This is a genomic window from Arcobacter sp. (assembly GCF_050300555.1).
Taxonomy (GTDB): domain Bacteria; phylum Campylobacterota; class Campylobacteria; order Campylobacterales; family Arcobacteraceae; genus Arcobacter.
On the sequence record NZ_JBNKXY010000014.1, the window covers coordinates 1 to 57,671 of the forward strand.

Genomic DNA, 57,671 nt, shown 5'->3' on the forward strand with positions numbered 1-57,671 from the left:
AAATAATGGCACTGATGATTGGGAAAGTTTTTAAGCTTCCCATCATTTTAAGCTTCATTTTCAGATGTTAAAAATAGAAAAATATATCTTATATTTGTTTATTTTAAATAAATATAAGATATATTTTTCAAGCTACTTATTGTAAAAATAATAAAAAAAATCTTATAAACTCGTTTTTTGTCATACTCACGACATATTAAAAATTTATTATAGTCTTTAGAAAAAGTTATGTTTACTCTTGTGACATTTCTTTCAAAATAAATGAATAATTGTTCATAATATATATTGAATAGTTATTTATCTAAAAAGGAAAAAAGTTGTGAAGGATTTAGATTTATTTAAAAGGTTGTCAAAAAGATTAGATAATTTAGAAAAACTTCCAAAATTAGATGAGCAAAAGTCTATTCCAAAAGTTTTACAGGAAAAAGGTATTAGTAGAAGAGAGTTTATTTCTTGGGCAACTTCTATTGCTGCAATGTTATCTTTACCTGCAAGTTTTACTCCACTTGTAGCTAAAGCAACAGAACTTAGTGATAGACTACCAATTATTTGGTTACATATGGCAGAGTGTACAGGGTGTTCAGAATCACTTTTAAGAACGGATGCTCCATCAATTGATTCTTTGATCTTTGATTATATCTCTTTAGAATACCATGAAACTTTAATGGCAAGTGCAGGATGGCAAGCAGAAGCAAATTTGGAACATGCAATTGAAAAATATAAAGGAAATTATATTTTGATGGTTGAAGGTGGAATTCCATCAGGTCAAACGGATTTTTATCTTACAATTGGAGGACATGCTAATACAGGTGAGCAAAATGCAAAAGTTGCTTGTGAACATGCAAAGGCAATTTTTGCAATTGGTAGTTGTTCCTCTTTTGGTGGTGTTCAAGCAGCTATTCCAAATCCAACTGGTGCCGTTTCTTTATCTAAAATTACAAATAAATCAGTTATTAATGTCCCAGGTTGTCCACCAAGTGAGAAAAATATTGTTGGAACACTTTTACATTATATTTTATATGGAAGTTTACCCGCACTTGATGCTTATAATAGACCAAAATGGGCATATGGACAAAGAATTCATGATTTATGTGAAAGAAGAGGTCATTTTGATGCTGGTGAGTTTGTAGAAAAATTTGGTGATGAAGGTTCAAAAAAAGGCTATTGTCTTTATAAAGTTGGATGTAAAGGACCTTATACTTTTAATAATTGTTCTAAAAATAAATTTAATCAACATACATCTTGGCCAATTCAAGCAGGGCATGGATGTATAGGATGTTCTGAACCAGATTTTTGGGATAAAATGGGTCCATTTGAAGAGCCTGTTGGTGACAAACTGTATAACACAGTATTTGGAGGAGCTGGAGCTGATGCAACAGCAGATAAGATAGGTGTTGGTATATTAGCAACAGCCGCTGTTGGAATTACAGCTCATGCAATAATATCAAAAGTTAAAAATCCAATAGAAGATGAGGAACACTAAATGGCAAATAAAAGAGTAATAGTTGACCCAATTACGAGGATTGAAGGGCACTTAAGAATTGAAGTTGAAGTTGATGAAAATAATATAATTCAAAATGCTTTTTCAACAGCTACACTATGGAGAGGTTTAGAAACTATTGTAAAAAATAGAGATCCAAGAGATGCAGGATTTCTTATGCAAAGAATTTGTGGTGTTTGTACTTTTTCTCACTATAGAGCAGGTATAGAAGCAGTTGAAAATGCACTTGATATTGTTCCACCTTTTAATGCTAAGCTTACAAGAAGTTTGATGAATCAAGCTTTATTTATGCACGACCATATGGTACATTTTTATCATCTTCATGGTTTAGATTGGGTTGATGTTGTATCAGCACTAAAAGCAAATCCAGCTAAAGCAGCTAAAGAAGCATTTAAATATACAGATTCTCCAATTGCAACGGGTGAAAATGATTTAATAAAGGTGCAAAAAAGAGTTAAAGAGTTCGTCCAAAGGGGTGAACTAGGACCTTTTGCAAATGCTTATTGGGGGCATGAAACATTTAAATTTACTCCTGAACAAAATTTGATAGCACTTTCTCACTATTTAAAAGCTTTAGAAGTTCAAAGAACTGCTGCACAACTAATGGCAATATTTGGTGGTAAACAACCACATCCACAAAGTTTAACTGTTGGTGGTGTAACTTGTGTTATGGATTTACTTGACCCTTCAAGAATGGGTGAATACCTTGTAAAATATAAAGAGGTTGCAAACTTTATTGAACATGCTTATTATGCAGATATTCTTATGGCTGCTAGCGTATATATTAAGGAACCAAGTGTTACTGCAAAAGCTGGAATTATGAACTTTATGTCACATAAAGAGATGCAATTAAATAGAAGTGAATATCTGTTTGATACAGGGATTATTTTAGATGGAGATTTATCAAAAGTTTATTCTATAAACGAAGATTTAATAACAGAAGAAGCAACTCACTCTTGGTATGAAGATGATGAACCTCTACATCCATATAATGGGAAAACAAATCCAAAATATACAGGTTTGAAACAAAGAGCTACAATAGGTATAGATGGACAAGAGATAGAATCAAAATCTATTGACGAGAAAGGTAAATATTCTTGGATGAAAGCACCAAGATATGATGGAAAAGCAATGGAAGTTGGTCCTTTAGCAGCTATTTTAGTCTCTTATGCAAAAGGCAATAAAAAAATTGTAAAAATAGTAGATGAGTTTTTAGCAAAAGCAAATCTTCCAAAAGAAGCACTGTTTACTACTTTAGGTAGAACAGCTGCAAGAGCACTACAAGTAAAAGCAATTATAGACAATGGTTTGGAAACATTTTATACTTTAATTGAGAATTTAAAGGTTGACCAAGATACTTGTACAACATATAAAATTGATAATACTAAAGAATATAAAGGAAGATTTATTGGTGATGTTCCAAGAGGTATGTTAAGTCACTGGATTAGAATCAAAAATGGTGTTGTAGAAAACTATCAAGCCGTTGTTCCTTCAACTTGGAATGCTTCTCCTGAAGATGCAAAAGGTTTTAAAGGTGCTTATGAACAAAATCTAATAGGACTTAAAGTAAAAGATATAACAAAACCTCTTGAGATAATAAGAGTTATTCATAGTTTTGACCCTTGTATTGCTTGTGCTGTTCATGTAATGGATACAAAAGGCAAAGATTTGGGAGTATATAAAGTTGATCCTGTTTATGGAAGTAGCTGTTAAACTATAAAGGATTAAAAATGATTGAAAAAAAGTTTGAGTTTTCGGGAGTTCTAAGATTTAACCACTGGGTTAGAGTTGCGACTATGTTAGTTCTTGTAGTAACTGGGTTTTATATAGCATATCCATTTTTAACTCCTTTTGTAAATGATGAGCCAACAAATTTTATGAATGCTTTGTGGAGAGCATGGCATATTATTTTTGGTTTTGTTTTAATTGGTTCGACGCTAGTTAAAATCTATTTGTTTATTTTTGATAGACACAGTAAAAAGGAAAGAATATCTTTTTTTGATTTTTTAAGTCTTAGAATATGGATACAACAAATAAAATATTATATGTTAATAGGTGTCCATCCTGAAGGAAGAGGTATTTATAATCCATTGCAATTTATCGCATATTTTATAATTTTTATAAATTTGTTTATTATCTCACTTACGGGTTTAATTTTATACATGCATGTATATCATGAGGGATTAGGTGGAATGCTTTATGAGTTTTTAAAACCTTTTGAAGTGTTAATGGGTGGATTATCTTCTGTTAGGGAATGGCATCATATTACAATGTGGATTTTCTTATTGTTTATACCTATACATATTTATATGGCAGTATTTAATTCTATTTATGGAAAATCTGGTGCTATTGAAGCTATTTTTAGTGGATACACTTGGCATAATAAAAAAGAAAAAAAATGAATATTTTAATATTGGGAATAGGAAATATCCTATTTCAAGATGAAGGAATAGGAGCTCATTTTATCCATTATATTGATGAAAAATATGAGCTTAGTTCACCAAAACATATTATAAATATTGTTGATGGTGGAACTTTAGCTCAAAGACTTATTCCAGAAATTATCAAATATGATAAGGTATTTGTAGTAGATTGTATTGATGCCTTAGATTCAAAAGCTGGAGATGTTTATTTTTTTGATTATTTAAAAATACCAGATAAAATTGATTGGCAAGGAAGTGCCCATGAAGTAGAGATGCTTCAAACACTTAATATGATTAAGCTAAATGGTGATTTACCTTCAACTTTTGTTTTAGGAATAGTACCTAAAAGAGTAGCTAATGATACTACTTTTGAGTTAAGTAGTGAGGTAGTTAGTGCCGTAAAAACAATGGAAAATGTTTTATTAAAAGAGTTAAAAAATTTAGACGTGGATTTAAAAATAAATAATTATTCTATCTCTATAGAAAAAATAGCAAATTATTCATTTAAAAGGGAGATTATTAATAATCATAAAATAGTATAAAATTTTTACATTAGAAGTTGTACCGTAAATCTCCAGAACTAATTTTTGTATGCCACAAGTAGTTATAACTTATCACATGTTCATAATACATCACTCTTTTACAATTTGTTTTGTAATTATGATTTTTTTACGGTACATCTTGTGATGTAAATGAGATTAAATTATTTTATAATAAGAATTTTCCAATACAATTATAAAAAAGATTTGGATAATTAATGGAATCTATAAAAATAGAGGTTAAAGGGCTAGTCCAAGGAGTTGGATTTAGACCTTTTGTTTATAATTTGGCTTTGAAATATGAACTTAAAGGTTGGGTTAACAATGATGATAAAGGTGTAAATATACTTTTATCATTAGCTAATGATAAAAAAATAAACTCTTTTTTAAACGAGTTAAAAAATTCTCCACCACCTTTAGCCAAAATAGATGAAATAAATATAATTCAAGTGACTACAAATCAAATATATACCTCTTTTGAAATCAAACAAAGTATAACTTCAAACAACAAATCAACAATAATCTCACCTGATATTTGCATATGTGATGATTGCATAGATGATATAAATGATAAGAATAACTTTAGATATAACTATGCTCTAACAAACTGTACAAACTGTGGTCCAAGATACTCTATAATAAAAACAGTTCCCTATGATAGATGTAATACTTCAATGGCTTTATTTGAACTTTGTGAAGAGTGTAAAAAAGAGTATGAAAATCCTACAAATAGAAGATATCATGCTCAACCAGTTGCTTGCGAAAAGTGTGGACCTCAAGTTACTTTATATGATAATAATAAAAATAAATTAGCTTCAAACATAGAAGCTATAAAACAAATAGCTACTTTAATAAATGAGGGTAAAATAGTTGCCATAAAAGGAATGGGAGGTTTTCATTTAATTTGTGATGCAACAAATGAAGAGGTAGTAAATAAATTAAGAGAAAAGAAAAATCGTCCAACAAAACCTTTTGCTGTGATGTTCAAAAATCTTGATGAAATAAAAAAACATACAACCCTTTGTCAAAAAGAAGAAGAGATAATTCTTTCAAAAGAGAAACCAATAGTAATAGTAAATAAAAATGAAAGTAGAACTATTACAGAATTTGTAGCACCAAATATATCTAGACTTGGAGTTTTTTTACCATATACTCCTTTGCATATTTTACTTTTTAGATATCTAAATAATCCAATAATCGCCACAAGTGCAAATCTAAAAGATGAACCAATAATAAAAGATGTTGAAAGTATTTTTGCAAAATTATCAAATGTAGTTGAATATATACTTGATTTTAATAGAGAGATTATAAATGCTTGTGATGATTCTATTGTACAAGTAATAAATGAGGATATTCAAATATTAAGATTAGCTAGAGGTTATGCTCCAATATCTTTTAAAGTAGATAAAAAGTTTAATAAAAAAATATTAGCAGTAGGTGCAAACCAAAAAAGCTCTATTTCTTTAGGTTTTGAGGATAATATTATCTCTTCCCCTTATATTGGAGATTTGAACTCTATAATCTCAATGGAGTATTTTCAAAAAAGTGTAAATACCTTTGAAACATTTTATGATTTTAAACCAGAAAAAATAGTTTGTGATAAACATCCAAATTATGAAACAACTAAATGGGCTAAAAATCAAAACAAAGAATTAATACAAATACAACATCACTTTGCACACACTTTAGCCACAATGGCAGAGTACAACTTAGATGAAGATGTTTTAGCTTTTGTTTTTGATGGTACTGGATATGGTGACGATGGAAATATATGGGGTGGGGAAGTTTTTTTAGCAAATAGAACTTCTTATGAAAGATTGTTTCATATAAAATATTTCAAACTTTTAGGTGGAGAAAAAGCAGTAAAAGAACCACGTCGTATTGCTTTATCTTTATTATTTGATAATTTTAGTTTAGAAGAAGTTTTAAGTTTAGATAATGCTTGTGTAAAATCTTTTTCAAAAAAAGAAATAGAGTTACTTCATAAAATGTGGGAAAAGGGATTAAATGCACCATTAACTAGCTCTTTGGGAAGAGTATTTGATGCTATTGCTTCATTTGCAGATATTTTACAAATACAAACTTACGAGGGGGAAACAGGACTTCAAATAGAAAAAGAGTATGATGATAATATCAAAGAAGCATACTCTTATAAGATAATTGATAATCAAATTGATTTATCAGAAGTTATATTTGAAATCTTAAAAGATAGAGATAAAAAACTTATTTGTTCAAAGTTTATAAATATGCTTGTAAATCTTATTTGTGAAATTTCACTTGAAAATAAAGATTTAAAAGTAGTCTTATCTGGTGGAGTTTTTCAAAACAGAATATTACTTGAACAATTAAGCAAAAAGTTTAAAGAAAATAATACAATACTTTATTATTCTAAAAAAATACCACTAAATGACCAAGGTATTTCTATCGGACAAATTTACTATAAATAATAATTTATAAAAATTTATAATTATTATTAATAATTCTGATAATTCCTATAAATAGGAGTTAAAATTAATTAATAATTTTAAGTTTACTATTAAAAATTATTCTTATAATACAAAAATAATTTTTTAAATTAAAGACATAACAAAGGAAAAATAATGTTGAAGAATCTTAAGATGAGAACCAAAATATTTCTAATAGTAGTATTAGGTATTTTGGCTTTAGGTGTTGTATCTGTACCTACAATATTACAACTAAATGCGACAGTTGACAGACAGGATAAGGCTGATATCCTTGGAAAAGTTGACAGAAGATTTAATGAAATGAGAAGACAAGAGAAAAACTTTATTATCAGAAAGGATCAAGAGAGTCTTGATAAACATAAAAGTGCTTACGAAGATAGTATCAAAATTTTAGATGAACTTTCAAAAAGATTTAAAAATCCAAAAAATATTGAAATGCTAAATGGAATTAAATATTCAATTCAAACATATAGAAATGATTTTTTAATTTTGGTTAAACAATTTGAAAATCAAATTGTTGATAAATATGATATAAATAATCCTGAAGAAAAAATTATGGTGGAAAATGCCAGAAAAGTTGGAGGTTTGGTGACTGATTTTAGAAGAGGTCAAACTATGCAAGCACAAGAAGAGATAGACTCTCTTAAGAAAACAATCATTGTAGTTTCAATCACTGCTTTTATTATGCTCATTATTTTAGCTACGCTTATTGCTAATTCTATTATCAATGGATTGAATCGATTAAAAGATGGACTTATTGGCTTTTTCGCTTATTTAAATAGAGAATCAACAAAGACTGATTTAATAGACATTGACTCAAAAGATGAATTTGGTGAGATGGCAAAAGTGGTCAATGAGAATATTTTAATAACTCAAAAAGGTATAGAAGAAGATAGAAAACTAATAGATGAAACAATAGCAGTACTAAGTGAATTTGAACAAGGTGACCTTTGTCAAAGATTAGATATGAATGTTTCAAACCCAGCCTTGATGCAATTAAAAGATGTGCTTAATAAAATGGCAGATAACTTAGAGAATAATATAGATAATGTACTAGATATAATAGAAGAATATGCAAAATATAATTACCTAAATAAAATAGATACTAAAAATCTAAAAGAACACCTTCTTAAACTAGCAAGTGGTGTAAATGGTCTTGGAGATTCAATTACTGAAATGTTGTTAGAAAATAAAATCAATGGTCTAACACTTGATAAAAGCTCAGATATCCTTTTAGTAAATGTAGATAAATTAAATCAAAGTTCAAATGAAGCAGCAGCAAGTTTAGAAGAGACAGCAGCAGCTTTAGAAGAAATCACTTCTAATATAAGAAACAATACTCAAAATATAGCAAAAATGGCAAACTATTCGAGTAATGTGACAACCTCTGCTTCAAATGGAGAGAATCTAGCAAATCAAACAACAATGGCTATGGATGAAATAAATGTTCAAGTAAATTCAATAAATGAAGCTATAAGTATAATAGACCAAATAGCCTTCCAAACAAATATCCTTTCTTTAAATGCAGCAGTAGAAGCAGCAACAGCAGGTGAAGCTGGAAAAGGATTTGCAGTAGTAGCTGCTGAAGTGCGAAACCTAGCATCAAGGTCAGCAGAAGCAGCTAAAGAGATAAAATCTTTAGTAGAAAACGCAACCTCAAAAGCAAATGAAGGTAAAACTATAGCTGGAAATATGATAGCAGGATATAAAGAATTAAACGAAAATATCCAAAAAACAAGTAATCTAATTTCAGATATAGAGATGTCAAGTAAAGAACAATTGATGGGAATAGAACAAATCAATACAGCAGTAACTCAATTGGATAGACAAACCCAAGAAAATGCTAAGATAGCATCCCAAACTCATGATGTAGCAATAGTTACAGACCAAATAGCAAAACTTGTAGTAAGTGATGCAGATACAAAAGAATTTAAAGGTAAAAATGAAGCAAAAGCAAAACCTATAAATACAAAATCATATGATCCAATAGGAACTACTGAAAAAGAATTAATAAAAAATAGTGGTACTGATGGTTGGGAGAGTTTTTAAAACTCTCCTTTACCTATTTCTCACAATTTTCTTTATCACATGTAGTGTTGATTTTAAGTGGACAATATAATGGACACCAACCAATTAGTGCAGTACCTAATGGAATTAACCCAATTAGACCCAACCAGCTATTGTTTACCAATCCAAAAGCAATAATAGCAACACCAACAACAATTCTTATAACCTTATCTACTTTTCCAATATTTTTATTCATTTTGAATCCTTTTAATATTAGTTATTCTAATGATACAATAATTTTGAAATAAATTACTTTAATTTTTTATCAGCTTAGCTTAGTTAAAAAGATTAAAAACTATTTCATAATCATAATCTTTATTTAATAATATATTACTAAAATTATAAATTAAGAGTTGTAAGGTTTATATATGAAAAAGTTATTAGTATTACTGATATTCATTACTACCTTTTTATATGCCAATGAACTTAAAAAAGTAAAACTTCAATTTATGTGGCTAAATCAATTTGAATTTGCAGGATTTTATATTGCAAAAGAAAAAGGGTTTTATAAAGACCTTGGAATTGAAACTCAATTTATTGAATATGATCCTGATATAAATATTGTTGATAAAGTATTATCTAAAGAAGTTGATTTTGGAATGACTTCTAGCTCTTTATTAATAGATAAATCAAAAGGTAAAGATGTAGTTCTACTTGGAACAATTTTTCAATCATCTCCTTTAGTTCTTATTGCACTAAAAAATTCAAATATTAAAACAATAAAAGACATTAAAAATAAAAAAGTAATGCTTACAAATGAGCAAGAAATGTTTGCTACCTTGCAGTCAATGCTAAAAGTAAATGATATCTCTTTAGATGACTTAAACATAATTGACCATAGTTATAATGTGTATGATTTAATAGATAAAAAAACAGATTTGATGCTTGGATATGTTACAAATGAGCCCTTTCTTTTAAAAGAAAAAGGTTATGAATCCATAATATTTCATCCAAAAGATTATGGATTTGACTTTTATGAAGAGCTTATATTTACTTCTAAAGAACTTTTAAATAAAGACCCTAAATTGGTAAAAGATTTTTATGATGCGACTATAAAAGGTTGGGAATATGCTTTTAATAACATAGAAGAAACAGCAAAACTTATTTACAAAAAATATAATTCACAAAATAAAGATTTAAAAAGTTTGATATTTGAAGCCAATGAAATGAAAAAACTTGTTTATGATAAAGATGGAAATATTGGAACAGTTTCAAGTGAAAAAATCAATTCAATAATCAATACATATAAACTTCTAAGATATATTAACAATGATATAGATTTAAAAGAGTTTATATATTCAAATGATAATATAGACTCCCTTTTAACAAAAGATGAGCAAATATATTTAAAAGATAAAAAATTTATTACGATGTGTGTTGAGCCTAATTGGTTGCCCTATGAAAAAATAGAAAATAATAAACATATTGGAATAGTTGCAGAGTATATACATTTTATTGAAAATGTAATTGATGTTAAAATTAAGTTAATTCCAACTAATAGTTGGTCTCAGACTCTTGAATATGCTAAAAAAAGAAAATGTGATATTGTATCAACTGCAATAGATACATTAAAAAGACGTGAATATTTAGTCTTTACAAAATCTTTTATAAACTCTTCCTTGGCTATGGTTTCTGTGATTGACAAACCTTTTGTTGATAATATTTTACAAGTTAAAAATGAAAAATTTGCAGTAATAAAAGATTATGCTTATTCGGAATTAATGAGAAAAAAATATCCATTTATAAAGTTTGTTGAAGTAAATAATATTGATGAAGGTATAGAATTAGTAAAAAAAGGTAAAGTTTTTGGTTTAATAGATACTGTCCCAACATTAGCATATGCAATTCAAAAGGGGTATATTGGAGAATTAAAAATCACTGGAAGATTGGATGAACAATCAAATTTAAGTGTTGGTATTAGAAATGATGAACCTATATTAAGAGATATATTTGACAAAGTTCTAGATACTATTCCAGAATCTCAAAAGCAAGAGATACTTAATAAATGGATTTCAGTAAATTATCAAAAAGGCTTAGATTATAATTATATTATTAAACTTTCACTAATAATGTTTATTGTGCTATTTTTAATTGCATTGATTTATCGACAATCTCTTTTGAAAAAATTAAATATTGATTTAAATAATAAAGTAAGAGAAGAGATAGAAAAAAATGAAGAGAAAAATAAAATTCTTTTAAAACAATCAAAAATGGCTTCCATGGGAGAAATGATAGAAAATATTGCACATCAATGGAGACAGCCTTTATCAAATATATCAGTTGCTGCAAGTGGTATTCAGCTTAAAAAAGAGATGTCAACTTTAAGTAATGAAGAGTTAAATGAAACATTAGAACATATACTAAGTACAGCTAAATATTTATCTAACACAATAGATGATTTTAGAAGTTTTTTTAATATGGAAAAAGAATTAAAGCTTGTTAATATTGAAGATATTATAGATAAGGCACTTTTATTAGCTGGCTCAAGGTATTTAAAAGATAATTTTGTAATTATTAAAAATATAGAAAATATAGAGTTTAAATCTAGTGAAAATGACTTAATCCAAGTCTTTTTAAATATATTTACAAATGCCAAAGATGCTTTAGATGAAAATGTAAAAGAAGGAATAAAATATTTATTTATAGATGCTTATAAAAGTGATGATAATTTAATAATCGAGATAAAAGATAATGGTGGAGGAGTAGAAGAAAAGATTATAAATAAAATTTTTGAAGCTTATTTTACCACTAAAAAACAATACCATGGGACAGGAATAGGTTTAAATATGAGTAAACTCTTAGTTGAGTTACATTTAAAAGGTTCTATTACAGCAGTTAATACCACCTATGATTATGAAAATAAAACCCAAAAAGGTGCAATATTTAGATTAATACTTCCTATTAATCTAAATTAGTTTTTTTACTCTTTTTTCTATAATAAATGAACCAAAAGGAACAATAGAATAAACAAATAGTTTAAGACTAAATCTATTTTCCCAATTATATTTTCTCATTGTTTCAAATAAAAAAATCATAAACAAAATAAATAAAACACCATGTGTCATACCTATAACTTTTACAGGGTATGGGTTTTCACCTATATACTTTATTGGCATTGCAATAAATAAAAGTGTCAAATAAGATAAACCTTCGATATATGAAATTATTCTAAATCTATTTAAAGCAGTTTTAAACATATAAATCCTTTTTTAAGTGTGTAATATTAACCACTTTGATTTAACAATAAATTAATAATATTTACTATAATCTATCTTTAAATTTAAGTATAAGTAGGACTTTTTATGGATGATAGATTACATGAAGTAATTGCTCAATGCGCAATAATACATGAAAAAAATATAAATGAAAATATAATTTTTGATTTAGAAAAAGTAGAAGAAAATTTAAGTGAATATGATAGTGATGTTAAAGAACACTATTTAACTCTTCTTATGCAATACTATTTTCAAAACAACAAAATAGAACAATTAAAAGAGCTATTACTACAAGGTTTTAAATTTGATATGAGATTTATAGATGTTGTTGAAGCTTTTTGTCATCTTAAAGATGATGAAGAAAATGTTATAGAGTTTTTAGAAGATAATGTAGTAATGTTAAAAGATAGTGTTATGGAAGAAGATTTAAAAATGATGTATGATTATTATCAAAATAATCTAGAGTATAAAAACTTTATAGATGAGCCTTTAGAACTTATAAAAAGAAATAGATATGTTTGTGTTCAAGCATTTAAAAGTAAAGAGGAATTTGCAAAATTATTTTTAAATGAAGATTTACTAAAATCACTTCAAAGGGATATGCCATTTTTATTAAAGTAGAGATTTTTTAAAATCTCTATTTGTATATTTTGTAAATAATTAAATTTAAATTCACACTCCTTTAAATAATAAAAGAAATTTTTCTCATCTACCCCTTTATATTTTTTTAGATTTTCTTCTAAATATTTCCAAAAAATACCTAATGGTGTTTTATATGAATTTATCGAATAAAGTTTATGCCATTTTAAATAGTATTCATAATCTTTTGTACTTGTTTGTGCACTATATTTAGGTAGCTTTGGCATAAGAAGTGTATATATTTTTTTACTAGAATAAAAACCAATGATATTTATAGCATCAAATAATGAACGAGTTTTTTTATTTTGATTGTTTTGAGTAAAATAATAGTACTCTTGGTATGAACTATTATCTTTAACACTACTATTATATACCTCCTCTAAAAAACTTGCGATAAGTTTTCTAAAAAGCATATACCTATTTTGTACTGTTCTATAGTTTAGGTTCAATATTTTTGCAGTTTTATTTGCATTAATATTATTACAAAAATAGTTTATTATTTTTAAATCAGTTTCTAATTTTGTCATTGAAAATTTAGTTTTACATGATTTACATTTTTTATAATTATCTTGTAAATTATAAAAAGAATCATGATTACAAAATGGACAGATTGTTATATTCATAAAAAATTATATCTAAAGTTATATTTAAGTGAAGAAAAAGAACTATAAAAAATATTATTTCAATATAAATTTTTTAGATATAACAGCAATGGTAGTTATTGTAAGTAACCCTAATCCTATTACTAAAAAGAAATCTTGTATTTCAAATATATTGATTAGTGGATGAAATATAATTGGTGAAGAAAACTGCCCTAAAAAAAGGCATGAAGTAAAATATCCAGAGCTTTTTACTCTTTTTTTGAAGGTAGTTTTACTCAACATCCATGCAGTTACATTTGTCATCATAACACCACCAGAAAAACCTAAAATAGGACTTGTGATAAAAAAGAAGAAAACATTATTTATAAGTCCAACAATTGTAAAACCTAAAGCTATTAGTCCTAGTGATGATATATAAATGGTTGCATAGGAAAATTTTGGTTTTAGTTTTGAAAAAGCAATGGCACCTAAGGCATTGCAAAAAAATGCAACTGAGATTATAACTCCTGCAAAAGAGCCAGTAGTTTTAAATTTTTCTAACAATAAAAAAGGTATTTGTGTGGGTAAAATAAAAAATACTAACATATAAAAAAAAGCAAGGAAATATACTATTAAAATATTTTTACCTAAGTGGATTGACTCCTCTTCTTTAGTCTCTTCTATTACAACTTCTTTTAGGTTTATATAAACTAAAGGTAATAAAATCAAACCTATAAAATATATACCAAATGGCAATCTCCAATTTATATCAGATAAAATACCACCGCCAATGACAAAAAATACACCACCAATTGCCATAAAAGCACTTTGGTAGCCCATAAATTTATGTCTTTCTTCTTCTTTAAAATAATCACCAATCAACGAAGTAGAAACTATCATCAATGTAGCAACGCTTAAACCAAACAGTGCCCTTGAAGCTAAAAGTGTTTCCATGCTATCAAGGTATAAACCTGCAGTTCCAAAAAGTGAAAAGAAAAAAAGTGCAATAAGTGCTGATCTTTTTTTACCAAATCTAAAAACAAAATGTCCCAAAAAAGGTGCAAGTAATGCTATAACAAAGGATGGTAAAGTTAGCATCAATCTTGAATAAAACTCTATATTATTTACCTGTGTAAAATACTCTTTTAGATGTGGTAGTGATGTTACTATTGCAACATTTGACATCATAGTTGTCATGGCAAGTAAAAGTAGTGTTAAAAGTACAAGTTTAGGTATATTTTTCATTTGTGAAATTGTACCATTATTTTTTTGATATTTAAAACTGTATATTTTTTGTTCTAAAAATACATAAGATGATATAAAAATTTATTATACTATAACAACACAAGATATATAATTTTCAAAATTTTGAATAGGAAATTAAAATGAAAAAAATTTTATTTATTGTAGTTGCCTTTAGTTTATATGCAAATGCACACTTTTTGACCTTTTTATCAAATAGTGACAATGTATCTAATAAAAATGAATCAAATATAAAATTTGACATTTCATTTATTCATCCCTTTGAGCAAAGTGGAATGACAATGGAAAAGCCAAAATTATATTTAAATAGTACAAAAAATAGTATTGAATTAAAAGAAACAAAAAAGTTAGAGCATAAATCTTGGCTGGCTGATTATAAAATAAATATGCCAGGAGTATATAAGTTTTTTGTACAGCCACAGCCTTATTTCGAGCCAGCAGAAGAGAAGTTTATATCCCATGTACCAAAACTTATCATTAGTTCTTTTGGACTAGAAGATGGATGGGATGAGCCAATTGGTTTAAAATATGAAATTATACCAATGACAAAACCTTTTGGATTTTATAGTGGAAACTTATTTCAAGGGAAAGTTTTACACAATGGAAAAGCTGCAGCAAATGTTGAAGTGGAAGTTGAACTATACAATGAATTTGGACTAAAAGCTCCAAGTGATGCCCATGTAACACAAGTTGTTAAAACAGATGATAATGGAGTATTTTCCTTTGTTATGAACCACAAAGGTTGGTGGGGATTTGCAGCACTAATAGAAGAGGGTGAGTTAAAATATAAAGATGGAAAATCATATCCTGTAGAAAATGGTGCACTAATTTGGGTAAAAGCTTACTAATATGCATATAGCTGATGGTGTACTAACTCCTGTTATTACAATAGCTGTATCAACACTATCTTTAATCGCATTAATTAAAGCAATTAAAGAGCTTAAAAATGAAGAGATAACTTTAACTGCAGTTGCTAGTGCTATGTTTTTTATCGCTTCATTTATCCATATACCCTTTGGAATCACACAGATTCATTTGATACTTTTAGGTGTCATTGGTATTTTGATTGGCTGGAGTAGTTTTGTCTCTATTTTTATTGCACTACTTTTACAAGCTTTACTTTTAGGTTATGGAGGAGTTGCTTCTTTGGGTGTAAATCTTTTTATTATGGCAACACCTGCAATTATTGTTTATTATTTATATAATTTTGATTTATTTAAAAAGCTAAATGATAAAATAAAATTCTTTTTAGTAGGATTTATTGGTACATTTTTTGCTACATTATTTCTTACTTTGATTTTATATTTTTCAAAAGAAGAGTACAGTTATGCAGCATATACGATATTTTCTGTAAATATTATAACTATGATAATAGAAGGAATTGTTAGTATGTTTTTACTTCTATTTATAAAAAAAGTTTATCCAAAGATATTAAAGGTTTGATTTGAAATATTTTATTTTTTTGTTTTTATTATGTAGTTTTTCTTACGCACACAAGGTTAACCTTTTTATTACAAATGAAAAGGATAAAATTGAGATATACTCATATTTTGCAAGTGGTGCTCCATGTAAAAACTGTAGGTTAATAGTTGAAAATAATAAAAAAGTTATCTTAGAAGATGTTTTAAATGAGGAAGGAAAATATTTCTTTACATCTAAGTATAAAGATATTGATATAATAGTTGACGCTAGTGGTGGGCATATAGCAAAAGAGAGTTTATCTTTAGAGCATATAAAAAATGAAGATTTAAAAACCCACTTAAAAAATGAAGAAGAGAAAAAATATTTAGATATATTTATTGGTTTGGCTCTAATTGCTTTAATATTTTTTCTTTTAAAAAGATTTAAAAAGTGAACAAAGAGTCTTTACATTTAATAAATTCACTACTATTTTCTATAGTTGTAGCATTTTTTACTTTGGATTATATTTTTTTATTAGCTATTTTTATGGTGCTTTTTTTTGAAAAAGATAATCTAAAAAAGATATTAAAAAAACTCTTTTTTTTAAATTTTTTTATTTTTATATTAGTTTTATTTGTATTTTTCCAAAATAAAAATGAGGCTATTGAACTATTTTTTAGAACAAATTTAATCTTACTATTTAATATAACTCTGTTTTACAAATCAAGGGGATATGATATCGTAAGAGGATTTGATAGTTTGAATTTTCCAGCAAAATTTGTAAGTGTGTTTTATTTTACTATTTCACTAATAGAACATCTAATGTTAAATTTTAAAGAGACTAAAAATAGTCTAAAATCAAGGGGTTTTAGAAGTAGAACTTCATTATTTACTTATCAAACATATGGAAATATTTTTGCAATGATATTTATAAAAGCAATCAAAAAATCAGAAGACATGCGATGCAGTATGATTGCAAGGGGTTTTGAAAATAGAATTTTCTTTATAAAATCAGATAAAATAGCTACATATGAGATATTATTATTTGTTTTGATAGTTATAATTTATATAAAGGTATTTTATGAGTTGTTCAGTTAATCTACGAGGTGTATCTTACAAACATAATAAAAAAGATTTATTCAATGATATAAATTTAAATCTTGGACATGAAGAAAAAATAGCAATAATAGGTTCAAATGGATCTGGTAAAAGTACACTTTTAAAAATCATTGCGGGACTTATAACACCTAGTAATGGATATGTTGAAATATTTCATAATAAAATTTTCAATTTAAAAGATTTTAAAAAATATAGAAATGACATAGCATATTTGCCTCAAGATGTATCTAATCACTTCCTATGCCCAACTGTTATTGAAGATGTTATCTTTTCGTTAAGAGCAAGGGGAGAGAATAAAGAAGATGCTTTATTAAAAGCAGATGAGATTTTAGAAGAGTTAAAAATAAAACACTTAAAACATAGGGTAATATTTGATTTAAGTGGAGGTGAACAAAAAATAGTTGCCCTTGCGGGATTACTTATTTTAAAGCCAAAAATAATATTACTAGATGAACCTACAAATGCTTTAGATGAAGAATCAGAAAAAAAGATTGTAAATATTTTAAATAGTATAAAAAAATCTATGATAATAGTATCTCACCATAAAAGTTTTATAGATAGTCTTACTCCTACAATATATAAATTAGATAATAATAGTTTAGAAAGATTATAATAAATTTATAACCTTTTCTTAATAGTTATGGAGTAATAATTGCATATACTAAAAATATAATAAAATAAGGCAAAAAAATGAAAATAGCTATTCCCGTAAAAGATGAAAATTTAACCTTTTTTAGCAATGCTGGACATACTCCTAAGTTTGCTATATTTGAACAAAGTGGAACAGGGATGTTCCGTTCTTTCAAACTAAATTCTATCATTCAAAATCCTAGAACTGACCTAGACCACGACCATGCGGAAGAAGAACATGAATGTAATCACTCACACGATGACGAAGAACATATTGCTCAACACAATAAAATGGGTGTAGCATTGAGTGATTGTAATTATATAGTTGTAAAAAAAGCTTGTAAAAATACTGCTAAATCTTTTACTTCACAAGGTATTAAATTAGTTAAATACAATGGTGAATCACTAGATGTAAATAATATTTTAAAAGAGACATCAGCTAGTTTTGTATAAATAGAACTCCTTTTTATCTAAACTTGTTCTAAAATTACACAAGAAATCCATATTTTAGTTTTCTTTTAGATTAGTTTCATTAAACTTTCTCAAATGAATAACTATTCATAAAATTAAAAAAGTCTTTTTTAATGGGATATTTAATAAAAATTTCCTTTTAAAATAAGACATTTTAAAAGGAAAACTTATGTGTAAAGATTGCGGTTGTAGCATAACAGACCATCACCATCATCATGACCATGAACATAATCACTCTCATTCCCATGAAAGTCATAGCCATCAAGCTGCCCATGAAACACTACATCATAACCCACAGCTAAACGATGCAAAAACAATATCAGTCATAAAAAAAATACTTGATAAAAATGACCATGAAGCAGAACATAACAGAGCACACTTTGAAAAAAATGGTGTTCTTGGTATAAATCTTATGTCAAGTCCAGGAAGTGGAAAAACAACACTTTTAGAGAGTTTTGCCAATCTTGTAGATTTCAAGTTTGCTGTTGTAGAAGGTGATTTAGAAACTTCTAGGGATGCAGATAGACTAAGTGCTAAGGGAATAAAAGCAGTACAAATACAAACAGGAAGTGCTTGTCACTTAGATGCTTTTATGGTACATAAAGGTTTGCATGATATCTCTTTAGAAGATATTGATGTATGTTTTGTGGAAAATGTAGGAAATCTAGTATGTCCAGCTTCATATGATGTGGGAACTCACTTAAATATCGTTTTGGTTTCAGTTCCAGAAGGTGAAGATAAAATAGAAAAATATCCCGTGATGTTTAGATGTGCAGATTTGATTTTAATTACAAAAACAGATTTATTGCCATATTTTGATTATGATATCCAAAAAGAAAAAGAAGCTGCAAGAAAACTAAACCCAAGTGTGGATATTATAGAAGTATCAACAAAAGATGAAAAATCAATCAAAAAAGTAATTGATTGGGTTAATTTTAAAAGAAGTATGAGGTCATAGTATGTGTTTATCAATCCCTTCAAAAATAAAAAGTATAAATACTGAGATGAACACTTGTATTGTTGATACAATGGGTGTTGAGCGAAGTGCTAGTTTAGATTTAATTGACCAAGATGTAGTTGTGGGTGATTATGTACTTATTCATATTGGTTTTGCTATGAATAAAATTGATGAAGAAGATGCCCTAGAGTCATTGAAAGTTTATAAAGAGATAATAGACAAAATGGATGAATTAGAGAGAAAAGAGGCGATATTAGAAGCTGATAAGTCTTACTAGGTAGTGTTATGGGTGAACTACAACTAAAAGATTTATATGATGGTTTTAGGGATGCTAAAACTATCAAAGCTTTTCAAAAAATAATAGAAGAAGATGCGAAAAAATTACTTAAATCAATAAATATCATGGAAGTTTGTGGGGGACATACCCACACTATCATGAAGTATGGATTACTTCAATTACTCCCTTCCAATATCAAATTTATACACGGTCCTGGTTGTCCTGTTTGTGTTATGCCAAAAGAGAGAATCGACCATGCTTATATTTTAAGTATGCAAGAAGATGTGATACTTGTAACTTTAGGTGATATGATAAAGGTACCAGGAAGTAATGGTAACTTACAAGATGCAAGAAGTAAAGGTGCTGATGTTAGGTTTGTATATTCTCCTTTGGAGTGTATAAAAATTGCAAATGAAAATCCAAATAAAAAGATAATCTTTTTTGCCATAGGTTTTGAAACAACTACGCCTATGACAAGTGCTTTGATAAACCATGTAATAACAGAAGATATAAAAAATATTTTATTTCATATCAACCATATAACAGTACCTGAACCAATGCGTGTAATACTAGATGATGATACAAATAACATAGATGCTTTTATAGGACCTTCTCATGTGAGTGTTATAACTGGAAGTAAGATTTATGAAGAGTTTCCAAGGAATTATAAAAAGCCAGTGGTAGTATCTGGTTTTGAGCCAGTTGATGTTATGCAATCAATCTCTATGTTAGTTAAACAATTTATAGAAAATAGATGTGAGTTAGAAATAGAGTATAAAAGACTTGTATCCTATGAGGGAAATCTAAAAGCCCAAGAGTTAAATGATAAATTCTTTGAAAGAAGAAGTCACTTTAGATGGAGAGGTATCGGAGATATCCCAAATAGTGCCTTACAATTAAAAGAACAATATGATTATCTAAATGCTGAAAAAATATATGAGAGTATATTACCAAATAAAGAGATAGATGACCATAAACTATGTATTTGTGGGGAGATATTAAAAGGTAAGGCAAATCCAAAGGATTGTAAAGTATTTGGAACAGCATGTAAGCCAAGTAGCCCCTTAGGGTCTTGTATGGTGTCAAGTGAAGGGGCATGTGCGGCGTATTACAAATATGGAAATCTACTATAGTGTAAATAGATTATTAATACTAGACATAAAATATATTATGTAGTATAATTATGTAATAATTTTATGTAAAAGGATATGTAATGAGTTCAAATGATATTAGAAAAAATTTTGTATTTAAAAAAGAAGTAGCCCAGCACCTTGAAGAGATTGCAAAACGCGAGGGTAAATCTATGACAAAGGTTATGGAAGAACTTGTGGAAAAAAAATATAGTGAAGTGAGTAAAGAAGATAAACTTAAAGCTTTTTATTCTTTTGCAGGTAGTGGTACAGGTCTTTTTGGAGATTTAACTATTCAAAAAATAAAAGCAAGTATGAATGAAAAATATGTATAAAAAAGTTTTTTTAGATGCAAATATTTTTATTGATGTAAATGATAAAAAAAGAGTATCTTATGAAGAAAGCTTTAAAATAATCTCTTATTTATTGATTAATGAGGTAGAGATTTATACAAGTTGTGATCTTATTACTACTATTTATTATATTCTTTCAAAAAATGATAAATTAAATGCTTTATATAAAATAGATGAGATAAATGATTTTTGTAAAATTATTGAGTTTTCCAATCAAGAAGTAAAACAAACTTGTGAATTAATGAAAACAAATCCAAAATATAAAGATTTAGAAGATACGATTCAATATATACTTGCAAAAAAAGAGGGATGTGATTTAATTATATCAAATGACAAAGAGTTTATAAGTGATGATATAGAGCTTTTAACTACTGCAAAATTTATTGAAAAGTTAAATATAGTGTAGTTATGAAGATATTTACTTCTCTCTTCCTTTTTATATTTTCCCTTCTAGCTTTTGATATTCAAAAGCCAAAAATATATAATGACCAAAATATAATAGGCTGGTATATGAGTGAAAAGCTTGATGGGATAAGAGGATATTGGGATGGTAAAAACCTCTACACTAAAAATGGAAATCTTATAAAAACTCCTAAAGAGTTTACAAAAGATTTTCCACCTTTTGCTCTTGATGGTGAACTTTGGAGTAAAAGGGATGATTTTGAAAATATCCAAGCGATAGTTTTAGATAAAGAGCCATCAAACAAATGGAGTGAAATAACTTACAATATCTTTGAAGTACCAAATGCTAAAGGTGATTTTTTAGCTAGACTTGATAAGGCAAAAGTCTGGTTTCTTAAACACCAAAATAAAAATGTGACTATTATAAAACAGATAAGATGTGAAGGGGAAGAACATCTTTTAGAGTTTTTAGATGAAGTAGTTGACTTAAAAGGTGAAGGTGTTATAGTAAAAGATGCTTCAAAAAAGTATCATACTGGAAGAAGTCCTTATATTTTAAAAGTAAAAAAGTTTTTAGATATGGAGGGAGTTGTCCTTGGGTACAATTATAAAAGAGATGGAAGTTTCAAAAGCCTAAAAGTAAAACTTGAAGATGGTACAAATTTTAATCTTGGCGGAGGATTTAGTGAAAAACAAAAGCAAAATCCGCCAAAAATAGGTGAAGTGATCACTTTTAAATATTATGGTTTTACAAAAACTGGTAAACCGAAATTCGCTAGTTTTTTAAGGGTAAGAGATATTGAGTAACACTATTTATGAATATACAGAAGTTAAAGGTGCTTTAGCAGATCATATAATAAACACTCCTGAACTTCATAAATATTTTACTGAAGATTGGAGAAAAGTAAAAACATCTCAATATTGTGGAATATTAAATTTTAACAATGCTGACTATTATATCTTACCCAAAATAGCAAATCGTGATGATGAACAAAATCTAAATATATTTATTTATATGTTGATGTATGCTTATGATATAAAGCTTTTCAATGAAAATATAGCTTCAAGAGATAATCTCAAATCAAATAATATCTTAGAAGTATTTATTCAAATGTTTACAAGTGGACTTTTAAATGAACTAAAAAAAGGTATTTATAAAGAGTACATTACTCTTCAAGATAATCTTCCTGTTTTAAAAGGCAAATACCTAATAAATGAAAATCTAAAATACAACTTTACTAAAAATAAAATCTACTGCGAGTACGATGAGTTTAGCCCAAACAATACTCTAAATCAGTTTTTTTTATATGTAGTGAAAACTTTGCAAAAGTTTGTAAAAGATAAAAAACTTCTAAAACAATGTGAACTAATACTAGATGAAGTAGAATTTACTCAAATAGATATAAATAAACTAAACATCCATTTTAATAGACTAAATCAAAGATATAAAACAAGCTATGAAGTAGCTCTTTTACTTTTACAAAAAACTATACCCTTATTTAATCAAGGTAAAAAATCGTTTGCTTTTCTTTTTGATATGAATAGTTTGTTTGAAAAGTTTATAGCTAGGATGATTAAAGAACAATTTGAAGATGTGAAGATACCAAAAAAAAGTAGAAAATTTGGAGAGTTATATTTAAAACCTGATATTATAATAAATAGCAAAAATCTTATAATTGATTGTAAATACAAAATCATAGATAAAGATAAAATAGCTTCAAGAGATGATAGATACCAAATGTATGTTTACGGAAACAATTTTGAAAATATTGAAACTACGATGCTTTTATATCCAAAACATTTGGATGATATAGATAAAGAGATAATCTTAGGGGATAATGAAAGACAAGTTAAGTTGAAAATAAAAAGTATTGATTTGGATTTTGATGGGAATTATGAAAGTTATTTAAATAATATTAATAATAAACTTAAGGAGATTATTAGTGGATAGAGAAGAAGCAAAAGTCATAGTTGAAAATTTTATAAAAAGCACTTTATTACAAAATGATAATGATATATATGAGAATAATTGTATTAAATTATATACATCAAGAGGTAAAGAATTTATAATTTATAAGAAAAATAGAGAGAATTCAATATATGTTAAACCAAAAGAAGGCAATCAAAACTTTTCTGAATCAATAGATAGAATTTTGGATTATTATATTGATAAAAATACAACTCATCATGCAGATAAATCTTATGTAATCCCTATTTCAAATTATATATTTAGTCAAAATGATAATAAAAATATTTTACCTATTATTGTAATGACACATAACCCAAATGGCAGATGGGGAGATGTAAGACCTCAAATTGATAAAGATAGATATTATAATGGTTGGAATAAAAGTATTAATGTTGATATAGGGCAAATAGTATTAATATATATTACTGGAAATGTAGGACAAATTCAATACATAATGAAAGTTAAAAAAGTTGAAGATGATACTATTGATTTAGAATTAATAAAAAAACTTGATACTAAACAGTCTTATAAATTATCTCGTTTATATCTTCAAAAAAATGGTTTGAAATCAGGAACTATAAATTATATTTTAAATAATAATAAACCACTATACGAATATGTTACCTCAATTTTAGATATGAAAGATAAAAATATGGAAAATCAAATAAAAACAAAAAATATAATGCTATATGGTGCACCAGGAGTTGGTAAAACTCATAATTATAAAAGACTTATCACTATGATAGAAAATGGAAGTGATGAAAAAACTATTTTTGATACTATCTCAAAAAATGAAACTACTGATAACTTTGATGATTCTATTTTTGAAGATATAAAAAAAGATAAAAGGATAGAGTTTATAACTTTTCATCAAAGTTATTCTTATGAGGATTTTATTGAAGGATTTAGACCAAATGAAAATGGAGAAATTGAACTTGATAAAAAAGGTGGTATTTTTAAAAGAATATCAGATAAAGCAAGAGAAAATTTAGAAGAATCTAAAAAAGAGAATATTGAATTAAAAGAAGAAATTACATTCCAACAAAAATTAGATAGTTTTATTGAAAAATTAGAAAATGAAATAGAAAAAAATGGTTATTATCAAATAACAGATTCAGCATATATAAATAGCATTGATAGTGATGCTTTTAGATATAACATTAGAAGAGAAAATCCAACTTATAAATATGATTTGAGAATGAAGTTTGAGGATTTATTTGAATTTGAAAAAAATAAAGTATCTTCACGGCAAGATGTAAAGAGACTTGAAACAATAAATGCTTTAGCAAATCAACATGCAACTTATTATTTTAAAGTTTTTAATGAAATTATTTTGAATACAAAAAATATAAAAATCAGTGAAGATGAAATACATAGAACAGAACAAAAAAACTTCTATATTGTAATAGATGAAATAAATCGAGGAAATATTTCCAAAATCTTTGGAGAACTAATTACACTTATAGAAGAGGATAAAAGAGATAACTATGAAGTAACTCTTCCATATTCAAAAGAGAAGTTTAAAATACCTTCCAATCTTTATATCATAGCGACTATGAACTCAACCGATAAATCAATAGCCACAATAGATATAGCACTTAGAAGAAGATTTACATTTTTAAAGATGAAACCAAATATTGATTTAGTTCCTAAAATTGCTGAAGAGTTATTTAAAAAACTAAATGAACATATCTCTAAAACTATCAATGAAGATTATCAGTTGGGGCATAGTTATTTTATGGATATAGAAAATGAAAAAGAGTTAGAATTTGTTAAAAAATATAAAATAAAACCACTTTTAGAAGAGTATTTTTATGGGGATGAAGATAATTATAAAGAAGCAATAGAAATATTAGGATTAAAAGAAGATGAATGAAATAGTAATCTATGAAGATGGAAATGTTGAATTATCAACTAAAGTTGAGAATGATACTTTATGGTTATCTCAAAAACAATTATGTGAACTATTTGACAGAGATAAGTCAGTTGTTTCAAGACATATTAAAAATATTTTTAAAGATGAAGAGTTGGAGCAAAATTCAGTTGTTGTAAAAAATGCAACAACTGCAAGTGATGGCAAAACTTATATTGTAGAATACTACAATCTTGATATGATTATTTCTTTAGGTTATAGAATAAATTCTAAAAAGGCTACCAAATTCAGACAATGGGCTACAAAAGTATTAAAACAGTATTTAATAGATGGGTATGTCATAAATAAAGATAGGCTACAACAGCAAAAATTAGATGAACTTAACCAAACTTTAGCACTTATAAAAAATAGCATAGAGACAAAAGAATTAAATAGTGATGTATCTAAAGGGTTTGTAGAGATTATATCAAATTATGCAAAAAGTTGGGCGTTACTTCAAGGGTATGATGAACAAACTTTGCAAGAAGTTATAAATATCAAAGAACAAAAATTTATATTAGACTATGATGAATCAAAAAAAGCGATAGAAGAGTTTAAAAAAGCTTTAATAGGTAAGGGCGAAGCTACAGAGCTTTTTGGAAAAGAAAAAGCAAATGAGTTTGAGGGTAATCTTTTAAGTATTTATCAAACATTTGGTGGAGTTGAGCTTCTACCATCAATAGAACAAAAAGCTTCAAATCTACTTTATTATGTCATAAAAGGACATCCTTTTAATGATGGAAATAAAAGAATAGGTGCATATCTTTTTATACTGTTTTTATCTAAAAACAACTCTTTATATAAATCAAATGGAGAATTAAAGATAAATGATAATGCTTTAGCTTCTTTAGCACTTTTAGTAGCTACAAGTAAACCAGAACAAAAAGACATTATTATAAAACTAATTATGAATATACTTTATGAGGATGATAATAAATGAAAACAATAACACTAGCTCATGGTAACGGTGGGCAGGAAAATAATGAGCTTATAACGCAAGTTTTTTATGGGGCTTTTAAAAATGATATTTTAAGTAAGAGTGAAGATGCTGCGGTTATTCAAGATGGAACCTTAGCTTTTTCTACTGATAGTTTTACAGTAAGTCCTATATTCTTTAATGGTGCAGATATTGGTAAACTTGCTATTTGTGGTACTTGCAATGATTTAGCAATGATGGGTGCTAAGCCTAAGTATCTTACTTGTTCTGTGATTATTGAAGAGGGTTTTTCTGTTAGTGATTTGGAAAAGATTGTTTCAAGTATGAAATCTGAATTAGAAAAAAATGGTGCTATTGTGGTAAGTGGAGATACTAAGGTTGTGCCTAAAGGTGCTGTTGATAAGATATTTATAAACACTACGGGTATTGGAGAGATTTTATATAAAGGTATTAGTTCAAACTCTATTAGTATGGATGATTTGATACTTGTAAGTAGAGATATTGGAGCACATGGAGCTACTATATTTGCAGCACGAGAAGGTATGGATTTAACTTCATCTTTAAAAAGTGATTGTAACTCTTTATATCCACAAGTAAAAGCTTTGATTGATTCAGGGGTAAAAATAACTGCATTACGTGATGCTACACGTGGAGGAGTTAGTGCTGTTTTAAATGAGTGGTCAAAACAGTCAAATGTATGTATTGAAATAGAAGAAGAGAAAATACCTGTTTGTGATGAAGTAAATGGTATCTGTGAATTACTTGGTTTTGAAGCTTTAAGTTTAGCAAATGAAGGTACTTTTGTTTTGGCTATTGCAAAAGATGATGCACAAAAAGCCCTTGAAGTATTACAGACTTTTGAAGAAGCAAAAAATGCAAGTATCATAGGAAAAGTTACACAAGAGTATGAACAAAAAGTTGTAATACATAGCCAATGGGGGACAAAAAGATTTTTAGATGTTCCAACAGGTGAATTACTTCCAAGAATTTGTTAAATAAAACTTTATGGTTAAAAGAAATTAAAAAGCACAAATTCCCTTTCAATGGGATATTTAAAAGGAAACAGATGCACGAATACTCAATTGTACAGTCATTATTAGAAAGTTGTGAAGAACATGCCCGTGAAAATAAAGCTACAAAGGTTACTAAAGTAATAGTAAAAATAGGAGCTTTAAGTGGTGTGGAGCCTGATTTACTTCAAACTGCTTTTGATACTTTTAAAGAAAAAACTATCTGTGATAGTTGTGAGTTTATTATAAATTATCAAAAAGTCATTATTGAATGTCTTGATTGCAAAGAACAATCAACTTTAGAAAAAAATGAATTCTCTTGCCCAAAGTGTGGTTCATATAGTACTAAAGTAGTTGATGGTGAAGATATGTTTTTGATGTCTTTGGAAATGATTTAAATAAAAATTAGTTTAGTAATAATTTATATATTTAAAGTAATATATTGTATCATATCTCCAAATTAAAAACAGGAGTAAAATTTATGAATATCTCAAAAAAAATTTTAGGACTTTCTGCAGCTGCAGTTTTAGCTTGTAGTTCAGTTTTAGTTGCTAAAGAAATCAAAATCGGAGCTGTAATGCCAATGTCTGGACCATTAGCAGCATATGGGCAAGTTACAAATTTAGGAATTGAATTAGCTAACAAATTACAACCTACATTAAAAAATGGTGATACTATTAAAATAGTATTAGTAGATAACAAAGGTGATAAAGTTGAAACTGCTACTGCAACAACTAGATTAATTTCTTCTGACAATGTTGTGGCTGTTTTAGGTGCATTAACATCTACAAATACTGCACAAACTATTGCAATTGCTGATAAAAAACAAATTCCAGTTATTGCTTCAGTTGCTACAAATGATAAATTAACTGCAAACAGAACTTTTGCAAATAGAGTTTGTTTTACTGACTCTTTTCAAGGTGAAGTTGTTGCAAACTATGCAACTGCACAAGGATATAAAACTGCTGTTGTAGTTGTGGATCAAGCACAAGTTTATTCTTTAGGTTTAGCAAAAGCTTTTGAAAGTGCATTTAAGAAAAATGGTGGAAAAATTGTTAAAAAAATCAAAGTTACATCAGGTGATAAAGATTTCAAAGCTGTAGTTTCTCAAATCAAACAAGTTAATCCAGACTTTATGTTCTTACCTTTATACCACCCAGAAGCTTCTATGATTGCTAGACAATCTAAACAATTAGGTTTAGAAAAACCAATGTTTAGTGGAGATGGTGTTGCAAATCAAACATTTATTGATTTAGGTGGAGACTCTGTTGAGGGATATATGTTTACAGACTTCTTTGATTATACAAATCCTCCATCAAAAACTTCTGCTGATTTCGTAGCATTCCATGAAAAAGAGACTGGTAAAAAAGAAGTTAACTCTTTTACAGCACTTGGAGCAGATACATATAATATTTTACTTGATGCGATGAATAGATGTGAAAATCCTTCAGATTCTATTTGTATTAATAAAGAGATTAAAAAAACAGTTAAATTTGATGGTGTATCTGGTTTAATTACAATCAACAAAGAAGGTAATGCAACAAGATCTGCAGTTATCAAAGAGATTAAAAATGGAAAAGCTGGATTCAAAGCTACAGTAAATCCATAATTATTTTATCAAAAAGTCTAGCAAAGTTTTTTGCTAGACTTTTTTTTGTCATAAAAAAAGCAAGATTTGTTTCTTTTTTTATGACAAAACTTATTTAAAAATAAATTTTGGGAGAATTAATGGATTTAGTGATATTTACGCAACAAATGGTAAATGGATTTAGTTTAGGATCTATGTACGCATTGATTGCGATTGGTTATACGATGGTTTATGGGGTTTTAAGACTTATAAACTTTGCACATGGTGATATTATGATGGTTGGTGCTTTTTTGGGTTATGCACTAATGGAAGTATTTAACTTGCCCTTTCCTATAACAGTATTATTAGCTGTTACAATATCGGCATCATTTGGTATATTTATGGATAAGATTGCTTACAAACCTCTACGTGAAGCTCCAAAAATATCTTTACTTATTACTGCGATTGGGATTTCTTTCTTTTTAGAAAATGCTTTTACTGTTTTTGCTGGTGGAGTTCCACGAGCTTTTCCTGTCCCTGAATATATGGAACAAATATTTAATGTAGCAAATATTACATTTTCTGTTTCATCAATTGCAGTTCCTGGAGTAACTTTGGTTTTACTTTTAGGGATTTTATATGTATTATATAAAACAAAATATGGTATGGCTATTAGAGCTTTATCTTTTGATATAAAAACTGTAAATCTTATGGGAATTGATGCAAATATGATTATTTCTATTGTGTTTGCTTTAGGTTCTGCACTTGCTGCTGTTGGTGGTATTTTTTGGGCTATAAATTATCCTTCTGTTGAGCCGATGATGGGAGTCTTAGTTGGACTAAAAGCTTTTGCGGCTGCTGTTGTAGGTGGAATTGGTTCAGTTACAGGTGCAGTTTTAGGTGGATTTATTATTGGTTTTACGGAGGTTGTTGTAATTGCATTTTTCCCTGAAATGGGTGGATATAAAGATGCCTTTGCTTTTGTTTTTTTAATTTTGGTATTACTATTTAAACCAACTGGAATTATGGGTGAAGATTTAGAAAAGAGTAGGTTTTAATTATGATAGAAAATTCAATATTTACAAAACAAAGATTAATCAATCTTTCAATAATCATAACTGCTATTTGGTTTACTTGGTTTGCACAAAACACTTTTGATGAATATACTATAAGAATTATTAACAATGTAGCTATATTTATTATTTTAGCAGTTTCGTATAACTTAATTAATGGAGTAACTGGTCAGTTTTCTTTAGAGCCAAATGGATTTGTAGCTATTGGGGCGTATGTAGTTGCTATATTAACTGTTGATGCTAAAACAATGCTTTATCAATATGATATTGTAGATCCAGCAGAGTGGATATTGGCACTTCAAAGTGAATTTATTTGGGCACTACTTTTAGCGGGTGTTATTTCAGCACTTTTGGCTTTATCTTTATCTTTTCCAGTATTTAGAGTTAGAGGAGATTATCTTGCCATTGTAACACTTGGTTTTGGATTTATTATTAGAATATTAGCTATTAATTCTCCTGAAATTACAAATGGTTCATTGGGGATAAATGATATTCCAGAAAATTCAAATATATATTGGACTATGGGTGCTGCTATTATTGCTGTTTTAGCTATCTTAAATATCATATATTCTAAGTTTGGTCGAGCGATGAAAGCTGTACGTGATGATGAAGATGCAGCAACTGCTATGGGTGTAAATACGTTTAAAATAAAAACTTTAGCATTTACAACTTCAGCATTTTTTGAAGGAATAGGTGGTGGATTATTGGCTGCTTTATTAACTTCAATCAGCCCAGATTTATTTACTTTCTTCCTAACATTCCAATTATTAATTATCATAGTTCTTGGAGGACTTGGAAGTACAACGGGTGCGATTTTAGGAACTATTGTTGTAATGGCTGGATTAGAATGGATGAGATTTTTGGATGAACCAATAAGTTTTATGGGAATAGAAACAGAAGGTTTACCAGGGATGAGAATGGTTGTATTCTCTTTAATTCTAATAGTTGTTATGCTTTTTGCAAGAGAAGGGTTAATGGGTAAAAAAGAGTTAAAAGATTTATTTAAAAAGAAAAAGGCAAACAAATGATTTTAGAAGTTTGCAACGTAACAAAAAAATTTGGTGGTGTAGTAGCTATCAATGAAACCTCATTTCACGTAAAAGCAAATGAGATTTACGGTTTAATTGGTCCAAATGGAGCAGGTAAAACTACAATGTTTAATATTATCACAGGAAATTATGAGCCAACAGAAGGTTCTATAAAATTTCATGGACAAAGAATTGATGGGATAAAACCACATAAGATAGTACATAGAGGAATAGCTAGAACATTCCAAAATATTAGACTTTTTAAGTCAATGACTGTTTTAGACAATATACTTATTGGTTTTGATTATCAAGCTGAATATACATATTTAGAGGCTATTTTTAGATTACCAAGATTTTTTAAAGAAGAAAATAGGGTGAAAAAAAGAGCTTATGAGATTATGGAAGTTTTAGGTATCTCTGAATATGCTGATGAACTTGCAACTTCATTATCTTATGGTCAACAAAGAAAAGTTGAGATTGCAAGAGCACTTGCAGCTTCTCCTCAACTTTTACTTTTAGATGAACCAGCAGCAGGTATGAATCCAAATGAAACAGCGGAATTAGCAGAGCTTTTTTTCAAGATTAGAGATGAGTTTGATGTAACTATTTTATTGATTGAACATGATATGAAATTTGTAAATAAACTCTGTGATAGGGTTATGGTACTTGATTATGGTAAAACAATTTTTGAGGGTGATATAAAAGATGCTATCAAAGATGAAGAGGTTATTAAGGCTTATTTAGGAGATTTCAAACATGCTTAAAATAGAAAATTTAGAAGTTTATTATGGATTGATAAGGGCTGTAAAAGGAATCAACTTTGAAATAAAAGCAGGAGATATTGTCTCTTTAATTGGTTCAAATGGAGCTGGTAAAACTTCAACATTACAATCAATAGTAAATGATGTTAAAAAAAGTGGAACAATTATTTTCAATGATTTAGATATCTCACAACATAAAACTCACAAAATAGTAAAAGAGGGTATCTCTTTAGTTCCAGAAGGAAGAAGAGTATTTCAAAACTTAACCATAGAAGAAAACCTTAGAATGGGTGCTTTTAACAATGATGAACTTTATGAAGAGTATCAAGAAAGAATGTTTAAATTATTTCCTAGACTAATTGATAAAAAAGGTCAATTAGGTGGAACTATGAGTGGAGGAGAACAACAAATGCTTGCTATTGCTAGAGCTTTAATGAGTTCTCCAAAACTTCTTATGCTAGATGAACCTTCTTTAGGTCTTGCTCCTAAAATTATTGGAGAATTATTTGAGATAATTTTAAAACTTAAAGAAGAGGGTATTACAATATTATTGGTTGAACAAAATGCCTACGCAGCTTTAGAAATTTCTGATTATAGTTATGTATTAGAAAATGGAGAAATTGCTTTAGAAGGTACAGGAACCGATCTACTAAAATCTAACGATATTAAAGCTAAGTACCTTGGTGCTTAGTTTTATTTACTATTTATTAATACTTAAATAGTAAACTGCTACATATTACAAATAGGAAAATAATATATGTTATTAATGAAATTACAAACTAAAGAAAAGTTTGCCTTTTTGCAACTTGCTCAACATTTGGCAAGAGTTGATGGGGATTATGGAAATAAAGAGCAGGATGTTATTGATGAATATTGCGTAGAAATGGGTATTGATAAGCCTACTATTTTCAATGAAGAGGATTTTAATTTAGATGAAATTTTGTCTTCTTTTAAATCTACAAAAAGTAAAAAAATAGTTATATTAGAGCTTATGATACTTGTGCATATTGATGATAAGTATGATACTAAAGAACATGAATTGACAAAAAAAATTGTTGAGAATTTTAAAATAAATGAAAAAGATTTAAAATATTTTTCTTACTGGGGTAAAGCTGTCTCTTCACTTTATGAACAAGGTAAATTGTTTATTGAGGATTAAATGATATTTTTGAATAGATCTGAAATAGGTGACTATTTGGATCTATGAAATATATTTCATTTTTTGTAGAGGTTTTTTTTATTTTTTTATTTTCAAGGTTATTAATATCATCACCAAAGTATAGTTTTTCTTTTTTTATATTTGATATTATAAATTTAAAATACTCTTCGTCAACTTCAAAAATATAGTGATTGTTTATATAATCTTCGCACTCTTCAAGTTTAAATTTTAATGTATTATTTATTTTGACAATTATTGTTTTATCTTCTTCTTTTATTGAACCAAAGCCAAAAATTCTTTTATAAAAATTTTTTGCAATAATTGAATCAATACAAGGAACTATAAATTTTACTAGATTGATATTCATGGCTATACCTTTGAGATTTCTTTATTATTATACACAATTTATTGTAATAGTTATAAAATTTGGATAAAATCTCACCATGGAAATAACAGAAAAGCTTAATATACAAATAGACAAACTATTACAAGATTATGAATTATTAAAATCAAAAAATCAGTATTTAACAATTGAGTTAGAAAAGTTAAAAAATAAAAATGATGAGTTAATAAGAAACAATCAAGATATGCTTTTAAAAATAGATAGCACTCTTACTTTGACAAAGGCGAGAAATGGGGAATAAAAAACTTACCTTTCATATTGATAATATGGCATATAGTATCAATGTAGATCCAAATTTAGAAAAAGAACTCACCAAGTTTTTATCACCAGATAGATCTCACACCACAAAAGAACTTTTATATGCTTATCTTTGTAAAGCACAAGAACATTACACTTTAAAAGAAGAGATTGAAGAAATCTCAAATAAACTTCCCCAACTTTGATGAAAAAAGCTTTTTCTTTACTTGAGATTATAGTTGTTATTTTAATTGTTGGGCTAATTGGTTCTTTTGCTGTAAACAAATTTTTTTATTCCTTGGAAAAATCAAACAAATTAAAAATAAAATCTGAAGTTGCACTTATCAATGAAGCTATTAATAAAGTATATTCAAATCAAGTTTTATTAGGTAATTCTGATTTTATTTTACAACGATTAGATGACGCATCTATAAATGGAGTTGATGAGTCACTTTTTATAGGTTATGATGAGTATATTTTACTTGATGAAGTTATTTTATCAACATCCTTAGAAAAAAAAGAATTTGGTAAATGGATAAAAATTTCTGATACTAATTATAAAGTGTATTTCTCAAAAGATAAGGTATTGGATTTTACTTTTGATATTAATGAAGCACTTTTTTCTTGTGATGAAAAAGATGATTTATGTAAAGAATTAATGTAATGTCTTATTATTATGAATTAGCACTTCTAAAATCCCCTTTAGATAATTTAACTTATTGTTGTGATGAAAAAATAGAGATTGGAACTTTAGTTGAAGTTTCTTTGCAAAGAAGAAAAGTACTATCAAAAGCTGTTGTAGTAAAAGAGGTTAAAAAACCTACTTTTAAATGTACCCCAATAGAAATAATAACAAATCAATATTATTCCAATGAGATGTTAAAAATAGCTTCTTTTACTTCTATGTATTATGTCTCTTCACTTGGGGAAGCCTTGTCATTATTTATCCCCTTTGATAGAGCTATTGAAAAAAATGAAGAAAATGAAAAATTTGAATCAAATATTGTGTTATCAAAAGAGCAAGAAGAAGCTTATGAATTTTGCTTAAAAAATAAGCAAGCACTACTTTTTGCAAATACAGGTGCAGGTAAAACAGAAATATATATTAAAACCATAGAAAAGCACTTAAATAATGGTAATCAAGCAATTTTACTTATGCCTGAAATCTCTTTAACTCCACAGATGCAAAAAAGATTGGAAAAGGTTTTTGAAGATAAGGTTGCAATTTGGCACTCTAAGATTACAAAAAAAAGAAAAGATGAAATAATAAAAAGGGTTTTATCAGGTGAAGTTAAATTAGTGGCAGGAGCAAGATCAGCACTTTTTTTACCCTTGGATAAATTGAGTTTGATTATTGTTGATGAAGAGCATGATGAGTCATACAAAAGTGATAGTAAACCAAGATACAACACAAAAGATTTAGCATTATATATTTCTAAAACTTTGGATATTCAAGCAATACTTGGAAGTGCTACACCTTCTTTAAATACTTATCATAAAGTTCCATACTATAGATTAAGTAAAACATACTTTGATACTAAAAAAAGTATTAATTATGATGATAGTACATCAAACTTAAGTCCTAAAATAGTAAATAAAATAAAAAGCACCATTGAGCAAAATCATCAAGTAATAATTTTCTTACCAACAAGAGCAAATTACAAATACCAAGTTTGTACAAGTTGCGGAAGTTCAGTTGAATGTCCTTTTTGTTCAGTATCTATGAGTTTACATAAAAATTCACTTGCTTTAAAATGTCATTATTGCGGATATACTCAACAAATACCTCAAACATGCCCTTCATGTAAAACAGGGGTTATTCATAATTTACGAGTTGGAACAGCACAAATAGAAGAGGAATTGAATTTTATTTTTCAAGATAAAATTATAAAAAGATTTGATAGGGATGAAGTTAAAACTGACAAAGAGTTACGTAAAATCTTAGAAGATTTTAACTCTAATAAAATTGATATTTTAGTTGGAACTCAAATGCTTTCAAAAGGGCATGATTATCACAATGTAAAGTTAGCTGTTGTACTTGGAATTGATTCCATATTAAAAATGAACTCTTATAAAGCAAGAGAGAGAGCACTTTCACTATTAATCCAAATTTCTGGAAGAAGTGGTAGAAAAGGTCAGGGTGAAGTTGTTGTACAAACACAAAATAGTGAATTTTTTAATTTTTATTTGGGGAATAGGGATTATAAAGAGTTTTTAGATGAAGAACTTACATTTAGAGAAGAGTTATATCCACCATATTATAAGTTAGCAAAAATACTTTTTGCCCATACAAACGGTTTAAAAGTAAAAGATGAGTTTGATAAATATACAAAAATACTTAAATCAAATGAAAATATAGAAGTTGTAGGTGCAAATCAATCTGCTATATTTAAGCTTGCAAATAAATATAGATATGAAATACTGATACGTTCTAAAAATGTAAAACCCCTATTGGAAGTATTGCATAGTATTAACTCACCCATGGTAAGTATTGATATGGATACTATTTATTAGATATTGTTTTATTTTCTCTTAGTATAGTTTATAGTATAATCGGCAAAATTTTACATAGGACAAAATATGATTTATACGGCAGATGAATTTAAAAAATTAGTTGAAGAGATTCAATCTCAAGATTGGTATAGAAATCCAATTGGATTTGGTATTGCAAGAGTTGATAGAGGTCAATTAAATCCAGACAAAATACTACAAGCTACATTCCCAGTTGTAAACTGGAATGAAAACTTTGGAAGTGCAGCTATATTTTTAAATGCTTTAAAAAAATCAGGTGCAGATGTTGATACATCAGGTTCAGAGTTAGTATGTAATGTTACAGATGAGTTCTTAACTTCTTGTATTGAAGCATTTAGACCTTTTAACCCAGAAGCAAAAGGTGATGCACATAGAAACGTACAAGTTATCTCATCACTTGCAACATTACCTTTAGATTCAGGACTTAGTGCAGATGATTTTAAAGTAGTATTTATATTTGAAGATACAAATCCTTTAACGGTTGAAGCTGTTTATTTAAAACTTTATGCACTATCACTTGGAAAAGCAAAATTAAGAAGTCTTAATCTAAATGGTGCATTTGGTGTTCTTGAAAACTGTGCATGGACTGGAAGCCAACCAATTGAATTAGAGTGGCTAAGAGCAAATGAAATTTCATTGAAAATCACTAATCAATATCCAGAAATCACAATGGTAGATAAATTTCCAAGATTTTTATCTCATGTAATTCCTGCAAACAATACTAGAATCCTAGAGACTTCAAAAGTTAGATTTGGTGCACAATTAGCAGCAGGAACAACTGTTATGCCAGGAGCTGCATATATTAACTTTAATGCAGGAACAGAAGGTGCTGTTATGGTTGAAGGAAGAATTTCATCAAGTGCAGTTGTTGGAGCTGGTTCTGATGTTGGTGGAGGAGCTTCTATTCTTGGTGTTTTATCTGGAACAGATGGTGTACCTGTTTCTATTGGTGAAAATACACTTCTTGGTGCAAACTCTTGTACAGGAACTGCTATTGGTGATGGTTGTATTCTTGATGCTGGTGTTACAATCTTACCAGGTACAAAAATTTCATTATCAGAAAAAGCAGTTGCTGCATTAAAAGAGATTAACCCAGATAAAGAGATTACTACAATTATGAAAGGTAGTGATTTTATTGGAGTTAATGGTGTACATTTTAGAGTAAATTCTCAAACTGGACAAACAGTTGCTATGAGAAGTACTAGAGAAGTAAAACTTAACTCTGACCTTCATTAGTTAAAATTACTAAATAAAAAAGGGATAAGTTTTATACTTATCCCTTTTTTTATGTTTGTTTAGAAAGTAAAGTTAAAATAACTCAACGCTAGTTTTGTGTTCTTTAGAAAATCTAACAACCTTATCTCTACCACTACTTTTTGCTTCATATAAAGCAATATCTGCATTTTTAATTACAGTATCAAATAGATTTGAATCATCTGGGTACATTGATAATCCTATACTTACAGTCTTTTTAATTATTGTACCTGCATATACATCTATTTCATTTTCTCTTACTTTAGCACCAATTTTATGTGCTATAGATAAGGCATTTTCTTCAGTATCTACACCTATTAGAAGTACCATAAACTCTTCACCACCATATCTAACTAAGATATCAGATTCTCTAACATTTTCTTCAAGAATTTTTGATAACTCTTTTAATACTTTATCCCCAACATCATGTCCATACTCATCATTAACAGCTTTAAAGTGATCCATATCTAACATAAGAAGACCAATTTTTTTCTTATCTCTTTTAATTTGAGGAAGAAGTTTTTTCAAGTGTTCATCTAAGAATTTTCTATTATAAAGCTGTGTTAATCCATCTTTAAATGCTGATTCCTCAAGGGCTTGCATTAGAAGTTTAACTTCCACTGCAGGTCTTGCTTCTTTTAAAAATCTATTTATAAAAAGACTTTTATTTTTTATCTCTTCTAACTCTTCTTTTGTATCTGTGACAAAATGAACGATTAGATAAAGGTTTTCAACAATATCAATATTTAGACAATAATAAAATTTATTTTTTTTATTAAAATAAGGACAACTTTCATGAAAGTCAATTGAGATAACATCGCTTTTTGTTCTTGCTGCTCTACAAAGGTGAGGATTATCTTTTATTGAGTCATGACAGTAAAGTGATTCTCCTACACTTATTATTTTTTGCATTTTTTGTTTTTTGATATCTATTTCAAAAAAAGTGAAATTTTTTAAATTGAATTTATTTTCAAATACTTGGGCAATTCTTGTATAAATCTCGCCTTTTGTATTATCCAATTCAACTTGTTTTTTAAATTGGTATAAATTTGATAAGTTATCAATAATATTTTTTGATTCATTTAATGGATTGGTATTTTGCGTACTTTTATCCCTATAACCAACAAAGCCTTGAAGTTTTGTATCTATATCCAATGAAGTATCTTTGAATATTGTAATTAAGTTATTGTAGTCCTCTGTTACTTGAACTACTTCTGTAGTAAGTCCTTCAGGGATATCAATATTTTCAAACTTTCCAACTTTTGCTTGATTTATATTTTCTGTTAATTTTGTATAAAGAGAAAGATATGGGTTAAAAACTTTTTTAGATAGTAAAAATATTCCAGCAACAGAAATAAATACAATAAGAAATATTATATAAATTGATTTGATTCCAATTTCTTTAAGTGTGCTAACATCTAAAACAACACTTATTACTCCTAGTGTTTCACCTATTTTACTTTTATGACAACGAATACAAGTTGTTGTAGTTTTATAAGGAACGGAAACTCTTACATCAGTGTGAATAAGAGCTTCTGTAATTTTATATTCAGTAATCCCTGTTCGTAAAACTTTTTTATCAATATCATCTTTGGGATTTTTAAAAGTAAGATTACCAAATTGTGTATTTATATTGCTACTTCTTGCTAGCCACAAGCTTTTAATATTTTTGATACTTGAAATAGATTTTAAAAATTCATCCATATTGGGGTTGTCAATGTGAAGGTCTAAACCATTTTTTATTACTTCAGAAATTGCTTCAGCATTTGATACCGATGATTTAATGGAAACAGTTCTTAAATTATAAAGAGAAATTGTAGTTATAAATATAGCAACTAAAATTAATAAGATTAAAAATTGAACAATTATATTTTTCTTCATACTCCACCCCTTTTGGAATGACTATTCTATTATATTATTTATTAAAAAAGTTATAATATATTAAGTTTTTTTAATAAAAAAGTTCTTCAGGGTTTATATATGCGTTATTTATAATTGCTTGAAAAGTAAGTGTTTCATCAACTCTTCCTACAACATAACCTTTTTTTATCCATTTTCCAACTTTTAGTGTTGGAGAAATTTGATCTAGATGAGAATATATTGTATGGAGACCGTTCTTATGTTGAATAATTACAACATTTTCTAACATTCCCGAATCTTGTTTTGAATATACAACTTTTCCATCTAAAACAGCAAAAACTTTGGCATCTGATTCATTTGTTTTTAATAAAATTGATTCATTAAATAGTTTTATTTTATAAACAGGGTCATAATATTTACCAAATTTTTTAACAATAGAGTAAGATTTTAGTGGAGCTATAGATTTTTCACCTCTATATCTGCTAATTTTTACACCTTTTGTAGATGAACCAAGAATTCTTACATCCAAATCAATATCTTCCGCATAATCTTTTTGAACTGATTCTTGAGTTTTTTCAATTTCATTTGAAGATTTAGCTTTAGAGGCAGCTTTTAATTCTTTCTCTTTTTCCCTTTGTCGTTTTAGAGCAATAAGTCTATTTCTTTTTTTCTTTTCTTCCTCTTCTAACTCTTTTTCTTTTAAAATATTTAAGTTAGAAAGTAAAGTTGTAAGAGAATTTTGTTTTTTGATAATATTTTTTAACTCTTCTTGGTAAAGTTTATGTTTATTTTCAATGGATGCCAATGACTCAGAGTGTTTATTAAGTAAATAGTTTAATATCTTTTTCTTTTTTTCTCTTTTTTCAATATAGACATTAAGTTTTTTTATTTCTCTTTCATTATCTATTTTATTTTGTGTTATTTGCATATATTGATTATCAATTTTTAGCATTTTATCTTTTGCTTCATTTGCTAAGATTTCATAAATTTCATTATCTGTTAACTCTTCAATAGAGTCTTTATTTGCCAATCTCATCGCAACAGCTGATGAATAATCTTCAATAATAGTATTAATAAGTTCTTCTTCATAATCTTTTTTCTGATTTTGTAGGATTTCAGCTTTTATGCTTAAGGTGGTTAGGTTTTTTTTAGAACCTTCTAATAGCTCTTTATGTTGGTCAATATCTTTAGTTACTAAATTTATTTCTGATTCCAATTTTTTAAGTTCTTCATTTTGGTCTCGAATTTGTTCAGCTAATGATTGGATTTGTTGTTCAGTTTTATTTTTTACATTTTTATTTTTATTTAGTATGCTTTCATTATTTTTGATTTTTTCATCAATAGAAGCTGCTTGAACAATAATAGCAATAAATAAAAATAAATATAGTAGTTTATGCATTTTTAATTTTATATCTAAAAAGTACTCCAAAAATTGTAACTACTGATATTCCAAAAGATAATAAAAATAGTTTTAAAACTTCTAATTCAACAAAAATCTTGGTGTTTAGAATTTCATTTAACTCAACAGGTAAAATCATATTTAGATTAAAAGCTACAAAAGCAAATAATCCTGCAGAAATTAAAAATGATAAAAAAGCTCCAAAAATAGCATGTCTAATTACAGGTGCTGCACTATATAAAATTGAAGCTCCATGTAGTTGAAAAATCATTATTCTTTCATTATGAGCAAAGAACCAAATTGTTACTTGCTTAGATAAAATAATTACGACAAATATTAGAGTTAAACCAAATAATACAATAATAATATTATTTATCATTAAAAGTAATAGATATATTTGATTATGATTTTTTGAAAATATCTCTATTCTTTTTATGTTTTTGTCATTTAAAAGTGATGCTCTGATTTTTTTTAGTTCAGTTGATGTTGGAAAAATATCTAGATGTATTTCATAAAAATGTGGTAATCTCTTGTTTAATAAATCAATAGAGCTTTCAGACAAAGCACTTTTTACATTATCAATGATGCTTTTATTAGATAGTGTATTTATTCTGTTTACTTTTATTCCAGCAATAGTATCAAAGTTCTCTTTTATTAAAGGTGTATGTGTAATTATAACTATTGAATAATCACTTGATATCTTTTTTTTATAATTATTCACTATATTATTAGTTATAAGATATATTGAAAAGGTTATTAACATAACTGTTAATGGTATAACAAAAGTAAGGGTATTTTTAAGAGACTTCATAAATTATACCATCCTCGATTGATAATTGTCTAAATCTAATACCAAAGTTTCTAGGAACTCGGTGAGTTACAACAACTACAGTAATACCAAGTTGTTCATTTGCACCTTTTAATAAATTCCAAACTACATCTGCAGAATAATCATCTAGGTTTCCTGTTGGTTCATCTGCAATTATTATTTTTGGGTTGTGTGCTAATGCACGTGCAACTGCAACTCTTTGTTGCTCTCCACCACTTAGTTCATTTGGATAATACCCTTTTCTATGGGAAAGTTTTACGTGATTTAAAAGCTTATTTGCTTGTTCTATTGAAATTTCGTGGGAATAACCATTTATTTTTAGTGGTAACATAATATTTTCTTCTATTGTCCACTCTTTGATTAATTTATAATCTTGAAATATTACACCAACATCTTTTCTAAGATTTCTAAGATTTTTATTTCCTATGTGTGCTAATTCAAAATTATCAATTAAAAAACTTCCATGTTTTAGAGGTATATCTCCATACATGGCTTTTATTAGGGTTGATTTACCACTACCACTGGCTCCACCAATAAAAATAAACTCTTTATGACCAATATGAAATGTACCTTTTTTTATAATAAACTTATTTTCATCATAAGCTAGATATATATTTTTAGCAGTTATCATTTTTAAATATCTCTTTCATCTTATTATGAGCTTGTATGTTACTACTTGTAGGAATAGGTGCTCCTTGATAGTAAGATATATCACCATTTTTGATTAATAAATATTTTGAAACAGGTCTATTAAAAGAGCCAAAAGTAGCTTGTATTAATCCTGAATTTTTTTCATTTTCAATTATAAAGATATCTTCAATATGAAAAAAGAAACCATCAAATATGACAGACTTTTTGGGTAACTTTTCAAAAGTTTTTAATAAATCAATTTTTTCATCAAAAGAGAAATCTGTTTCTGGTTCAATATCATCATCAATAGAATTTGAATACAATGTAACATCATAAATATTTTTATTTTGTCTTTTCCATCTATCTTCATATTTACTAGATATTGGTAAATCTTTATTTATATCAATCTCTATTTTTCCGCTACTAAGACTTGTTAATAATTCAACACAAAAATCAAAATATTTTCTACTATCTGTTCTTAGTTCTAATGTACCATTATATTTTAATACTCTTTTAGCTTCATAAATAAAATCAGTACTATAAACTCTTCTATGTGGTTTTTTATCCCATGGTATAGGAAAATGTACAAATATTTTACCTACAGAATTTGATTTAATAAATTCCATAAAAAGTCTGGCATCATAATTAACTGCTAAGATATTTTTGATACCTAAAATTTTTACTTGTTTTAACATTTGTTCAATAGAAGGAGTATGTATTTCTAATCCAATAAATTGAACATCTGGGTTATTTTTTGCCTGATAAAGTAGATGTCTTCCTGAACCAAATCCTATTTCGATTTGAATCTCTTTGTCTGTTTGAAATTCATTTACAAAGTATTCTATATCTTTAAGGTACTCTTTTTCTGGTTCTATTTTTTGAGAGAAGTTATTTGTATTTGAAAAAATTACTTGTGCATTGGTTGCACTTGAATAGCTGTTTAAAGCATCTTTTACAATTGTAACTGGAGTTACTCTTGTTGCCTTATCAACTTTTATCATCTTATTTTCATTGTTATCTTTTAAAGTAAGAAGAAACTCTTTATTTTGATTTTTAACACCTATTTTATATTCTGTTTTTTTAGGTTTATCACTATTGTTGTAAGACTTTGCTATAAAATTAAAATCAACACCATCAAAATTTGATGGCGTGATTAATTGCTTATTTTCACTAAATACAATGTGAGGCATATTATTTATCTAACAATTTAGGTAATACTAAAAGTGTTTCATTTGTTCTTTCCGAAACAATACCATTTTCATCAACTGCATCAATTGAGTATTGATATTCAACACCTCTTACAATATCTTTATCCTCAAATCTTAGATCAGTGATATTAGTATATTTCTCTTTTCTAACTTTAAAGAAGTTATCTTTTATAGTTTTATATACATTATAATATTTTGCTCTATTATCCCCTGGTTGCCAGTTTAATATTGCTTTTTCACCTTGAATTTGTGCAAGTGTTAAAATTGGTTTGTTTAATTTTGATAAAGTGATCCCCATTACAGGATTAATCTCTTTACTACTTTCTAAACCATCTTTATCAATAGTTGTTACCTTATAAAAATATCTTTTTCCATCTTCATTAATAAAGTCTTCAAAGGTAAAAGTATCATTATTTAATTGTTTTAATTCACTAAAAGAACCATCTGGTGATGTATTTCTATAAATTGTATATTTTACTGCATCAACTGAAGGAGAAGGTTCCCAATTAAGTGTTATTTTTTTTGGTTGATTGTTTGTTGCTGTTAAATTTTGAACACCAGCTGGTAAAGCTTTTGTTTGTGCTTTAACTATCTCACTATCAAGTGATGGAATATCTTGAAAAGTATAAGCAACAACTTTATATAAATAAACAACGTTGTCTTTTAAATCTGTATCGATATACTCAGCTTGTAATCTTCCATCCAAAGTTTTTAATTTTTCCCAATCTGAATCTTGAGGAGTAGATCTAAATACTTTATAATACTCAATTGACTCGTTTTGGTGTGGTCTCCAAATAATTTTTATCTGTCTAGGAAGATTTGAAATTGCTTGAATGAAAGCAATCGGTTCTGGCCTAGGCAGTGTCATTACTTGAAAAGTTTTTGTAGGTTTAGACTCTATGTCATTAACTGTACCACTAGAAAATGTATAAGCGTATTTTGTATTTGGTTCTAATCCAGTATCTAAAAAGTGAGATGTATATCTATTTTTGATAAAATTTACTAATTTAAGTTTAGTAGTTTCTTCATTTAAGTTTGCTCTATAAAGGTTATATCCAATAACTCTTGAGTCATCAACTTTTTGCCATTCAAAAGCAACTGAACTTATACCAGAGATTGTTCTAATAGAGTTTGAATCAATAACCTCTAATGTTTCATCAATTTTAGGTTTATTTCCTTCGCCAAAATTTTTAGTACTACATCCACTAATCAATGAAATTAAAAGCAGAGTTGATGTAATCTTTACCCAATTTTTCATTTACGGTCTCCATATTAAAGTTATTATTTAAAAATTCATTTATATCATTTGTGATATTTGCTTTAAAATTCATCTTCTCATTTGTAATAGGATGAATTAAATATAAGTTAAAAGCGTGTAGATAAAATCGATTTATTTTATTTAATTCGCCCTTAAATCCATATAAATTATCACCTAAGATATGACGATTGATACTATTTAGATGAACTCTAATTTGATGGGTTCTTCCAGTAAAAAGTTTACAACAAATAAGTTCATATTTTTCATTATTACTTAATTGAAGTTTTGCGAAAGCTGTTTTTGCATTTCTACCATCTGAAACTATTCCCATTTTTAATCTATTATTAGGATTTCGACCTATTGGTTTATCTATTATTATATTATCTTTCAATGGCATATCTATAATTGCTAAATAGTATCTTCCCATGGTTTTATCTTCAAGTTGCCGAGATAATCCAGCATGGGCTTCATTTGTTTTTGCAACAACCATTACTCCACTTGTACCTTTATCTAATCTATGTACAATACCATGTCTCTCTTCTCCACTAATTGTAGATAAAGATATCTTTTTTGATTTTAGCCAATCTACAAGTGTGACTTCTTTTACACTTGGTGCGCCATGAACAACTAAATCATAAGGTTTATTTATTACTAAAATATGTTCATCTTCATAGATTATTTCCACATCAAAGTTAACCTCATAATCTTTAGCTTCAATAGCTTCAGGAAGTTCTACTATTATCTTTTGATTTTCTTTTAATTTATAACCAGTTTTTGTGATGATTTTATCATCAACTTTAACATACTGTTTTTTTATTAGTTGTTCTATTTGATTTCTTGATTCTTCAAGTTGTTCAGATAAAAATTTATCCAGCCTTGATTCTTCTAAAACAATAAAGTTTTTATACATATTTTGATACTCTTTCACTATGAGATTTATTGACAAAAGAATTATTTCGCAATTTGATTATCCCTTGATAGTTTTTATTATACCATTAATAGTATTGTCTTATCATTTAGTGAGTGAGATAAATGAAACTTTAGCACAAAGACAATTAGGATATTTTACTTTGGCTATCTTTTTATTTTTAGGTGTATTTTTTTTACCCTTACGAAGAAACTTAAGAATTATTCCTTTTCTTTATTGGGTTGGGGTAGGACTTTTACTTGCAGTTGAATTTATAGGTGTAACCAAACTTGGTGCCCAAAGATGGCTTCAGATACCGGGTACTGGCATGACTATTCAACCCTCTGAGCTAATTAAACCTATATTTTTATTGATGATTGGATATTTAGTTAAAAATAGACCACCTCCTGCTGAAGGTTATAATTTAAAAGATTTTGTATATTTTTCCATATATATATTGATACCCTTTGTTTTAATTGCAAAAGAGCCTGATTTGGGAACAGCATTGATTTTAATATTAGTTGGATATGGAATTTTATTTATAATTGGTGTTAACTGGAGAATATGGGCAACAATTTTAGTTGTGCTAGCTACTATTTCACCTTTTATTTATACAAATTTAATAAAAGATTATCAAAAACAAAGAATTAAAGATTTTATTTCAGAAGAGCCAAGTTATCACGTACAACAATCAATTATTGCGATTGGTTCAGGTGGACTTACAGGAAAAGCTTCTGAAGAAGCAACACAAACACAATTGAAGTTTTTACCAATTGCAACAAGTGATTTTATTTTTGCATATTTAGTAGAACGACATGGTTATGTGGGAGCATTACTTCTTATAGTTATTTATATATTTTTGATATTGCATCTTCTGTCCATGAACTATTATTTTTCGGATGATTATGTGGTCAGGTGCTTTGCCTCTGGAATTGCGTTGTTAGTGTTTTTAAATATGAGTGTAAATATATTTATGGTTATAGGTTTTGCACCTGTTGTTGGATTACCATTGCCCTTAGTCTCCTATGGTGGTAGTTCTTTTATTAACTTTATTGTTATATTTGCTATTTTAGAAAATCTATTGGCTTTTAGATTTATGGATTTATATAACTTTGAGAGAAAACTTTAATATAAATTATAAATCTAAAAAGTCTCGAATTAATACTTCAAAATCATCTTAAAATTACTTTTGTATTATATAAATATAATATAAAATTAATTTAAATTATACTAATATTCTAAAAATTTACTAATAACAAGGAAAAAAATGAGAAAATTATTTATTTTAAGTAGTTTAGTTGCTCTATCTACATCAGTGATGGCGATGGATTTAGAGTATTTTATTGGTGCTGGAGCTGAGAGAGGTAGTATAAATGCTCATAGCTCATCAATTGGAAGTACAGATACAAAAGATACAGCATTGAAATTAAAAGCTGGTGTAATAATGGATAAAAATCATAGAATTTCAATATCTCGTGTAGGATATACTAAAAATGGACAAGATATTGACTTAACAGCATTAAATTATGACTATATTATTCCTTTTGAAAATAAATTTAGCCTATTAGTTGGTGCACATTTAGGAAAAGCAGAATACGACACAAATGGTTTTAATATGGATGGTGCAATGTATGGAGCACAAGCAGGTGCACTATATGACTTAACTTCTAATATTCAACTTGAAACAACTTTTGAGTATTCAAAATATAATGTTGATACTGATGTAAATGGTACAAAAATAGAATTAAAACATTCTACAGCACTTTATTTAGGATTTAACTATAAATTCTAATTGAAAGAAGAGGAAATTTTTCCTCTTCTTAATTTTCTTTCATTATTTTTTTTACTTCATAAAGTAATTCAATAGATGCTTCAATCTCTTCTTTTCTAATAGCAACACTTTCAACATTGCAACCAATTGGAATACCTCTATCTTTTCCAAAAGTATAAAGTTCTCTAAATATATCAATGCAAAGTTTCATAGAGTCATGTAATATATCTCCCGATGCTTTTAAATCTTCTTCTAAGTAGTTTGGAATACTAATTCCTAACCATTTCATAAAATCTAAAGTTTTTGAACTTCCACAAGGAGTTAGAGTGAAAATTATTGGTACAAGCTCTTTATTATTTTCTTTTGCATATTTTGCATAATCAGTTAAAAATATTTTTGAGGCTTCAAGGTTATAAACACATTGAGTTATAAAGTATTCACAAGAGTTATCTATTTTATTAAATACACGAATATGCTCATCATGTTTTATCATATGTCGTTCAGGTATACAAATTCCACCAAGACATAGATTATCATTAATCTCTTTTTTTAATTTGTATGCCCCTTGAAGAGTTAGTGGCTTTATTTGATTATGAGAAGCAGCACCAACAAATACAGAGTGTACTTGATTTTCTTTAGTTATTTCAAGCCAAGCTGGAAAAGTCTTTTCTGTGTAGTTTCCCACAGCTCTATAAACAACTCTTGGTATTTCTAAATCTTGTAAATAACTTCTTGAATATTCACATGGGTCAAAAGTTTTGATAAAAGGAAATGGCCTTTTTTCATCTGTTCTATCTGATTCATCTTGAATATCGTAAAGAACTAAGCCATCAATAGGAAGTTTAGAAATTCTTTCAATATGTTTAGCTGCTATTTCTTTTATCTCTTCTTCTGTATGTTTTATTTTTGGTGGTGTAATACCATAAAGTAGTATTCCACTTTGTTTATTTCGGATTTTATCAGTTAACATAATTCTCTTTTTATAAATAATTTTTTTGTATTTTACAAAGTTTTCAATTAATAGTGCCTATAGTTGATTTTAATTATTATTCTTGTAGGCTCTTTAGGTCTAGGAAAATCTTTAAAAGCTATTTCAACTGTTTCTAGGATACTTTTATCATAAAATTCATATTTACCATTTTGTCTTATTTTTAAGTTTGAAATATCTCCATTGGGATACAGAATAAACTCAACAATATTGGTATCATTTTTATGTAATCTTATTGCAATGGCTGGAAATCGATAGTATCTTTCTAGAGTATTAACAATCCTTTTAAGATTATCTTGTAAAAATACTTTTTGAACTTTTGTAAAAGAACTATACTCTTCTCCATAAAGTTTTAAATAACTTTGAGTTATATCATCAAGTAATTTTATGTCCATTGGTGGGTTTGTCAAAAAGTTTTCTAAGGTATTTTGCTGAAGTTTAGTTGGATTTAGTTTTGTATAGTTTGGAATAACTTCATTTTGTTTTATTGGCTGTTGTTCAACTTTTTTAGGAAGCTCTTTTTTTACTTCTCTTTTTTTTGCAACTTCAATTTGGTTTTTAGTAACTTTTTTATATTGAAATTTTTCTTTTGTAGTCTTTTTAGGTATTTCTTTTTTTTCTTCACTTTTTTTAGGTTTTTCTTTTTGTTGTTGTACAGATTTTACTGATGATTTTAATGTTACATATTTTATATCTGATTTTTTTGTATTTTTTGATGTTGATGGTGAATCTAGTATTTCATCATTTTTTATTTTAAATGTTTTGAAAGTTAACAGATGAATGGATATTGATAAAATTAATGCGAGAATAATGTATTTCATAAAGTCAATTATAGTATAATAATGCTTTTAACTTAAAATAAATTATTCAGGAATGCAGATGTTTGAAAAGTCTATAAATGCTTATGAAGAAGCTAAAAAGGTAATACCAGGTGGAGTTGATTCTCCTGTTCGTGCTTTTAATAGTGTTGGAGGAACTCCTCCTTTTATTGCAAAAGGTGAGGGTGCTTATTTAATTGATATTGATGGAAATAAATATTTAGATTTTGTACAAAGCTGGGGACCTCTTATTTTTGGACATTGTGATAAAGATATTGAAGAAGCAGTAATTAAAACAGCAAAAGATGGATTATCTTTTGGAGCACCAACAGTTTTAGAGACTGAATTAGCAAGTGAAATTGTTGATATGTATGATAATATCGATAAAGTAAGATTTGTAAGTTCTGGTACAGAAGCTACTATGAGTGCTATTAGACTTGCAAGGGGAGTAACTGGTAAAAGTGATATTATAAAATTTGAAGGATGTTACCATGGACACTCTGATTCTCTTTTAGTACAAGCAGGTTCAGGAATGGCAACTTGCGGTGCTCCAAGTTCTCCAGGAGTTCCAGCAGATTTAACAAAACATACTTTATTATGTGAATATAACAACATTGAAAATCTAAAAAAATGTTTTGAAGAAAGCTCAGATATTGCTTGTATTATTATAGAACCAATTGCAGGAAATATGGGATTGATTCCTGCAGATATTGAGTTTTTAGAAGCTTGTAGAAAACTGTGTGATGAAAATGGTACTTTATTAATTTATGATGAAGTTATGTCAGGATTTAGAGCAAGTTTAACAGGAGCAAGTGGTGTTGTAAAACCACAAGCAGATATTATTACTTTTGGAAAAGTAATTGGTGCTGGTATGCCAGTTGGTGCCTTTGCATCAAATAGTAAAATAATGGCACAATTGAGCCCAGAAGGTAAAATTTATCAAGCTGGAACATTAAGTGGAAATCCAGTTGCTATGGCAGCAGGGCTTACAAGTTTGAGAAAACTTAAAGCTAATCCTGCTATTTATGAAGATTTAACTGCAAAATCAACAAGATTGATGAATGGTTTAAAAGATGTTGCTATTAAGTATAATATTCCTTTTCAAACAACAGTAAGAGGAAGTATGTTTGGATTTTTCTTTTGTGAAAAAGAGCCTAAGAATTTTAAAGATGTTAATAATTGTGATTTTGATAGATTTGCAACATTTCATAGAGAGATGATAAAAAGAGGATTTTATTTTGCTTGTAGCCAGTATGAATTAGGATTTATTTCTACTGTTATTACAAATAAAGATATTGATGCTTGCATAAGTGCAGCTGATGAAATTATGAAAAAATTTTAAGGATATAAAATGGGTGTTTTAAAAAATGTCGATTTAGAAAAAAAAGCAAATGTTTATTTTGATGGAAATGTTACAAGTAGAAGTTTTGTTGATAGTGATGGAGAGAGAAAATCACTTGGTATTATGATGCCAGGAACTTATAACTTTGGAACGGCAGCTGCTGAACTTATGGAAATTATTGATGGTGAGTGTGAAGTTAGATTAAAAGATTCTACTGAGTGGAAAACATATACTGCAAATACAACATTTTCAGTTCCTGCAAACTCTTCATTTGATATAAAAGTAAAAGTTCTAACTGATTATTGTTGTTCTTATTTAAAGTAATAGTATGAGTGAAGAAAATAAACAACCAAAACATTTAGGTAAGCTTCAAGCACTTGATAACTTATCTTTAGGTATTTCAATTGTTGCAGCTGTTATCATTGGATTTGCCATTGGTTATGGTTTAAAACAATGGACAGGTTATACATGGACATTATGGTTAGGAATATTTTGGGGAATAGCTGCAGCTGGACTAAATATTTATAAAGCATATAAAAGAGCACAAAAAGAGTTTGAGGGAATGGAAAATGACCCTCGATACTCCTATAGAGCAAAACATGGAGATAAAGCAAACGAAGATGATGATTAAAAAATTTGCCAAACTATTTTTTATAATAGATTTTGGTGTAGTTCTTTTTTGTATCTTATCAAATAACTATCTTTGGTTGATAAATACTCAAGTAGCATTTATCTCTTCATTATTTATCTCTCTTGCTACATTTCTTTCATACAAGAGAAACGTAGCTAAGAGATTAGAAAATATAGATTACGATGCAACACTTTCTAATGATAGAGATGAGATAGATAAAATTGATGACCCTTATGATTTATATTCAGAAGATGAGATAAATGAAAAAACAGAATTCTCTGCAAAAGAGATTAAAGACATAATAAAAGAAGAAAAATCAAAAATCAAACAAAATAGTATAAAAAACACAATATATACAACAACTAGTTTTATCTCTATTTACAGAGTAGTTGGTTATGCCTTACTTGTGTTTGGATTTTTTTCATTAAGTAATAATGGAATATTTAGTGCAATGCCATATTTAGCAGGACTTTTTATTGTCCCACTATCAATGCTTTGTGCAAAATTTATTTTAAAATAAGCGGTAAATCAATTATCGCTTTATCACTCTCTAAAGATAGAATCATTGAACTTTTATTTTTATCATGTTTAATTGACTCAATATCATATCCACAATCATCTGCATAGATTTCTATAGTAACTAAAGAGTGCTTTTTTTCATTTAGTTTAATATATTCACCAGTTTTTAGTTTAACAGAGGTATTTATAATTGTACATGTTTTATTAAAGGCATCATAAATGCTATTTAATAACTTTAAAAAGTCAGATGCAACCATCAAAAATTCTGGAATGGATGGGTCATAATTTTTGATGAATTTAGTCTCTGACTTAGTTTTTCTTGTGGAGATTGTCAAATCAACAAGTGTAAAAATATTTGTTTTAGAAACATTTTTTGGTGCATATTTCTTATCTTGCTTAACACTAGTACTTTTATATAATTTCATATGAATTTCATCATCATTTTCATAGGTAACAGAAATAGCATAAAAAATATAATTATGTAAAGTTAAGTTTATATATGTTGTTTCAAAACCATAGTTTGCAGGAGCATATTTTAAAGCAAAATCATAAAGTTGTTCTTTTTTAACTCTATTTAGTAAAAATTGTGCTTCTTGGTTTGTGTATAAAATTTTACCTTGAGAAGAGAAAGATAAAATAGGATTTAAATCTTGCTCTACCCAATTTTCATAGATACTCATTAATTATTAGCTTTCCACGTAATTTTTAAGGTTTTTTCCAACTTTAGGGTGTTTTAGTTTTTTGATTGCACTTGATTCAATCTGTCTTACTCTTTCTCTTGTAACACTTAACTCTTTTCCAATCTCTTCAAGAGTTCTATCACTAGCATCATCCATAAGACCAAATCTCATTCTAACAACTGCTTGTTCTCTTTCGTTTAGTTGAGCTAATATTTGATCAATTTGATTTTGTAAATCTTCTTTCATAATATTATCAACAGGAGTTGGAGCTTTTTCATCAGGTACAAAATCTCCAAATTTACCATCTTCATCACTTCCAATTGGAGCTTCTAAAGATACTGGCTCTTTTGTGATTTTAATTACTTGTTTTACTTTATCAACAGGAAGTCCAACTTCTTTTGCGATTTCATCCACATTTGGCTCTTTTCCGTTTTCTTGAATACCTTTTCTTATGATTTTATTGATTCTATTAATAGTTTCAATCATATGAATTGGAATTCTAATAGTTCTAGCTTGGTCAGCAATCGCTCTTGAAATTGCTTGTCTAATCCACCATGTTGCATAAGTAGAGAATTTATAACCTTTTTTATATTCAAACTTATCAACGGCTTTCATAAGACCAATATTTCCTTCTTGGATTAAGTCTAAGAAAGGTAAACCTCTATTTGTGTATCTTTTTGCAATAGAAACAACAAGTCTAAGATTTGATTTTGCCATTCTTGTTTTTGCTTCATCAGTGATTTTTTTACCACGTTTGATTTGCTCTAGTACATCTAATAACTCTTCAGGTTGTAAGTCAAATCCACCTTTAGAAGCTTCTGCTGTTTGGAAAAGTTTTTTGATTTCCATATAAGTAGAAACCATAGTTGCTTCAGGAACCATAGCAGTAATTTGTACTTTTGATAAGTTAATAATATTATCTAAAAGCTTTTCATGGTTTTTCTTTAATGTATCATTAAAAAGTGGTAATTTATACTCTAATCTTTTTAATTCAGAATCAAAACCTGTATCTGATTTAAGTGCAGTTTCCATAGCTTTTACAATTTCTGTAATAAGTTTAGAAGTTGGTCCTAAATCAATTAAAGCTTGTTTTAATATCTGTTTTTTAAATGCAGTTGATAGGTTAAAAGTAATAATATCAAACTCATCATCAGATTTTGCTGTCTCTTTAGCTTGAAATTTTAACCAATCTTTTTTTGCTTTTTCCAATACTTTAAAAGCTGCAATGATAGTTTCTGCTCTTTTATCAAGTTTTCTTTGTTTTTTACCACCACTTGCTTCTTCATCAGTTTCAATATCATCAATATCTTCATCATCAGATAACTCTTCAACTTCTTCTTCTATCTCTTCTTCATCATCACCATCTTCATCATCGAAGTTTCTAAAAAGTTCTTTAACTTTTCTTTCTCTATTTACCAATGGCTCTTTATATTCTAAAATAAAATCAACTAAGTACGGAACGAAACAAATGGCATCAAGAATAATATCTTCACCCATCTCTATTTTTTTAGAGATTTCTATTTCTTCTTCTTTAGTAAGTAATGGGATTTGTCCCATCTCTCTTAGATACATTCTTACAGGAGAATCAGATCTTGACCACTCTAAAAGCTCTTTATTTTTTAATAAGTCATAAACACTATCTTCCCCATCGATTAGTTTATTTCTTTGGTCTTCTCTTTTTTTTGCTTCAACAGCATTCATTAGTTTTGCTTGTTCTTGAGCTGTCATCATATTTACATTATATAATTGCATTAATGCAATTAGTTTTTTAATATTTTGACTTGAGGGAGCTTTTGGGAATAATTTTATAACTTTTTCAAAAGTTAAGGTTGAATCTTTGTACTCTTTTGCTAGTTTTTCAATTTCTTTATTTAAATCTTTTGCACTCATATTTTTTGTAAGTTCCTTGCTTGAAAGATAAGTCAGATATTATACCGAAAATTGTTAAAATAACTATTAATTTTTGATGTTTAATCTATTATTTCTAAAAAATTAGATAAAATTCGACTTTGTTAGAGATAAAAATTATTAAAAGAAAAATAAAATTTGATTATTAAAAATCATTTATTTTTTAATTTTAAAGGATTAAAAATATGAGTAAAATTACTGGTAAAGTATGGAATTTTGGGGCAAATATTGATACTGATATTATAATAGCAGCTAGATATTTAAATAGTTCAGACCCAGAGCATCTAGCTAAATATATTATGGAAGATGCAGATCCTTTGTTTCCAAAAAAATTACAAAAAGGTGATATTATTGTTGCTGGAGAGAACTTTGGATGTGGAAGTTCTAGAGAACATGCACCTATTGCTTTAAAAGCTGCAGGAGTTGCAGCGGTTGTTGCTCCATCTTTTGCTAGAATTTTTTATAGAAATGCGTTTAATATGGGATTACCAATATTTGAATTACCTGAATCTTTAGAGATAAAAGAGGGTGAAGAGATATCAATTGATTTGGATAATGGTGAGATTACAAATAACACTCAAAATAAAACATATAAATTTACAGCTATTCCTCCTTTTATGCAAGAGTTAATTGCAAGTGGTGGATTAATCAATTATGCTAAAGCTGAAATGAATAAGGATAAATAATAATGAAAACATATAATATTTCAGTAATAAAAGGTGATGGAATTGGTCCAGAAATTGTTGATGAAGCTATTAAGGTATTGGATACAGTTTCATACAATTGTGGTTTTACATTAGAATACAAAGAGTATTTAATGGGTGGTGTTGCTATAGATATGACAGGTGTTCCACTTCCTGAAGAGACTGTTCAAGGTGTTTTAAATTCTGACGCATGCTTATTTGGTGCTATTGGTGGTGAAAAATGGGATACATTACCAAGAGAACTTAGACCTGAAACTGGGCTATTAAAGTTTAGGGAAGCAATGGGTGTATATGCAAACTTAAGACCTGCAATTATTTATGATGAACTTGTAAATGCTTCAACATTAAAACCTGAAGTTATTGAAGGTGTTGATATTATGGTTGTTAGAGAACTTATTGGTGGTATTTATTTTGGACAACCAAGAGCTAATGATGGTTTTAAAGCTTATAATACTATGGTTTATACAAAACCTGAAATTGAAAGAATCGGTAAAACTGCATTTGAATTAGCAATGAAAAGAGATAAAAGAGTTTGTTCAGTAGATAAAGCAAATGTTCTTGAAGTTTCTCAATTATGGAGAGATACTATGGAAGAAATTGCAAAAGATTATCCAGAAGTTCAATTGTCTCATATGTATGTAGATAATGCAGCTATGCAGTTAGTGCGAAATCCAAGACAATTTGATGTAATAGTAACTGGAAATATCTTTGGTGATATTTTATCTGATACTGCATCTATGGTTGTTGGTTCTATTGGACTTTTACCATCTGCCTCAACTGGAGATAAAACAGCTATTTATGAGCCAATTCATGGTTCAGCTCCTGATATTGCAGGGCAAGGAATAGCAAATCCTATTGCAACAATTGAAAGTGCTGGTATGATGCTTAGATACTCTTTAGGTGAAACTGAAGCTGCTGATTTAATTGATGCAGCAATTAAAAAAGCATTAAAAGATGGTTACAGAACAAAAGATTTAGCAGCATATGATGCAAAAGAGATTGTTACAACTTCCGAGATGGGAGACATCATCGCAAATAATTTAAGAAAATAGTAATTAAAAAATTTTTTATTTATAATTAAAATGTTAGAATTGAAGAAATAATTTTTTAAAGGTATCCAATGGGTGAAAGAAAATATAGATTAATTACAAGAAGTGATATGGATGGATTAGTGTGTGGTACACTACTTTCATATCTTGATTTAATTGATGATATCCTATTTGTTCACCCTAAGGATATGCAAGATGGACTTATAAAAGTAACTTCTAATGATATAACAACAAACCTACCTTATGTTGAAGGCGTTCATTTAGCTTTTGACCATCATTTTAGTGAAACATTAAGAAATGAAAAAAGAGATAACCATATAATAAATCCAGATGCCCCAAGTGCGGCACAAGTTGTATATGATTATTATGGTGGAGATGAAGTTTTTCCTATGAGATTTATTGGTATGATGCGTGGAGCCAATAAAGCTGATAGTGCTGATTTTACTATTGATGATATATTAGAACCACGAGCTTGGGCATTGTTAAGTTTTATTATGGATTCAAGAACTGGTCTTGGAAGATTTAAAGATTTTGAAACTTCAAATAAACAATTAATGAGAAATTTGATTGATTATTGTGCAAAACATAATATTGATGAAATTTTAGAAATTGATGAAGTTAAACAAAGAGTTGATTTATATTTTAAATATGAAAAAGAGTTTAACGAACAACTAAAAAAATGTACAAAAATATATGGAAATGTTGCAGTTATTGATTATAAAGATGAAGAAATAATTTATCCTGGAAATAGATTTTTAGTATATGCAATGTATCCAGAAATAAACGTTTCTATACATGTTAGTTATACTTTTGATAGAGATAAATTAGTTTTCTCAACAGGAAAATCAATTATAAATAAAACTTCAAATACAAATGTTGGTGAACTTATGCTTAAATACGGTGGTGGTGGACACAAAGCTGCTGGTGGTTGCCAAATACCTCTAGAAGATGCTCCTAGAGTATTGGAAGAGATTATTGAAACGTTAAATCAAGATGGTTGATTTAACTTCTCTTTTACTATTTTATAAAACTCTTTAAACTCTTTTAGATTTAACTTACTTTCCCTTTGCATTTTCCCCCACATAGGTTCTGGGAAAAAAGAGTCTTCCTTAAATCTTGCCATTATATGAAAATGTACATGTGGTACATAGTTTCCAAAAGAAGCGATATTTATTTTTTCTGGATTAAAATAACTTATCATCTCTTTTTCAATAATATCCAAAGCTCTTAATATCTCCATTTTAGTTTCATTGTTACATTGGCTAAATTCTTTTAAAGCTTCTTGTGTAAAAACTTTTAGCCAAGGTATTTCACTTTTTTCTATTTCTACTCTTATTAAATTATTTTCATAAATCATTTATGTTCCTATACATTATTAAAATCAACTGTGATTTCATCCATTTGTTCTTCACTTAAGTATTTATTTGCATAATCAAGATGTAGATTATTATCCACAAAAAATTTAACTATGTCTCTATCTAAATGTTCATCTTTTACCATAAATGATAAAATTTTAAGTGATGTATTAAGTGAGTTTGCTTTTTTATATGGTCTGTCATTTGCTGTAAGTGCTTCAAATACATCAGCAACTGCAAGTATTTTGTCCTCAATCGTCATAGGTAAATCAAAAATTTCTGGGGCTGAATAACCACCTCCTTTTACCATTTTATGATGAGAACCTGCAATAACAGGAACTCTTCTTAGTTTTTTAGGAAATGGCATAGTTTCAAGCATTTTATATGACATTGTAACATGATTATTAATGACATCTCTTTCTTCATTAGTTAATGTACCTTTTCTAATACATAAATTATATACTTCATTTTCAGTAAGCAAATTTGTTTTTTTACCATTGATTTCAAGTTTTTCTTTTGCAATTTCATTTATTCTATTT

At 27.8% G+C, this 57,671-nt stretch carries 63 protein-coding genes (1 of these 63 running past the window's edge); 45 read left to right on the forward strand and 18 right to left on the reverse strand.

The genetic code is table 11. The features are described 5' to 3' along the window. Positions 1-319 precede the first annotated feature (319 nt). From ACQY5W_RS10440 to ACQY5W_RS10465, 6 genes are all read left to right on the forward strand, one after another. Positions 320-1,483, forward strand: a complete 1,164-nt coding sequence (locus ACQY5W_RS10440; protein WP_428024909.1) for a hydrogenase small subunit — start codon at positions 320-322, stop codon at positions 1,481-1,483. Next, the gene (locus ACQY5W_RS10445) at positions 1,484-3,214 is read left to right on the forward strand and encodes a nickel-dependent hydrogenase large subunit (protein ID WP_428024910.1); all 1,731 of its coding nucleotides are present in this window, start codon (positions 1,484-1,486) and stop codon (positions 3,212-3,214) included. Between the two features lie 17 nt (positions 3,215-3,231). Continuing rightward, positions 3,232-3,903: a Ni/Fe-hydrogenase, b-type cytochrome subunit gene (gene cybH, locus ACQY5W_RS10450; protein ID WP_428024911.1), complete on the forward strand. Its 672-nt coding sequence runs from the start codon at positions 3,232-3,234 to the stop codon at positions 3,901-3,903. Continuing rightward, the gene (locus tag ACQY5W_RS10455) at positions 3,900-4,466 is read left to right on the forward strand and encodes a HyaD/HybD family hydrogenase maturation endopeptidase (RefSeq protein ID WP_428024912.1); all 567 of its coding nucleotides are present in this window, start codon (positions 3,900-3,902) and stop codon (positions 4,464-4,466) included. The genes cybH and ACQY5W_RS10455 overlap by 4 nt, the downstream gene beginning before the upstream one ends. Positions 4,467-4,681: 215 nt before the next feature. Then, positions 4,682-6,910 carry a carbamoyltransferase HypF gene (gene hypF, locus ACQY5W_RS10460; RefSeq protein WP_428024913.1) on the forward strand — a complete coding sequence of 743 codons (2,229 nt, stop codon included), beginning with the start codon at positions 4,682-4,684 and terminating at the stop codon, positions 6,908-6,910. 153 nt (positions 6,911-7,063) lie between these two features. Next, entirely contained in the window at positions 7,064-8,977 is a 1,914-nt protein-coding gene (locus tag ACQY5W_RS10465; RefSeq protein ID WP_428024914.1) for a methyl-accepting chemotaxis protein, read from the forward strand. A 13-nt stretch (positions 8,978-8,990) separates the two neighbouring features. Here ACQY5W_RS10465 and ACQY5W_RS10470 read toward each other — a convergent pair whose 3' ends face one another. Further along, positions 8,991-9,191, reverse strand: coding sequence for a YgaP family membrane protein (locus ACQY5W_RS10470; RefSeq protein ID WP_428024915.1), 201 nt, complete (start codon positions 9,189-9,191; stop codon positions 8,991-8,993). A 172-nt stretch (positions 9,192-9,363) separates the two neighbouring features. Between ACQY5W_RS10470 and ACQY5W_RS10475 the strand changes: the two genes are divergently transcribed. Then, the gene (locus ACQY5W_RS10475) at positions 9,364-11,910 is read left to right on the forward strand and encodes an ABC transporter substrate-binding protein (RefSeq protein ID WP_428024916.1); all 2,547 of its coding nucleotides are present in this window, start codon (positions 9,364-9,366) and stop codon (positions 11,908-11,910) included. Here ACQY5W_RS10475 and ACQY5W_RS10480 read toward each other — a convergent pair. Further along, the gene (locus tag ACQY5W_RS10480) at positions 11,902-12,192 is read right to left on the reverse strand and encodes a DUF3817 domain-containing protein (RefSeq protein WP_428024917.1); all 291 of its coding nucleotides are present in this window, start codon (positions 12,190-12,192) and stop codon (positions 11,902-11,904) included. The genes ACQY5W_RS10475 and ACQY5W_RS10480 overlap by 9 nt on opposite strands. Before the next feature lie 105 nt (positions 12,193-12,297). On the opposite strand from ACQY5W_RS10480, the gene ACQY5W_RS10485 reads away from it, so the two are divergent. Further along, a complete protein-coding gene (locus ACQY5W_RS10485; RefSeq protein WP_428024918.1) occupies positions 12,298-12,831 on the forward strand; it encodes a hypothetical protein in 534 nt (177 codons plus the stop codon). Here ACQY5W_RS10485 and ACQY5W_RS10490 read toward each other — a convergent pair. Beyond that, positions 12,801-13,472, reverse strand: a complete 672-nt coding sequence (locus ACQY5W_RS10490; protein ID WP_428024919.1) for a hypothetical protein — start codon at positions 13,470-13,472, stop codon at positions 12,801-12,803. The two genes, ACQY5W_RS10485 and ACQY5W_RS10490, sit on opposite strands and share 31 nt — an antisense overlap. Before the next feature lie 54 nt (positions 13,473-13,526). Then, positions 13,527-14,675, reverse strand: coding sequence for an MFS transporter (locus ACQY5W_RS10495; protein WP_428024920.1), 1,149 nt, complete (start codon positions 14,673-14,675; stop codon positions 13,527-13,529). Between the two features lie 140 nt (positions 14,676-14,815). On the opposite strand from ACQY5W_RS10495, the gene ACQY5W_RS10500 reads away from it, so the two are divergent. The 23 genes from ACQY5W_RS10500 to ACQY5W_RS10610 all read left to right on the forward strand — a co-directional run bounded on the left by ACQY5W_RS10500 (position 14,816) and on the right by ACQY5W_RS10610 (position 32,850). Continuing rightward, positions 14,816-15,541, forward strand: a complete 726-nt coding sequence (locus ACQY5W_RS10500; protein ID WP_428024921.1) for a DUF4198 domain-containing protein — start codon at positions 14,816-14,818, stop codon at positions 15,539-15,541. 1 nt (position 15,542) lies between these two features. Further along, entirely contained in the window at positions 15,543-16,136 is a 594-nt protein-coding gene (cbiM, locus tag ACQY5W_RS10505; RefSeq protein ID WP_428024922.1) for a cobalt transporter CbiM, read from the forward strand. 1 nt (position 16,137) lies between these two features. Further along, the gene (locus ACQY5W_RS10510; RefSeq protein WP_428024923.1) at positions 16,138-16,548 is read left to right on the forward strand and encodes a hypothetical protein; all 411 of its coding nucleotides are present in this window, start codon (positions 16,138-16,140) and stop codon (positions 16,546-16,548) included. After that, the gene (locus ACQY5W_RS10515) at positions 16,545-17,192 is read left to right on the forward strand and encodes a CbiQ family ECF transporter T component (protein WP_428024924.1); all 648 of its coding nucleotides are present in this window, start codon (positions 16,545-16,547) and stop codon (positions 17,190-17,192) included. The genes ACQY5W_RS10510 and ACQY5W_RS10515 overlap by 4 nt, the downstream gene beginning before the upstream one ends. Then, on the forward strand, positions 17,176-17,826 hold the full coding sequence (locus tag ACQY5W_RS10520) for an energy-coupling factor ABC transporter ATP-binding protein (RefSeq protein WP_428024925.1): 651 nt from the start codon (positions 17,176-17,178) through the stop codon (positions 17,824-17,826). Before ACQY5W_RS10515 ends, ACQY5W_RS10520 begins: the two co-directional genes overlap by 17 nt. A 77-nt stretch (positions 17,827-17,903) precedes the next feature. Beyond that, entirely contained in the window at positions 17,904-18,296 is a 393-nt protein-coding gene (locus ACQY5W_RS10525) for a NifB/NifX family molybdenum-iron cluster-binding protein (RefSeq protein WP_428024926.1), read from the forward strand. A gap of 187 nt (positions 18,297-18,483) precedes the next feature. Continuing rightward, a complete protein-coding gene (gene hypB / locus ACQY5W_RS10530; protein WP_428024927.1) occupies positions 18,484-19,272 on the forward strand; it encodes a hydrogenase nickel incorporation protein HypB in 789 nt (262 codons plus the stop codon). A 1-nt stretch (position 19,273) separates the two neighbouring features. Continuing rightward, positions 19,274-19,549 (forward strand): HypC/HybG/HupF family hydrogenase formation chaperone, encoded by a 276-nt coding sequence (locus ACQY5W_RS10535; RefSeq protein ID WP_428024928.1) that lies wholly within the window; start codon positions 19,274-19,276, stop codon positions 19,547-19,549. A gap of 8 nt (positions 19,550-19,557) precedes the next feature. Continuing rightward, positions 19,558-20,682 carry a hydrogenase formation protein HypD gene (gene hypD / locus ACQY5W_RS10540; protein ID WP_428024929.1) on the forward strand — a complete coding sequence of 375 codons (1,125 nt, stop codon included), beginning with the start codon at positions 19,558-19,560 and terminating at the stop codon, positions 20,680-20,682. Between the two features lie 80 nt (positions 20,683-20,762). Beyond that, positions 20,763-21,014: a hypothetical protein gene (locus tag ACQY5W_RS10545; RefSeq protein WP_428024930.1), complete on the forward strand. Its 252-nt coding sequence runs from the start codon at positions 20,763-20,765 to the stop codon at positions 21,012-21,014. Continuing rightward, on the forward strand, positions 21,007-21,438 hold the full coding sequence (locus tag ACQY5W_RS10550) for a type II toxin-antitoxin system VapC family toxin (RefSeq protein ID WP_428024931.1): 432 nt from the start codon (positions 21,007-21,009) through the stop codon (positions 21,436-21,438). The genes ACQY5W_RS10545 and ACQY5W_RS10550 overlap by 8 nt, the downstream gene beginning before the upstream one ends. Before the next feature lie 2 nt (positions 21,439-21,440). Beyond that, on the forward strand, positions 21,441-22,241 hold the full coding sequence (locus ACQY5W_RS10555) for a DNA ligase (protein WP_428024932.1): 801 nt from the start codon (positions 21,441-21,443) through the stop codon (positions 22,239-22,241). Further along, positions 22,234-23,385, forward strand: a complete 1,152-nt coding sequence (locus ACQY5W_RS10560) for an McrC family protein (RefSeq protein ID WP_428024933.1) — start codon at positions 22,234-22,236, stop codon at positions 23,383-23,385. The genes ACQY5W_RS10555 and ACQY5W_RS10560 overlap by 8 nt, the downstream gene beginning before the upstream one ends. Further along, positions 23,378-25,279: an McrB family protein gene (locus ACQY5W_RS10565; RefSeq protein ID WP_428024934.1), complete on the forward strand. Its 1,902-nt coding sequence runs from the start codon at positions 23,378-23,380 to the stop codon at positions 25,277-25,279. The genes ACQY5W_RS10560 and ACQY5W_RS10565 overlap by 8 nt, the downstream gene beginning before the upstream one ends. Continuing rightward, positions 25,272-26,255 (forward strand): RhuM family protein, encoded by a 984-nt coding sequence (gene rhuM / locus ACQY5W_RS10570; RefSeq protein WP_428024935.1) that lies wholly within the window; start codon positions 25,272-25,274, stop codon positions 26,253-26,255. The genes ACQY5W_RS10565 and rhuM overlap by 8 nt, the downstream gene beginning before the upstream one ends. Continuing rightward, positions 26,252-27,247 (forward strand): hydrogenase expression/formation protein HypE, encoded by a 996-nt coding sequence (gene hypE, locus ACQY5W_RS10575; protein WP_428024936.1) that lies wholly within the window; start codon positions 26,252-26,254, stop codon positions 27,245-27,247. Before rhuM ends, hypE begins: the two co-directional genes overlap by 4 nt. Positions 27,248-27,318: 71 nt before the next feature. Then, a complete protein-coding gene (gene hypA, locus ACQY5W_RS10580; RefSeq protein ID WP_428024937.1) occupies positions 27,319-27,660 on the forward strand; it encodes a hydrogenase maturation nickel metallochaperone HypA in 342 nt (113 codons plus the stop codon). A gap of 89 nt (positions 27,661-27,749) precedes the next feature. Continuing rightward, positions 27,750-28,871 carry an ABC transporter substrate-binding protein gene (locus ACQY5W_RS10585; protein WP_428024972.1) on the forward strand — a complete coding sequence of 374 codons (1,122 nt, stop codon included), beginning with the start codon at positions 27,750-27,752 and terminating at the stop codon, positions 28,869-28,871. Positions 28,872-28,990: 119 nt separating this feature from the next. Then, a complete protein-coding gene (locus ACQY5W_RS10590) occupies positions 28,991-29,887 on the forward strand; it encodes a branched-chain amino acid ABC transporter permease (RefSeq protein ID WP_428024938.1) in 897 nt (298 codons plus the stop codon). Between the two features lie 2 nt (positions 29,888-29,889). Continuing rightward, positions 29,890-30,930 (forward strand): branched-chain amino acid ABC transporter permease, encoded by a 1,041-nt coding sequence (locus ACQY5W_RS10595; RefSeq protein ID WP_428024939.1) that lies wholly within the window; start codon positions 29,890-29,892, stop codon positions 30,928-30,930. Beyond that, positions 30,927-31,694: an ABC transporter ATP-binding protein gene (locus ACQY5W_RS10600; RefSeq protein WP_428024940.1), complete on the forward strand. Its 768-nt coding sequence runs from the start codon at positions 30,927-30,929 to the stop codon at positions 31,692-31,694. The genes ACQY5W_RS10595 and ACQY5W_RS10600 overlap by 4 nt, the downstream gene beginning before the upstream one ends. After that, positions 31,687-32,382, forward strand: a complete 696-nt coding sequence (locus tag ACQY5W_RS10605; RefSeq protein ID WP_428024941.1) for an ABC transporter ATP-binding protein — start codon at positions 31,687-31,689, stop codon at positions 32,380-32,382. The genes ACQY5W_RS10600 and ACQY5W_RS10605 overlap by 8 nt, the downstream gene beginning before the upstream one ends. A gap of 66 nt (positions 32,383-32,448) precedes the next feature. Further along, positions 32,449-32,850, forward strand: a complete 402-nt coding sequence (locus ACQY5W_RS10610; protein WP_428024942.1) for a TerB family tellurite resistance protein — start codon at positions 32,449-32,451, stop codon at positions 32,848-32,850. Here ACQY5W_RS10610 and ACQY5W_RS10615 read toward each other — a convergent pair. Then, positions 32,837-33,217 (reverse strand): hypothetical protein, encoded by a 381-nt coding sequence (locus tag ACQY5W_RS10615; RefSeq protein ID WP_428024943.1) that lies wholly within the window; start codon positions 33,215-33,217, stop codon positions 32,837-32,839. The genes ACQY5W_RS10610 and ACQY5W_RS10615 overlap by 14 nt on opposite strands. A gap of 76 nt (positions 33,218-33,293) precedes the next feature. On the opposite strand from ACQY5W_RS10615, the gene ACQY5W_RS10620 reads away from it, so the two are divergent. The 5 genes from ACQY5W_RS10620 (at position 33,294) to ACQY5W_RS10640 (ending at position 37,258) form a co-directional block, all read left to right on the forward strand. Continuing rightward, on the forward strand, positions 33,294-33,494 hold the full coding sequence (locus tag ACQY5W_RS10620; protein ID WP_428024944.1) for a hypothetical protein: 201 nt from the start codon (positions 33,294-33,296) through the stop codon (positions 33,492-33,494). Continuing rightward, positions 33,484-33,696, forward strand: a complete 213-nt coding sequence (locus ACQY5W_RS10625) for a hypothetical protein (RefSeq protein WP_428024945.1) — start codon at positions 33,484-33,486, stop codon at positions 33,694-33,696. The genes ACQY5W_RS10620 and ACQY5W_RS10625 overlap by 11 nt, the downstream gene beginning before the upstream one ends. Beyond that, entirely contained in the window at positions 33,696-34,154 is a 459-nt protein-coding gene (locus ACQY5W_RS10630) for a type II secretion system protein (protein WP_428024946.1), read from the forward strand. The genes ACQY5W_RS10625 and ACQY5W_RS10630 overlap by 1 nt, the downstream gene beginning before the upstream one ends. Then, positions 34,154-36,004, forward strand: a complete 1,851-nt coding sequence (locus ACQY5W_RS10635) for a primosomal protein N' (protein ID WP_428024947.1) — start codon at positions 34,154-34,156, stop codon at positions 36,002-36,004. The genes ACQY5W_RS10630 and ACQY5W_RS10635 overlap by 1 nt, the downstream gene beginning before the upstream one ends. 66 nt (positions 36,005-36,070) lie before the next feature. After that, a complete protein-coding gene (locus ACQY5W_RS10640; RefSeq protein WP_428024948.1) occupies positions 36,071-37,258 on the forward strand; it encodes a tetrahydrodipicolinate N-succinyltransferase N-terminal domain-containing protein in 1,188 nt (395 codons plus the stop codon). A gap of 72 nt (positions 37,259-37,330) precedes the next feature. Here ACQY5W_RS10640 and ACQY5W_RS10645 read toward each other — a convergent pair whose 3' ends face one another. From ACQY5W_RS10645 to ACQY5W_RS10675, 7 genes are all read right to left on the reverse strand, one after another. Then, a complete protein-coding gene (locus ACQY5W_RS10645) occupies positions 37,331-39,157 on the reverse strand; it encodes a GGDEF domain-containing protein (RefSeq protein ID WP_428024949.1) in 1,827 nt (608 codons plus the stop codon). 70 nt (positions 39,158-39,227) lie between these two features. Next, on the reverse strand, positions 39,228-40,535 hold the full coding sequence (locus ACQY5W_RS10650; RefSeq protein WP_428024950.1) for a murein hydrolase activator EnvC family protein: 1,308 nt from the start codon (positions 40,533-40,535) through the stop codon (positions 39,228-39,230). Further along, a complete protein-coding gene (locus ACQY5W_RS10655; RefSeq protein ID WP_428024951.1) occupies positions 40,528-41,346 on the reverse strand; it encodes a cell division protein FtsX in 819 nt (272 codons plus the stop codon). The genes ACQY5W_RS10650 and ACQY5W_RS10655 overlap by 8 nt, the downstream gene beginning before the upstream one ends. Continuing rightward, positions 41,333-41,995 (reverse strand): cell division ATP-binding protein FtsE, encoded by a 663-nt coding sequence (locus ACQY5W_RS10660; RefSeq protein WP_428024952.1) that lies wholly within the window; start codon positions 41,993-41,995, stop codon positions 41,333-41,335. Before ACQY5W_RS10660 ends, ACQY5W_RS10655 begins: the two co-directional genes overlap by 14 nt. After that, positions 41,982-43,184 carry a tRNA (guanosine(46)-N7)-methyltransferase TrmB gene (gene trmB, locus ACQY5W_RS10665; RefSeq protein ID WP_428024953.1) on the reverse strand — a complete coding sequence of 401 codons (1,203 nt, stop codon included), beginning with the start codon at positions 43,182-43,184 and terminating at the stop codon, positions 41,982-41,984. Before trmB ends, ACQY5W_RS10660 begins: the two co-directional genes overlap by 14 nt. 1 nt (position 43,185) lies before the next feature. Further along, positions 43,186-44,460, reverse strand: coding sequence for a fibronectin type III domain-containing protein (locus ACQY5W_RS10670; RefSeq protein ID WP_428024954.1), 1,275 nt, complete (start codon positions 44,458-44,460; stop codon positions 43,186-43,188). Continuing rightward, entirely contained in the window at positions 44,408-45,370 is a 963-nt protein-coding gene (locus tag ACQY5W_RS10675) for an RluA family pseudouridine synthase (protein WP_428024955.1), read from the reverse strand. Before ACQY5W_RS10675 ends, ACQY5W_RS10670 begins: the two co-directional genes overlap by 53 nt. A gap of 19 nt (positions 45,371-45,389) precedes the next feature. Between ACQY5W_RS10675 and ACQY5W_RS10680 the strand changes: the two genes are divergently transcribed. Together ACQY5W_RS10680 and ACQY5W_RS10685 are read left to right on the forward strand one after the other, a co-directional pair. Then, positions 45,390-46,496: an FtsW/RodA/SpoVE family cell cycle protein gene (locus tag ACQY5W_RS10680; RefSeq protein ID WP_428024956.1), complete on the forward strand. Its 1,107-nt coding sequence runs from the start codon at positions 45,390-45,392 to the stop codon at positions 46,494-46,496. Positions 46,497-46,634: 138 nt separating this feature from the next. Continuing rightward, positions 46,635-47,159: a hypothetical protein gene (locus tag ACQY5W_RS10685; protein ID WP_428024957.1), complete on the forward strand. Its 525-nt coding sequence runs from the start codon at positions 46,635-46,637 to the stop codon at positions 47,157-47,159. A gap of 28 nt (positions 47,160-47,187) precedes the next feature. Here ACQY5W_RS10685 and ACQY5W_RS10690 read toward each other — a convergent pair whose 3' ends face one another. Next, on the reverse strand, positions 47,188-48,108 hold the full coding sequence (locus ACQY5W_RS10690; protein ID WP_428024958.1) for a methylenetetrahydrofolate reductase: 921 nt from the start codon (positions 48,106-48,108) through the stop codon (positions 47,188-47,190). Between the two features lie 47 nt (positions 48,109-48,155). After that, positions 48,156-48,947 carry an energy transducer TonB gene (locus tag ACQY5W_RS10695; RefSeq protein WP_428024959.1) on the reverse strand — a complete coding sequence of 264 codons (792 nt, stop codon included), beginning with the start codon at positions 48,945-48,947 and terminating at the stop codon, positions 48,156-48,158. 58 nt (positions 48,948-49,005) lie between these two features. Between ACQY5W_RS10695 and hemL the strand changes: the two genes are divergently transcribed. The 4 genes from hemL to ACQY5W_RS10715 are packed head-to-tail and all read left to right on the forward strand — an operon-like array spanning position 49,006 to position 51,437. Further along, positions 49,006-50,286 carry a glutamate-1-semialdehyde 2,1-aminomutase gene (hemL, locus tag ACQY5W_RS10700; protein ID WP_428024960.1) on the forward strand — a complete coding sequence of 427 codons (1,281 nt, stop codon included), beginning with the start codon at positions 49,006-49,008 and terminating at the stop codon, positions 50,284-50,286. Between the two features lie 9 nt (positions 50,287-50,295). Then, on the forward strand, positions 50,296-50,610 hold the full coding sequence (locus ACQY5W_RS10705; protein WP_428024961.1) for a pyrimidine/purine nucleoside phosphorylase: 315 nt from the start codon (positions 50,296-50,298) through the stop codon (positions 50,608-50,610). Positions 50,611-50,614: 4 nt separating this feature from the next. Further along, the gene (locus ACQY5W_RS10710; protein ID WP_428024962.1) at positions 50,615-50,917 is read left to right on the forward strand and encodes an AtpZ/AtpI family protein; all 303 of its coding nucleotides are present in this window, start codon (positions 50,615-50,617) and stop codon (positions 50,915-50,917) included. Further along, positions 50,910-51,437: a hypothetical protein gene (locus ACQY5W_RS10715; protein WP_428024963.1), complete on the forward strand. Its 528-nt coding sequence runs from the start codon at positions 50,910-50,912 to the stop codon at positions 51,435-51,437. Before ACQY5W_RS10710 ends, ACQY5W_RS10715 begins: the two co-directional genes overlap by 8 nt. Here the strand turns inward: ACQY5W_RS10715 and ACQY5W_RS10720 are convergent. Together ACQY5W_RS10720 and rpoD are read right to left on the reverse strand one after the other, a co-directional pair. Beyond that, positions 51,424-52,116: a hypothetical protein gene (locus ACQY5W_RS10720; protein ID WP_428024964.1), complete on the reverse strand. Its 693-nt coding sequence runs from the start codon at positions 52,114-52,116 to the stop codon at positions 51,424-51,426. The two genes, ACQY5W_RS10715 and ACQY5W_RS10720, sit on opposite strands and share 14 nt — an antisense overlap. A gap of 6 nt (positions 52,117-52,122) precedes the next feature. Continuing rightward, positions 52,123-54,006 carry an RNA polymerase sigma factor RpoD gene (gene rpoD, locus ACQY5W_RS10725; protein ID WP_428024965.1) on the reverse strand — a complete coding sequence of 628 codons (1,884 nt, stop codon included), beginning with the start codon at positions 54,004-54,006 and terminating at the stop codon, positions 52,123-52,125. A 203-nt stretch (positions 54,007-54,209) separates the two neighbouring features. On the opposite strand from rpoD, the gene ACQY5W_RS10730 reads away from it, so the two are divergent. The 3 genes from ACQY5W_RS10730 to ACQY5W_RS10740 all read left to right on the forward strand — a co-directional run bounded on the left by ACQY5W_RS10730 (position 54,210) and on the right by ACQY5W_RS10740 (position 56,778). Continuing rightward, complete coding sequence (locus ACQY5W_RS10730; protein WP_428024966.1) at positions 54,210-54,710, forward strand: 3-isopropylmalate dehydratase small subunit; 501 nt, start codon at positions 54,210-54,212, stop codon at positions 54,708-54,710. 2 nt (positions 54,711-54,712) lie between these two features. Further along, positions 54,713-55,780 carry a 3-isopropylmalate dehydrogenase gene (gene leuB / locus ACQY5W_RS10735; protein ID WP_428024967.1) on the forward strand — a complete coding sequence of 356 codons (1,068 nt, stop codon included), beginning with the start codon at positions 54,713-54,715 and terminating at the stop codon, positions 55,778-55,780. Between the two features lie 68 nt (positions 55,781-55,848). Next, on the forward strand, positions 55,849-56,778 hold the full coding sequence (locus ACQY5W_RS10740) for an exopolyphosphatase (RefSeq protein ID WP_428024968.1): 930 nt from the start codon (positions 55,849-55,851) through the stop codon (positions 56,776-56,778). On the opposite strand, the gene ACQY5W_RS10745 is transcribed toward ACQY5W_RS10740, so the two are convergent. Continuing rightward, positions 56,766-57,134 carry an HIT family protein gene (locus tag ACQY5W_RS10745; protein WP_428024969.1) on the reverse strand — a complete coding sequence of 123 codons (369 nt, stop codon included), beginning with the start codon at positions 57,132-57,134 and terminating at the stop codon, positions 56,766-56,768. The genes ACQY5W_RS10740 and ACQY5W_RS10745 overlap by 13 nt on opposite strands. A gap of 8 nt (positions 57,135-57,142) precedes the next feature. Further along, a protein-coding gene (locus ACQY5W_RS10750) for an HD domain-containing phosphohydrolase (protein ID WP_428024970.1) crosses the window boundary here: on the reverse strand, positions 57,143-57,671 show its 3' end. The gene runs 1,886 nt beyond the window's last position; only the last 529 of its 2,415 coding nucleotides appear in the window; its start codon lies beyond the right edge, outside the window; the stop codon is at positions 57,143-57,145.

Excerpts from the sequence above, each read along its gene's own strand:
- ACQY5W_RS10445 (WP_428024910.1), top strand. The coding sequence starts at position 1,484 with ATGGCAAATAAAAGAGTAATAGTTGACCCAATTACGAGGATTGAAGGG.
- cybH (WP_428024911.1), top strand. The coding sequence starts at position 3,232 with ATGATTGAAAAAAAGTTTGAGTTTTCGGGAGTTCTAAGATTTAACCAC.
- ACQY5W_RS10455 (WP_428024912.1), top strand. The coding sequence starts at position 3,900 with ATGAATATTTTAATATTGGGAATAGGAAATATCCTATTTCAAGATGAA.
- hypF (WP_428024913.1), top strand. The coding sequence starts at position 4,682 with ATGGAATCTATAAAAATAGAGGTTAAAGGGCTAGTCCAAGGAGTTGGA.
- ACQY5W_RS10465 (WP_428024914.1), top strand. The coding sequence starts at position 7,064 with ATGTTGAAGAATCTTAAGATGAGAACCAAAATATTTCTAATAGTAGTA.
- ACQY5W_RS10470 (WP_428024915.1), bottom strand. The coding sequence starts at position 9,191 with ATGAATAAAAATATTGGAAAAGTAGATAAGGTTATAAGAATTGTTGTT.
- ACQY5W_RS10475 (WP_428024916.1), top strand. The coding sequence starts at position 9,364 with ATGAAAAAGTTATTAGTATTACTGATATTCATTACTACCTTTTTATAT.
- ACQY5W_RS10480 (WP_428024917.1), bottom strand. The coding sequence starts at position 12,192 with ATGTTTAAAACTGCTTTAAATAGATTTAGAATAATTTCATATATCGAA.
- ACQY5W_RS10485 (WP_428024918.1), top strand. The coding sequence starts at position 12,298 with ATGGATGATAGATTACATGAAGTAATTGCTCAATGCGCAATAATACAT.
- ACQY5W_RS10490 (WP_428024919.1), bottom strand. The coding sequence starts at position 13,472 with ATGAATATAACAATCTGTCCATTTTGTAATCATGATTCTTTTTATAAT.
- ACQY5W_RS10495 (WP_428024920.1), bottom strand. The coding sequence starts at position 14,675 with ATGAAAAATATACCTAAACTTGTACTTTTAACACTACTTTTACTTGCC.
- ACQY5W_RS10500 (WP_428024921.1), top strand. The coding sequence starts at position 14,816 with ATGAAAAAAATTTTATTTATTGTAGTTGCCTTTAGTTTATATGCAAAT.
- cbiM (WP_428024922.1), top strand. The coding sequence starts at position 15,543 with ATGCATATAGCTGATGGTGTACTAACTCCTGTTATTACAATAGCTGTA.
- ACQY5W_RS10520 (WP_428024925.1), top strand. The coding sequence starts at position 17,176 with ATGAGTTGTTCAGTTAATCTACGAGGTGTATCTTACAAACATAATAAA.
- ACQY5W_RS10525 (WP_428024926.1), top strand. The coding sequence starts at position 17,904 with ATGAAAATAGCTATTCCCGTAAAAGATGAAAATTTAACCTTTTTTAGC.
- hypB (WP_428024927.1), top strand. The coding sequence starts at position 18,484 with ATGTGTAAAGATTGCGGTTGTAGCATAACAGACCATCACCATCATCAT.
- ACQY5W_RS10535 (WP_428024928.1), top strand. The coding sequence starts at position 19,274 with ATGTGTTTATCAATCCCTTCAAAAATAAAAAGTATAAATACTGAGATG.
- hypD (WP_428024929.1), top strand. The coding sequence starts at position 19,558 with ATGGGTGAACTACAACTAAAAGATTTATATGATGGTTTTAGGGATGCT.
- ACQY5W_RS10545 (WP_428024930.1), top strand. The coding sequence starts at position 20,763 with ATGAGTTCAAATGATATTAGAAAAAATTTTGTATTTAAAAAAGAAGTA.
- ACQY5W_RS10550 (WP_428024931.1), top strand. The coding sequence starts at position 21,007 with ATGTATAAAAAAGTTTTTTTAGATGCAAATATTTTTATTGATGTAAAT.
- ACQY5W_RS10555 (WP_428024932.1), top strand. The coding sequence starts at position 21,441 with ATGAAGATATTTACTTCTCTCTTCCTTTTTATATTTTCCCTTCTAGCT.
- rhuM (WP_428024935.1), top strand. The coding sequence starts at position 25,272 with ATGAATGAAATAGTAATCTATGAAGATGGAAATGTTGAATTATCAACT.
- hypE (WP_428024936.1), top strand. The coding sequence starts at position 26,252 with ATGAAAACAATAACACTAGCTCATGGTAACGGTGGGCAGGAAAATAAT.
- hypA (WP_428024937.1), top strand. The coding sequence starts at position 27,319 with ATGCACGAATACTCAATTGTACAGTCATTATTAGAAAGTTGTGAAGAA.
- ACQY5W_RS10590 (WP_428024938.1), top strand. The coding sequence starts at position 28,991 with ATGGATTTAGTGATATTTACGCAACAAATGGTAAATGGATTTAGTTTA.
- ACQY5W_RS10595 (WP_428024939.1), top strand. The coding sequence starts at position 29,890 with ATGATAGAAAATTCAATATTTACAAAACAAAGATTAATCAATCTTTCA.
- ACQY5W_RS10600 (WP_428024940.1), top strand. The coding sequence starts at position 30,927 with ATGATTTTAGAAGTTTGCAACGTAACAAAAAAATTTGGTGGTGTAGTA.
- ACQY5W_RS10605 (WP_428024941.1), top strand. The coding sequence starts at position 31,687 with ATGCTTAAAATAGAAAATTTAGAAGTTTATTATGGATTGATAAGGGCT.
- ACQY5W_RS10610 (WP_428024942.1), top strand. The coding sequence starts at position 32,449 with ATGTTATTAATGAAATTACAAACTAAAGAAAAGTTTGCCTTTTTGCAA.
- ACQY5W_RS10615 (WP_428024943.1), bottom strand. The coding sequence starts at position 33,217 with ATGAATATCAATCTAGTAAAATTTATAGTTCCTTGTATTGATTCAATT.
- ACQY5W_RS10620 (WP_428024944.1), top strand. The coding sequence starts at position 33,294 with ATGGAAATAACAGAAAAGCTTAATATACAAATAGACAAACTATTACAA.
- ACQY5W_RS10625 (WP_428024945.1), top strand. The coding sequence starts at position 33,484 with ATGGGGAATAAAAAACTTACCTTTCATATTGATAATATGGCATATAGT.
- ACQY5W_RS10630 (WP_428024946.1), top strand. The coding sequence starts at position 33,696 with ATGAAAAAAGCTTTTTCTTTACTTGAGATTATAGTTGTTATTTTAATT.
- ACQY5W_RS10635 (WP_428024947.1), top strand. The coding sequence starts at position 34,154 with ATGTCTTATTATTATGAATTAGCACTTCTAAAATCCCCTTTAGATAAT.
- ACQY5W_RS10640 (WP_428024948.1), top strand. The coding sequence starts at position 36,071 with ATGATTTATACGGCAGATGAATTTAAAAAATTAGTTGAAGAGATTCAA.
- ACQY5W_RS10645 (WP_428024949.1), bottom strand. The coding sequence starts at position 39,157 with ATGAAGAAAAATATAATTGTTCAATTTTTAATCTTATTAATTTTAGTT.
- ACQY5W_RS10650 (WP_428024950.1), bottom strand. The coding sequence starts at position 40,535 with ATGCATAAACTACTATATTTATTTTTATTTATTGCTATTATTGTTCAA.
- ACQY5W_RS10655 (WP_428024951.1), bottom strand. The coding sequence starts at position 41,346 with ATGAAGTCTCTTAAAAATACCCTTACTTTTGTTATACCATTAACAGTT.
- ACQY5W_RS10660 (WP_428024952.1), bottom strand. The coding sequence starts at position 41,995 with ATGATAACTGCTAAAAATATATATCTAGCTTATGATGAAAATAAGTTT.
- trmB (WP_428024953.1), bottom strand. The coding sequence starts at position 43,184 with ATGCCTCACATTGTATTTAGTGAAAATAAGCAATTAATCACGCCATCA.
- ACQY5W_RS10670 (WP_428024954.1), bottom strand. The coding sequence starts at position 44,460 with ATGAAAAATTGGGTAAAGATTACATCAACTCTGCTTTTAATTTCATTG.
- ACQY5W_RS10675 (WP_428024955.1), bottom strand. The coding sequence starts at position 45,370 with ATGTATAAAAACTTTATTGTTTTAGAAGAATCAAGGCTGGATAAATTT.
- ACQY5W_RS10680 (WP_428024956.1), top strand. The coding sequence starts at position 45,390 with ATGAGATTTATTGACAAAAGAATTATTTCGCAATTTGATTATCCCTTG.
- ACQY5W_RS10685 (WP_428024957.1), top strand. The coding sequence starts at position 46,635 with ATGAGAAAATTATTTATTTTAAGTAGTTTAGTTGCTCTATCTACATCA.
- ACQY5W_RS10690 (WP_428024958.1), bottom strand. The coding sequence starts at position 48,108 with ATGTTAACTGATAAAATCCGAAATAAACAAAGTGGAATACTACTTTAT.
- ACQY5W_RS10695 (WP_428024959.1), bottom strand. The coding sequence starts at position 48,947 with ATGAAATACATTATTCTCGCATTAATTTTATCAATATCCATTCATCTG.
- hemL (WP_428024960.1), top strand. The coding sequence starts at position 49,006 with ATGTTTGAAAAGTCTATAAATGCTTATGAAGAAGCTAAAAAGGTAATA.
- ACQY5W_RS10705 (WP_428024961.1), top strand. The coding sequence starts at position 50,296 with ATGGGTGTTTTAAAAAATGTCGATTTAGAAAAAAAAGCAAATGTTTAT.
- ACQY5W_RS10710 (WP_428024962.1), top strand. The coding sequence starts at position 50,615 with ATGAGTGAAGAAAATAAACAACCAAAACATTTAGGTAAGCTTCAAGCA.
- ACQY5W_RS10715 (WP_428024963.1), top strand. The coding sequence starts at position 50,910 with ATGATTAAAAAATTTGCCAAACTATTTTTTATAATAGATTTTGGTGTA.
- ACQY5W_RS10720 (WP_428024964.1), bottom strand. The coding sequence starts at position 52,116 with ATGAGTATCTATGAAAATTGGGTAGAGCAAGATTTAAATCCTATTTTA.
- rpoD (WP_428024965.1), bottom strand. The coding sequence starts at position 54,006 with ATGAGTGCAAAAGATTTAAATAAAGAAATTGAAAAACTAGCAAAAGAG.
- ACQY5W_RS10730 (WP_428024966.1), top strand. The coding sequence starts at position 54,210 with ATGAGTAAAATTACTGGTAAAGTATGGAATTTTGGGGCAAATATTGAT.
- leuB (WP_428024967.1), top strand. The coding sequence starts at position 54,713 with ATGAAAACATATAATATTTCAGTAATAAAAGGTGATGGAATTGGTCCA.
- ACQY5W_RS10740 (WP_428024968.1), top strand. The coding sequence starts at position 55,849 with ATGGGTGAAAGAAAATATAGATTAATTACAAGAAGTGATATGGATGGA.
- ACQY5W_RS10745 (WP_428024969.1), bottom strand. The coding sequence starts at position 57,134 with ATGATTTATGAAAATAATTTAATAAGAGTAGAAATAGAAAAAAGTGAA.